This window comes from Enterobacter cloacae complex sp. P12RS (assembly GCF_014895875.1).
GTDB lineage: Bacteria > Pseudomonadota > Gammaproteobacteria > Enterobacterales > Enterobacteriaceae > Enterobacter > Enterobacter bugandensis.
In genome coordinates this window covers 1-55,683 of record NZ_JADBQO010000017.1, presented here as the reverse complement: position 1 = coordinate 55,683, position 55,683 = coordinate 1, and the positions used below count along the sequence as shown (strand labels likewise).

At 57.1% G+C, this 55,683-nt stretch carries 58 protein-coding genes (1 of these 58 only partly in view); 19 read left to right on the top strand and 39 right to left on the bottom strand.

Annotated features, from left to right (window positions below):
- Nucleotides 1-12 carry the 5' end (the start) of a LysR family transcriptional regulator gene (locus tag IM284_RS12135; protein WP_047367227.1) on the bottom strand. 888 nt of this gene lie to the left of the window's left edge, so the window shows 12 of its 900 coding nt (coding positions 1-12); its start codon is at nt 10-12; the stop codon falls past the left edge of the window.
- Nucleotides 13-131: 119 nt separating this feature from the next.
- Between IM284_RS12135 and IM284_RS12130 the strand changes: the two genes are divergently transcribed.
- Entirely contained in the window at nt 132-890 is a 759-nt protein-coding gene (locus tag IM284_RS12130; RefSeq protein ID WP_047367226.1) for an SDR family NAD(P)-dependent oxidoreductase, read from the top strand.
- A gap of 173 nt (nt 891-1,063) precedes the next feature.
- A complete protein-coding gene (locus IM284_RS12125; RefSeq protein WP_047367225.1) occupies nt 1,064-1,666 on the top strand; it encodes a response regulator transcription factor in 603 nt (200 codons plus the stop codon).
- On the opposite strand, the gene IM284_RS12120 is transcribed toward IM284_RS12125, so the two are convergent.
- On the bottom strand, nt 1,645-1,983 hold the full coding sequence (locus IM284_RS12120; protein WP_028014744.1) for a lysozyme: 339 nt from the start codon (nt 1,981-1,983) through the stop codon (nt 1,645-1,647). The genes IM284_RS12125 and IM284_RS12120 overlap by 22 nt on opposite strands.
- 71 nt (nt 1,984-2,054) lie before the next feature.
- Entirely contained in the window at nt 2,055-2,594 is a 540-nt protein-coding gene (locus IM284_RS12115) for a GNAT family N-acetyltransferase (RefSeq protein ID WP_028014743.1), read from the bottom strand.
- A 147-nt stretch (nt 2,595-2,741) separates the two neighbouring features.
- Between IM284_RS12115 and IM284_RS12110 the strand changes: the two genes are divergently transcribed.
- Nucleotides 2,742-4,334, top strand: a complete 1,593-nt coding sequence (locus IM284_RS12110; protein ID WP_047367224.1) for an STY4199 family HEPN domain-containing protein — start codon at nt 2,742-2,744, stop codon at nt 4,332-4,334.
- A 48-nt stretch (nt 4,335-4,382) separates the two neighbouring features.
- Here IM284_RS12110 and IM284_RS12105 read toward each other — a convergent pair whose 3' ends face one another.
- The 3 genes from IM284_RS12105 to IM284_RS12095 form a co-directional block, all read right to left on the bottom strand.
- Complete coding sequence (locus tag IM284_RS12105; protein ID WP_028014741.1) at nt 4,383-6,032, bottom strand: alpha,alpha-trehalase; 1,650 nt, start codon at nt 6,030-6,032, stop codon at nt 4,383-4,385.
- 183 nt (nt 6,033-6,215) lie between these two features.
- Nucleotides 6,216-7,568 carry a glutathione-disulfide reductase gene (gene gorA, locus IM284_RS12100; protein WP_041911861.1) on the bottom strand — a complete coding sequence of 451 codons (1,353 nt, stop codon included), beginning with the start codon at nt 7,566-7,568 and terminating at the stop codon, nt 6,216-6,218.
- 71 nt (nt 7,569-7,639) lie between these two features.
- Nucleotides 7,640-8,482, bottom strand: coding sequence for a 23S rRNA (adenine(2030)-N(6))-methyltransferase RlmJ (locus tag IM284_RS12095; protein WP_028014739.1), 843 nt, complete (start codon nt 8,480-8,482; stop codon nt 7,640-7,642).
- A gap of 179 nt (nt 8,483-8,661) precedes the next feature.
- On the opposite strand from IM284_RS12095, the gene prlC reads away from it, so the two are divergent.
- Nucleotides 8,662-10,704 (top strand): oligopeptidase A, encoded by a 2,043-nt coding sequence (gene prlC / locus IM284_RS12090; RefSeq protein ID WP_047367223.1) that lies wholly within the window; start codon nt 8,662-8,664, stop codon nt 10,702-10,704.
- Between the two features lie 7 nt (nt 10,705-10,711).
- On the top strand, nt 10,712-11,464 hold the full coding sequence (gene rsmJ / locus IM284_RS12085; protein ID WP_047367222.1) for a 16S rRNA (guanine(1516)-N(2))-methyltransferase RsmJ: 753 nt from the start codon (nt 10,712-10,714) through the stop codon (nt 11,462-11,464).
- Between the two features lie 60 nt (nt 11,465-11,524).
- On the opposite strand, the gene uspA is transcribed toward rsmJ, so the two are convergent.
- A complete protein-coding gene (gene uspA / locus IM284_RS12080; RefSeq protein WP_003861223.1) occupies nt 11,525-11,962 on the bottom strand; it encodes a universal stress protein UspA in 438 nt (145 codons plus the stop codon).
- A 283-nt stretch (nt 11,963-12,245) separates the two neighbouring features.
- Between uspA and uspB the strand changes: the two genes are divergently transcribed.
- Complete coding sequence (gene uspB, locus IM284_RS12075; RefSeq protein WP_003861224.1) at nt 12,246-12,581, top strand: universal stress protein UspB; 336 nt, start codon at nt 12,246-12,248, stop codon at nt 12,579-12,581.
- A gap of 53 nt (nt 12,582-12,634) precedes the next feature.
- Here uspB and pitA read toward each other — a convergent pair whose 3' ends face one another.
- On the bottom strand, nt 12,635-14,134 hold the full coding sequence (gene pitA / locus IM284_RS12070; RefSeq protein ID WP_028014734.1) for an inorganic phosphate transporter PitA: 1,500 nt from the start codon (nt 14,132-14,134) through the stop codon (nt 12,635-12,637).
- 228 nt (nt 14,135-14,362) lie between these two features.
- Here pitA and IM284_RS12065 point away from each other — a divergent pair, with 228 nt between their 5' ends.
- Nucleotides 14,363-15,559 carry an NAD(P)/FAD-dependent oxidoreductase gene (locus tag IM284_RS12065; RefSeq protein WP_193055818.1) on the top strand — a complete coding sequence of 399 codons (1,197 nt, stop codon included), beginning with the start codon at nt 14,363-14,365 and terminating at the stop codon, nt 15,557-15,559.
- Nucleotides 15,560-15,612: 53 nt separating this feature from the next.
- Here IM284_RS12065 and IM284_RS12060 read toward each other — a convergent pair whose 3' ends face one another.
- From IM284_RS12060 to IM284_RS12035, 6 genes are all read right to left on the bottom strand, one after another.
- Entirely contained in the window at nt 15,613-17,436 is a 1,824-nt protein-coding gene (locus IM284_RS12060) for an integrin alpha (protein ID WP_047367221.1), read from the bottom strand.
- 107 nt (nt 17,437-17,543) lie between these two features.
- Complete coding sequence (locus IM284_RS12055; RefSeq protein ID WP_047367220.1) at nt 17,544-18,587, bottom strand: fimbrial protein; 1,044 nt, start codon at nt 18,585-18,587, stop codon at nt 17,544-17,546.
- Between the two features lie 11 nt (nt 18,588-18,598).
- On the bottom strand, nt 18,599-21,106 hold the full coding sequence (locus tag IM284_RS12050; protein ID WP_193055817.1) for a fimbria/pilus outer membrane usher protein: 2,508 nt from the start codon (nt 21,104-21,106) through the stop codon (nt 18,599-18,601).
- A gap of 37 nt (nt 21,107-21,143) precedes the next feature.
- On the bottom strand, nt 21,144-21,827 hold the full coding sequence (locus tag IM284_RS12045) for a molecular chaperone (RefSeq protein WP_041911869.1): 684 nt from the start codon (nt 21,825-21,827) through the stop codon (nt 21,144-21,146).
- 55 nt (nt 21,828-21,882) lie between these two features.
- A complete protein-coding gene (locus IM284_RS12040; RefSeq protein ID WP_028014728.1) occupies nt 21,883-22,437 on the bottom strand; it encodes a fimbrial protein in 555 nt (184 codons plus the stop codon).
- Nucleotides 22,438-22,801: 364 nt separating this feature from the next.
- On the bottom strand, nt 22,802-23,014 hold the full coding sequence (locus IM284_RS12035; RefSeq protein ID WP_126345955.1) for a hypothetical protein: 213 nt from the start codon (nt 23,012-23,014) through the stop codon (nt 22,802-22,804).
- Between IM284_RS12035 and IM284_RS12030 the strand changes: the two genes are divergently transcribed.
- On the top strand, nt 23,013-24,038 hold the full coding sequence (locus IM284_RS12030) for a TerC/Alx family metal homeostasis membrane protein (RefSeq protein WP_045259396.1): 1,026 nt from the start codon (nt 23,013-23,015) through the stop codon (nt 24,036-24,038). The two genes, IM284_RS12035 and IM284_RS12030, sit on opposite strands and share 2 nt — an antisense overlap.
- 60 nt (nt 24,039-24,098) lie before the next feature.
- Here IM284_RS12030 and IM284_RS12025 read toward each other — a convergent pair whose 3' ends face one another.
- The gene (locus IM284_RS12025) at nt 24,099-24,761 is read right to left on the bottom strand and encodes an HAD family hydrolase (RefSeq protein WP_028014726.1); all 663 of its coding nucleotides are present in this window, start codon (nt 24,759-24,761) and stop codon (nt 24,099-24,101) included.
- 240 nt (nt 24,762-25,001) lie between these two features.
- Between IM284_RS12025 and IM284_RS12020 the strand changes: the two genes are divergently transcribed.
- A complete protein-coding gene (locus tag IM284_RS12020) occupies nt 25,002-25,529 on the top strand; it encodes an NlpC/P60 family protein (protein WP_047367219.1) in 528 nt (175 codons plus the stop codon).
- Between the two features lie 5 nt (nt 25,530-25,534).
- Here the strand turns inward: IM284_RS12020 and IM284_RS12015 are convergent, their stop codons facing one another.
- Together IM284_RS12015 and IM284_RS12010 are read right to left on the bottom strand one after the other, a co-directional pair.
- Nucleotides 25,535-26,329, bottom strand: a complete 795-nt coding sequence (locus IM284_RS12015) for an SDR family NAD(P)-dependent oxidoreductase (RefSeq protein WP_028014724.1) — start codon at nt 26,327-26,329, stop codon at nt 25,535-25,537.
- 32 nt (nt 26,330-26,361) lie between these two features.
- Entirely contained in the window at nt 26,362-27,243 is an 882-nt protein-coding gene (locus IM284_RS12010) for a LysR family transcriptional regulator (RefSeq protein WP_041911874.1), read from the bottom strand.
- 99 nt (nt 27,244-27,342) lie between these two features.
- Here IM284_RS12010 and IM284_RS12005 point away from each other — a divergent pair, with 99 nt between their 5' ends.
- From IM284_RS12005 to arnF, 8 genes are all read left to right on the top strand, one after another.
- Nucleotides 27,343-27,849, top strand: coding sequence for a phenolic acid decarboxylase (locus IM284_RS12005; RefSeq protein WP_028014722.1), 507 nt, complete (start codon nt 27,343-27,345; stop codon nt 27,847-27,849).
- A gap of 323 nt (nt 27,850-28,172) precedes the next feature.
- Nucleotides 28,173-29,312 (top strand): UDP-4-amino-4-deoxy-L-arabinose aminotransferase, encoded by a 1,140-nt coding sequence (gene arnB / locus IM284_RS12000; protein WP_045259393.1) that lies wholly within the window; start codon nt 28,173-28,175, stop codon nt 29,310-29,312.
- A 1-nt stretch (nt 29,313) separates the two neighbouring features.
- Nucleotides 29,314-30,297: an undecaprenyl-phosphate 4-deoxy-4-formamido-L-arabinose transferase gene (arnC, locus tag IM284_RS11995; RefSeq protein ID WP_041911876.1), complete on the top strand. Its 984-nt coding sequence runs from the start codon at nt 29,314-29,316 to the stop codon at nt 30,295-30,297.
- Entirely contained in the window at nt 30,294-32,276 is a 1,983-nt protein-coding gene (gene arnA, locus IM284_RS11990; RefSeq protein ID WP_047367218.1) for a bifunctional UDP-4-amino-4-deoxy-L-arabinose formyltransferase/UDP-glucuronic acid oxidase ArnA, read from the top strand. The genes arnC and arnA overlap by 4 nt, the downstream gene beginning before the upstream one ends.
- A complete protein-coding gene (gene arnD / locus IM284_RS11985) occupies nt 32,273-33,175 on the top strand; it encodes a 4-deoxy-4-formamido-L-arabinose-phosphoundecaprenol deformylase (protein ID WP_047367217.1) in 903 nt (300 codons plus the stop codon). Before arnA ends, arnD begins: the two co-directional genes overlap by 4 nt.
- Nucleotides 33,172-34,827, top strand: coding sequence for a lipid IV(A) 4-amino-4-deoxy-L-arabinosyltransferase (gene arnT, locus IM284_RS11980; RefSeq protein ID WP_045631454.1), 1,656 nt, complete (start codon nt 33,172-33,174; stop codon nt 34,825-34,827). Before arnD ends, arnT begins: the two co-directional genes overlap by 4 nt.
- On the top strand, nt 34,827-35,162 hold the full coding sequence (arnE, locus tag IM284_RS11975; RefSeq protein WP_041911880.1) for a 4-amino-4-deoxy-L-arabinose-phosphoundecaprenol flippase subunit ArnE: 336 nt from the start codon (nt 34,827-34,829) through the stop codon (nt 35,160-35,162). Before arnT ends, arnE begins: the two co-directional genes overlap by 1 nt.
- A complete protein-coding gene (gene arnF, locus IM284_RS11970) occupies nt 35,159-35,539 on the top strand; it encodes a 4-amino-4-deoxy-L-arabinose-phosphoundecaprenol flippase subunit ArnF (RefSeq protein WP_028014715.1) in 381 nt (126 codons plus the stop codon). The genes arnE and arnF overlap by 4 nt, the downstream gene beginning before the upstream one ends.
- On the opposite strand, the gene acpT is transcribed toward arnF, so the two are convergent.
- The 20 genes from acpT to IM284_RS11870 form a co-directional block, all read right to left on the bottom strand.
- A complete protein-coding gene (gene acpT, locus IM284_RS11965) occupies nt 35,496-36,104 on the bottom strand; it encodes a 4'-phosphopantetheinyl transferase AcpT (RefSeq protein ID WP_028014714.1) in 609 nt (202 codons plus the stop codon). The two genes, arnF and acpT, sit on opposite strands and share 44 nt — an antisense overlap.
- Nucleotides 36,105-36,106: 2 nt before the next feature.
- Nucleotides 36,107-37,336 (bottom strand): beta-ketoacyl-ACP synthase, encoded by a 1,230-nt coding sequence (locus tag IM284_RS11960; protein ID WP_028014713.1) that lies wholly within the window; start codon nt 37,334-37,336, stop codon nt 36,107-36,109.
- A complete protein-coding gene (locus tag IM284_RS11955; RefSeq protein ID WP_028014712.1) occupies nt 37,333-38,064 on the bottom strand; it encodes a 3-ketoacyl-ACP reductase FabG2 in 732 nt (243 codons plus the stop codon). The genes IM284_RS11960 and IM284_RS11955 overlap by 4 nt, the downstream gene beginning before the upstream one ends.
- Complete coding sequence (locus IM284_RS11950) at nt 38,061-38,534, bottom strand: 3-hydroxy-fatty acyl-ACP dehydratase (protein WP_047362581.1); 474 nt, start codon at nt 38,532-38,534, stop codon at nt 38,061-38,063. Before IM284_RS11950 ends, IM284_RS11955 begins: the two co-directional genes overlap by 4 nt.
- On the bottom strand, nt 38,531-39,700 hold the full coding sequence (locus IM284_RS11945) for a beta-ketoacyl-[acyl-carrier-protein] synthase family protein (RefSeq protein ID WP_047367216.1): 1,170 nt from the start codon (nt 39,698-39,700) through the stop codon (nt 38,531-38,533). Before IM284_RS11945 ends, IM284_RS11950 begins: the two co-directional genes overlap by 4 nt.
- A 1-nt stretch (nt 39,701) precedes the next feature.
- Nucleotides 39,702-40,280, bottom strand: coding sequence for a DUF3261 domain-containing protein (locus tag IM284_RS11940; RefSeq protein WP_028014709.1), 579 nt, complete (start codon nt 40,278-40,280; stop codon nt 39,702-39,704).
- Nucleotides 40,277-42,601, bottom strand: a complete 2,325-nt coding sequence (locus IM284_RS11935; RefSeq protein WP_047367215.1) for an MMPL family transporter — start codon at nt 42,599-42,601, stop codon at nt 40,277-40,279. Before IM284_RS11935 ends, IM284_RS11940 begins: the two co-directional genes overlap by 4 nt.
- Nucleotides 42,570-43,175, bottom strand: coding sequence for an outer membrane lipoprotein carrier protein LolA (locus IM284_RS11930; protein ID WP_047367214.1), 606 nt, complete (start codon nt 43,173-43,175; stop codon nt 42,570-42,572). Before IM284_RS11930 ends, IM284_RS11935 begins: the two co-directional genes overlap by 32 nt.
- Entirely contained in the window at nt 43,172-43,594 is a 423-nt protein-coding gene (locus IM284_RS11925; protein ID WP_047367213.1) for a thioesterase family protein, read from the bottom strand. Before IM284_RS11925 ends, IM284_RS11930 begins: the two co-directional genes overlap by 4 nt.
- Before the next feature lie 3 nt (nt 43,595-43,597).
- On the bottom strand, nt 43,598-45,289 hold the full coding sequence (locus IM284_RS11920; RefSeq protein WP_047367212.1) for a glycosyltransferase: 1,692 nt from the start codon (nt 45,287-45,289) through the stop codon (nt 43,598-43,600).
- Complete coding sequence (locus IM284_RS11915) at nt 45,280-45,633, bottom strand: hydroxymyristoyl-ACP dehydratase (RefSeq protein WP_028014704.1); 354 nt, start codon at nt 45,631-45,633, stop codon at nt 45,280-45,282. Before IM284_RS11915 ends, IM284_RS11920 begins: the two co-directional genes overlap by 10 nt.
- On the bottom strand, nt 45,620-46,981 hold the full coding sequence (locus tag IM284_RS11910) for an acyl-CoA synthetase (RefSeq protein WP_047367211.1): 1,362 nt from the start codon (nt 46,979-46,981) through the stop codon (nt 45,620-45,622). The genes IM284_RS11915 and IM284_RS11910 overlap by 14 nt, the downstream gene beginning before the upstream one ends.
- Nucleotides 46,974-47,561: a hypothetical protein gene (locus tag IM284_RS11905; RefSeq protein WP_047367210.1), complete on the bottom strand. Its 588-nt coding sequence runs from the start codon at nt 47,559-47,561 to the stop codon at nt 46,974-46,976. The genes IM284_RS11910 and IM284_RS11905 overlap by 8 nt, the downstream gene beginning before the upstream one ends.
- Before the next feature lie 6 nt (nt 47,562-47,567).
- On the bottom strand, nt 47,568-47,819 hold the full coding sequence (locus IM284_RS11900) for an acyl carrier protein (RefSeq protein WP_024908875.1): 252 nt from the start codon (nt 47,817-47,819) through the stop codon (nt 47,568-47,570).
- A 10-nt stretch (nt 47,820-47,829) separates the two neighbouring features.
- Nucleotides 47,830-48,087, bottom strand: a complete 258-nt coding sequence (locus IM284_RS11895; RefSeq protein ID WP_028014701.1) for a phosphopantetheine-binding protein — start codon at nt 48,085-48,087, stop codon at nt 47,830-47,832.
- Nucleotides 48,068-48,883 carry a 1-acyl-sn-glycerol-3-phosphate acyltransferase gene (locus IM284_RS11890; protein ID WP_047367235.1) on the bottom strand — a complete coding sequence of 272 codons (816 nt, stop codon included), beginning with the start codon at nt 48,881-48,883 and terminating at the stop codon, nt 48,068-48,070. Before IM284_RS11890 ends, IM284_RS11895 begins: the two co-directional genes overlap by 20 nt.
- Nucleotides 48,880-49,602 carry a beta-ketoacyl synthase chain length factor gene (locus IM284_RS11885; RefSeq protein WP_047367209.1) on the bottom strand — a complete coding sequence of 241 codons (723 nt, stop codon included), beginning with the start codon at nt 49,600-49,602 and terminating at the stop codon, nt 48,880-48,882. The genes IM284_RS11890 and IM284_RS11885 overlap by 4 nt, the downstream gene beginning before the upstream one ends.
- A gap of 47 nt (nt 49,603-49,649) precedes the next feature.
- Nucleotides 49,650-50,714 carry a class I SAM-dependent methyltransferase gene (locus tag IM284_RS11880; RefSeq protein ID WP_047367208.1) on the bottom strand — a complete coding sequence of 355 codons (1,065 nt, stop codon included), beginning with the start codon at nt 50,712-50,714 and terminating at the stop codon, nt 49,650-49,652.
- Between the two features lie 68 nt (nt 50,715-50,782).
- Entirely contained in the window at nt 50,783-51,172 is a 390-nt protein-coding gene (locus IM284_RS11875) for a hypothetical protein (RefSeq protein ID WP_047367207.1), read from the bottom strand.
- Nucleotides 51,173-51,494: 322 nt separating this feature from the next.
- Nucleotides 51,495-52,544 (bottom strand): AI-2E family transporter, encoded by a 1,050-nt coding sequence (locus tag IM284_RS11870; RefSeq protein WP_041911893.1) that lies wholly within the window; start codon nt 52,542-52,544, stop codon nt 51,495-51,497.
- A 144-nt stretch (nt 52,545-52,688) separates the two neighbouring features.
- Between IM284_RS11870 and IM284_RS11865 the strand changes: the two genes are divergently transcribed.
- Complete coding sequence (locus IM284_RS11865) at nt 52,689-53,906, top strand: MFS transporter (RefSeq protein WP_047367206.1); 1,218 nt, start codon at nt 52,689-52,691, stop codon at nt 53,904-53,906.
- A gap of 4 nt (nt 53,907-53,910) precedes the next feature.
- Here IM284_RS11865 and IM284_RS11860 read toward each other — a convergent pair whose 3' ends face one another.
- Nucleotides 53,911-54,468, bottom strand: coding sequence for a DcrB family lipoprotein (locus tag IM284_RS11860; RefSeq protein ID WP_028014694.1), 558 nt, complete (start codon nt 54,466-54,468; stop codon nt 53,911-53,913).
- 72 nt (nt 54,469-54,540) lie between these two features.
- Entirely contained in the window at nt 54,541-55,206 is a 666-nt protein-coding gene (locus IM284_RS11855) for a 7-cyano-7-deazaguanine/7-aminomethyl-7-deazaguanine transporter (protein ID WP_028014693.1), read from the bottom strand.
- A gap of 167 nt (nt 55,207-55,373) precedes the next feature.
- Here IM284_RS11855 and tusA point away from each other — a divergent pair, with 167 nt between their 5' ends.
- Entirely contained in the window at nt 55,374-55,616 is a 243-nt protein-coding gene (gene tusA / locus IM284_RS11850) for a sulfurtransferase TusA (RefSeq protein WP_032653764.1), read from the top strand.
- The last annotated feature ends 67 nt before the right edge of the window (nt 55,617-55,683 follow it).

Below are 55,683 nucleotides of genomic sequence, written 5' to 3'. Positions count from 1 at the left end.
AATTTTATCCATAGATGAAGCTCATTGTTGTTTGCACTGAAACAGTGAAGCGTTATTACCCATCTTTATTGATCTTCTATCACCTAATAAGCTCTTTCTCAATCTCCATAACAGCCAAAACGAGGTTTATGATGACTGAACGTATCGCATTAGTGACGGGTGGTAGCCGCGGCTTAGGTAAAAACGCTGCATTAAAGCTGGCTGCAGACGGCACGGGAATTATCCTGACCTACAATCGTAGCCAGCAGGAAGCGCTGGAAGTTGTGCGCGAAATTCAGGAAAAAGGCGTCAAGGCGGCAGCATTAAAGCTCAATGTCGGGGATATCGCCAGTTTCGAAAATTTTGCTCAACAGCTTCAGGAGATTCTGAAGAGCGTCTGGCAGCGCAAAACATTTGATTATTTATTGAACAATGCCGGAACGGGTTTATACGCACCCTATACCGAAACGACGGAAGCCCAGTTTGATGAGGCGCTGAACATTCACTTCAAAGGGCCTTTCTTCCTGACGCAGCGCCTGCTGCCTCTGCTTAACGACGGGGGGCGGATCCTCAATGTCTCCAGTGGACTGGCCCGCTTCACCCAGCCAGGCTCAGGCACCTACGCGGCCATGAAAGGGGCGATGGAAGTGCTCACCCGCTATCAGGCGAAGGAGCTTGGAGCGCGCGGTATCTCCGTCAATATTATCGCACCAGGCGCGATCGAAACCGACTTTGGCGGTGGGCGCGTGCGCGACAACGCGCAGCTTAACCAGATGCTGGCGTCGCAGACGGCGCTGGGGCGGGTAGGTTTGCCGGACGATATCGGGGATGCCATTGCGGCGCTGCTTAGCGATAAGCTTGCCTGGATGAACGCGCAACGTATTGAAGTGTCAGGCGGTATGTTCCTGTGATGTCTGATGTTAAGGGGAGGGAACCCCTTAAGGAAATCCTTAATATGGATGTGTCAAAATGCGGGTAAATATAAAAACCACTCGCGGATTTGTAACCTCTCCATTCATTGAGTTTTTTCTTAAATAGCGCCTATGTAGAATCCCCCTTCGCTATTCTCAGAGGGAGAAATACGATGCGAGTAATCATGTTTGACAGGCAGTCGATATTTATTCATGGAGCGATACACGGTTTGCAGAAATTAATTCCTGAAATAAATATAACGGGGGCTTGTCAGGCAGACGATTTATGGACGCAAATATCCGCGTCACCGTCTGCTATCGTCATGATTGACGGCAATTTAATTCAGGATGAGGGGAGTTCTTTCCTGGATGAAATCATGCATCGCTTCCCGTTGGTACGGGTGATGATGGTTCTGGCAAAAAAAGAGACCCGATGGGTTGAACAACTCATGCAGCGAAACGTGATGGCTATTATCCCCCGTAACGCCAACCCTGAGCGGTTTGCCGCCGTGCTGGATTCCGTGTCCAGAGGGATGGTCTGCTTTCCCGCTGAGTGGGTCAGCCAGCAATCATCAGCGCAGTCGTTACTTTCCTTAAGCGAGCGTCAGCGTGAGGTGCTGAAGCTGCTGGCGGCGGGCGAATCAAACAAAGAAATTGGTCGCAATCTCAACATCAGTGCGGCCACGGTAAAAGCGCATCTGGAAGCGCTTTTTCGCCGGCTGGAGGTAAAAAACCGAACCCAGGCAGCCATGTACTACACCCGGGCGACGGCCTGAAGCAGCGCTTTCGGGAGTGAAGACGTCACGCCGAAACTCAGTATCATCAGTACCAGCGCGTCATGCTGCTGCTGGGTTAATGGATGTATACACTTTTCCCGCAGCAGCGTTTCACACAGCTGAATATCTTCATGGAGTAAATATTCCGCCTGAAGAGGCGTGATAAGGCCGTGAAAATTTTCCCGTTCGCGGATCACATGCCCATAGCCGATAACCCATACACCCTTTTCATCACGATATTTCTCCAGTGAAAGCCCTTGATGTTTCTTTATTAATTCTATGGCGGCAGAAGATATATTTAGCGCATGACCGTTCATATTCGTTTCCTCTTAATGGCGATACTGTAGAGGAATCGCGGTACGAGCAATATCCGCCAAATGGCTGTTGATCAGGAATTATTGTTCAGGTATTCCTGCCGTAATAACCCAAATAACCAGTCATTTTGCCAGCGACCGGAAAGGTAATAGCTTTCACGTAGCTCGCCTTCCAGCTGGAAGCGAGCTTTTTCCAGCAGGCGCCTGGAGGCGACGTTTCCCGCGGTGACGGTGGCGGTGAGCCGACGAATACCGCCCTGATGAAAGGCGTAATCGCAAAGCGCCTGCAGGGATTCGAAGCCGTAACCTTTGCCCTGCGCCTCGGGGGCAAAAAGAAAGCCCACTTCGGCGCAATCTTCTTCCCGATGAATATACCCGGTAACGCCCAGCGGGGCCTGTGAGAGGGCATCACGTACGACGAGGCACAGCCAGTGCGCGCTGCCTGGCGTCCAGGGCGTCAGGCGCGAATCAAACGCCTCCCGGATCGCTGCGACGGGGCGGTTCTCCGCCACAAAGCGCATGACTTCGGGGTGTTGCTGCAACGCCAGAAAAAAGGGCCAGTCTTGCTCCTGCAGGGGCGAGCAGTTCAGGCGTGAGGTCATTAAAACTGGCATTAAGATTCTCCTGAAGCATTTTAAATGATTTTAGGGTTGTCACTTTATTTCAACAGAAAGTCAGGTATGGTTAAGCGCGTATAAATAAAAAGAAAAACGGCCGTTAGTGCCCATTCCGGATGTCTTCGCTGTCGCTTAAGGAAAACAATGACTCTCAGCACATCACATCATATCCGCGAACAGTTTGAACACTGTCTGGCGGTCATTCGCCAGGCGTCGGTGGAAATCTTGCTTCTTCTGAATGTACATGTTTCTGAGGGGAAAGATCCACGCTGGTTTCTGGAACAGCTGGACAGCGCGCGTTTAGGCCTCGGGGGATGGGCTACGGTTGCGAAGAAGCTTAACCTGAATGATGCCGAGATGTCGGAATTTACGCTGCAGCTGCGCCTGCTGCAGCAGCGCGTCCCGCAGTACGAAAGCGGGCAGGATGTCAGTGAAAACCAGCTTATTGCGGCGATGCGGTTTGTGACTACGCTGGAACATCTTCGTCTGCAGCAGCCGCTTCTGACCTACAGCACCGAGCTGGCCCCGGGAAGCGAACTCCAGCAACAGCAGGCGCACAAGCAGGTACGCGCAATTGAATTAATGATTAAAGGCCTCATTCAGCAGGCCTGGCCCGATCAGGTGCGGCTCAATAATCATCTTAAAACCTTATTTAACGCTGACCGCGTACGGCGCTGGCTGAAGTATGGCGAAATCAACGATGTCCTGAGCGGCATGATGTTCAGTGAACTGGCGCAAATGCTGGTGGATAAAAAAGAGTTCAGCCGCTATTACGCCTCGCTGTTTAACGACCCGTCCATGCTGACGCTCCTGGTGGAGCCGCGCAAAACGCTGCAAACCTTCCTCGACGACATCCGGCAAATCCGCAACAGCATTACGGTGCAGAAAACGTTAAGTTCGGCGCAAATTCAGCTGCTGGATAACTACTACATGCAGATCTCCCGTCCGGTTCAACGCGCGTTTGAAGAGGGGAGAACGCGCGTCAACCCGGCCGGATTCATGGCGGTGGATGCCAGCGAGCTGCACGCGTTCTGGGAAAAGGCGCAAAAAATGGATCGGGTTACCGGTGGGGATCTATTTGAAGTACGCGACACGATTGAAAAGCCGACCCAGCGCGCCCCGCGCACGCCTGAACAGCGTGAGCAGCTTATCTCCGGTGCGCTATGGGGAGCGGTCGGTGTGATGGTGATTGCCATCGTGGTAGGCGGCTTCTGGCTGGTGACCAGCAGCAAACCGCAGCCTGCGGCCGAAAATACGGCGCAAGCGGCGGCTCCGCCGCAGGAGATGCGCGAAACCCCTTCTTCGCGCGAGACGCTGACGCGCATGGGAGTGACCTGGGACGAGAGTAATTTCCGTTCGGCGATTAACCGCAACGATACCCGCGTGGCGCTGCTCTTTTTGCAGGGTGGGATGGACTGGAAGCTGTCATGGACCGAAGAGGCGATGTCGGCAGGCTATGACGACGTTCTGGAGCTTATGCTGCGCTATCGGCAGAACATGGCAGAAGAGAAGCCGTGTCGTCGTTTCATCAATACGCTCAGCCACGCTATGTCAAACGGCGAGTCCCTGACGTCAATACGTAAAGAGTATCTGAAAGCGTTCTGCACCGTGCCGGCCGTGGTGAAGCGCCAGAAGCACGATCTTGAGATGGCAACGCGACGCGCGCAGTCACAGCCGGATGCCACCACGAAAAAATGGCAGTCCATTCAGACCGCCATTTATGAGGTGATTCGCTAAAGGTTCCCCCCTCTCCTCGGAGGGGAGAGGGGCCAGATCGCACCCCTCTCAAGGCTCCCCATACAAGCCAATCAACCGTCGCACCACGCCGTTCGTCCAGCCGAAGCCATCCTGTAGCGGATACTCCCCGCCGCCCCCTTCGCGCGGCGTACTGCTGGCGATATGGTACTTCTCAATCAGCTTGTGGTGCGTCTTGTAGAAGTGGTTCACCGTATGCAGCCAGCTCCAGGCGATTTCATCCCCCAGCGAGTCGTTGCCGTACTGCTTGAACCCCTGAATCGCCATCCACTGCAGCGGCGCCCAGCCGTTGGGTTTATCCCACTGCTCGCCGGTTTCGTACTCGGTTGCCAGAATCCCACCCGGCGTCAGCAGACGCGCTTTTACCGCGTCAGATAAACGTTCTGCCTGCTCGTGCGTCGCCATTCCAACATACAGCGGCACAATGCTGGCGGCAGAAAACAGCGCCATCTGCTCGCGTCGCCAGTCGTAATCGCGGTAACAGCCACTCTCTTCGTCCCACAGATAGCGGTTCACCGCCGCGCGGCGATCGGTGGCCTTCTGGCGGAACAGCTCGGCCGTCTCTTTATCCCCTTTTGACGCCGAGATATTGGCAATCGCGCTCTCCAGCTTAAACAGGAAGGCGTTCAAATCGATGGGGATAAACTGCGTCGTGCGAATGCTGGCGAGCCGCGCCGGATCGCGCAGCCAGCGGGAGGAGTAATCCCAGCCAGACGCTGCACCCGCACGCAGATCGCGATAGACCTCATTCGGCGGACGGCCCGAGTGGCGGGCGGTTTCCACGTCCTCAATCCACGATTCGTCGCGCGGGGTGTCACGGTCGTCCCAGTATCGGTTCAGCAGCGAGCCGTCCGGCATGCGCACCGCGCTGCGGTAGGCCTGATTAAGCAGTAGCGACTCCGCGCCGTCCATCCAGAAGGCATGCTCCATTTTGAGATGGTCGAGGTAACGCTTCGCGCCGCGCACGCCGTCCTCTTCAAACAGCTCCACCATCAGGGCAAAGACCGGCGGCTGCGAGCGGCTGAGATAATAGGTGCGGTTGCCGTTAGGGATATGGCCGTAGCGTTCGATCAGCCACGCGAAGTTATCCGCCATGCACTTCAGCAGATCGTTACGACCACTTTCCGCCAGCCCCAGCATGGAGAAGTACGAATCCCAGTAGTAGGTCTCGCTGAATCGCCCGCCGGGCACGATATAGGCCTGCGGCAGCGCCAGCAGGGACGACCAGGGAATATGGTCCTGCGGTTCGCGCGTCAGGACGGGCCACAGGCTATCAATGTGCTCTTTCAGCGACAGTCCGGGGTCGGAGACATATTCCGTGCTGTAGGTTTCAGGCAGCCAAAAGTGGTTCTCAACGAACTGGCGCAGGTCGAAATCCCGGTGCCGTCTGACCTTACGGTAGCGGATCAGAATATCCAGCGGATCCATCTTCGGCGCGCAGTCGGGGAAGGTTTTGCTGTCCGCAAACAGCCGCGTCGACTGTACGTGCTCGAACAGTTCAAGGTAGCGATCGGCGGGCGTCAGGGCATCGGAGGCGGGTAGCCCCTCGATCATTTCGGGTTCCGGCTCCGCCTCAATCATCTCATCCAGTTTTAACTCGCAGGGATCGGTCTCGTAGCGCAGCTCTTCTGCAATCTCGAATTCGATGTTCTCGGTAGCCTGTAGTTTCTGGTTGAACATGGTGATAGGGACCTCCGGTTGTGTGTTCTGAAGACAGGTTTCTCCGGGCGTCCTATAAGCGTAGACATTCGCTTCGGTAGATGTGGAGGGATATGTGCGGTAGATCACTCTTTTCGGAGCATTCGTTTTGCAACGATTTATGTATGTGAATAAAAAAAGCCCCTCCGGAGAGGGGCTTCTGCATTATCGCATGGTGACAAACTCTTCCGCCGCCGTTGGGTGGATAGCCACGGTGTTGTCGAAGTCTTTCTTGGTCGCACCCATCTTCAGCGCCACCGCAAAGCCCTGCAGGATCTCATCCATGCCGAAGCCGATGCCGTGGATACCGACAATCTTCTCTTCCGGGCCCACGCAGACCAGCTTCATGCGGCACGGCTGACGGTGAGAGGTGACGGCGGTATACATCGCGGTGAACGCGGATTTATACACTTTCACCTGATCGTCGCCGTACTGCTCACGGGCCTGCGGCTCGGTTAAGCCGACGGTGCCGATTGGCGGGTGGCTAAAGACCACGGTCGGGATGTTGCTGTAGTCCAGATGCTCGTCCGGCTTGTTGTTGAACAGACGCTCGGAGAGACGACGGCCCGCCGCAACGGCCACCGGCGTCAGTTCAACCGCACCGGTGTTATCACCGACGGCGTAAATGCCCGGTACGCTGGTGTTCTGGAACTTATCGACGACGATGTAGCCTTTTTCGTCGGTTTTCACACCGGTCACCGCCAGGTTAAAGCTGTCGTTCGCCGGTTCACGGCCAATCGCCCAGATCAGGCAATCAACGGTCTGGCTGCGGCCATCTTCCAGCTCAAGGGTCAGGCTGCCGTCCGCGTTTTTAACGACCGCTTTAGGCACGGCGTTGGTGTGCAGGGTTGGGCCTTCGGTGTTCATCACCTCAACCAGCGTATCAACGATCAGCGGATCGAAGCTGCGCAGCGGTGCGTGTTTACGCACGAACAGGTGCGCTTCTGCACCCAGGCCGTTAATCACGCCAGCCAGCTCAACCGCGATGTAGCCCGCGCCCACCACGGCAACGCGCTCAGGCAAGGCAGGCAGCTCGAAGAAGCCGTCGGAGTCGATACCGTATTCCGCGCCCGGAATATTCGGGTGGCTCGGGCGGCCGCCGGTGGCGATCAGGATATGATCGGCGGTGATCGTCTCGCCGTTCACTTCGATCGTTTTCGCGTCCACAAAGCGGGCGAAGCCGTGAATCACGTCGACGTTATTTTTGCCCAGCACGTTGTCGTACGAGGTGTGAATGCGGTCGATGTAGGCGGTACGGCTGGCGATCAGCTTGTCCCAGTCGAAATTGTTGATGGTGGTGTCAAAGCCGTAGTCCGGACCGTACATATGGATCGCTTCACGAATTTGCGCCGCGTGCCACATCACTTTCTTCGGTACACAACCCACGTTCACGCAGGTGCCGCCCAGCGCTTTGGCTTCGATCAGCGCACATTTCTGGCCGTACATGGCCGCGCGGTTGATGGAGGCGATGCCGCCGCTGCCGCCGCCGATGGCGATGTAGTCATAATGCTTAGTCATAGCTTTTGTCCTTAATCGTGAATTGCCGCGATTGTATACCTGAAATCAATAGTTTCCACCGATGACTGCAATTACTCCGGCACGATCCAGCTGACGGTGGCGTGGCCCGTACCGGCTGGCACCAGCGTTTTGTGCAGCCACGGCAGCACGTTGTTCATCTGCGCTTCGAGCTTCCACGGCGGGTTAATGACGATCATGCCCGAAGCGGTCATGCCGCGCTGGTCGCTGTCCGGACGTACCGCCAGCTCGATCTGCAGAATTTTGCGGATGCCGGTGGCTTCCAGGTCTTTGATCATGCGCTTGATTTGCGCGCGCAGCACCACCGGGTACCACAGGGCGTATGTCCCGGTGGCGAAGCGTTTGTAGCCTTCGTGGATACCGGTCACCACCGCCTGATAGTCGGTTTTGATTTCGTACGGTGGGTCGATCAGCACCAGGCCGCGACGGGAAACCGGCGGCAGCTTGGCTTTCAGTTGCTGGTAGCCGTCGGCTTTGTCGACGCGGGCGCGGCTGTCTTTCTGAAATTCCGAACGCAGCAGCGGGAAGTCGCTCGGGTGCAGTTCGGTCAGTTGGAGGCTGTCCTGCTCGCGCAGCAGCTGGCGGGCAATCAGCGGTGAGCCAGGGTAGTAGCGCAGCTGGCCGTTGCGGTTGAAGTGATTCACCACGCCAATGTAAGGCTCCAGCTCGGCGGGCAGGTCGTCCTGCTGCCAGATGCGGGCGATGCCCTCAAGATATTCGCCGGTACGCTCGGCATGCTCGCCGCTCAGCTGATAACGGCCCGCGCCCGCATGGGTGTCCAGATAGAGAAACGGCTTCTCTTTCTCTTTAAGCGATTCAATGATCAGGCTCTGAACGGTGTGTTTGAGGACGTCGGCATGGTTGCCAGCGTGGAAGCTGTGGCGATAACTGAGCATGGGTAATGGTATTCCGCTGAATTGACGATTTGCCACAGTTTACAGCAGAACGGCACAGATTACCCGCAGGCCCGGTAAGCGCAGCTATTGAAATCCTCTACACTTAACCCCATTACTGAAAACAATATGCACAGCGCCGGATGCGCGCTTCATTCACCTATTTCAACAGGACAGCGTTTATGACCAATCCATTACTGACGCCTTTTTCGTTGCCACCGTTTTCTAAAATCCTCCCTGAGCATGTGGTTCCAGCCGTTACCCAGTCGCTGGACAACTGCCGCGCGGCGGTAGAAAGCGTGGTTGCGCAGGGCGCGCCGTACACCTGGGAGAATCTGTGTCAGCCGCTGGCCGAAGTGGACGACGTGCTGGGGCGTATCTTCTCTCCGGTGAGCCACCTGAACTCGGTGAAAAACAGCCCGGAACTGCGTGAAGCCTACGAACAAACCCTGCCGCTGCTCTCTGAGTACAGCACCTGGGTCGGCCAGCACGAAGGGCTGTACAAAGCCTACCGCGACCTGCGCGACGGCGACCATTATGCCGAACTGAACACGGCGCAGAAAAAATCGGTTGATAACGCCCTGCGTGATTTCGAACTGTCCGGTATCGGTCTGCCAAAAGAGAAGCAGGTTCGCTACGGTGAAATCGCTGCGCGCCTGTCCGAACTGGGTAACCAGTACAGCAACAACGTCCTTGACGCCACCATGGGCTGGACGAAGCTGATTACCGACGAAGCAGAGCTGGCGGGTATGCCGGAAAGCGCACTGGCGGCGGCGAAAGCCCAGGCCGAAGCGAAAGAGCAGGAAGGCTTCCTGTTAACGCTGGATATCCCGAGCTATCTGCCGGTGATGACCTACTGCGACAACCAGGCCCTGCGTGAAGAGATGTACCGCGCCTACAGCACCCGCGCCTCCGATCAGGGGCCGAATGCCGGTAAGTGGGACAACAGCCCGGTCATGGCGGAAATCCTCGCCCTCCGTCACGAGCTGGCTCAGCTGCTGGGCTTCGACAGCTACGCGGATAAATCCCTCGCCACCAAAATGGCCGAGAACCCGCAGCAGGTGCTCGATTTCCTGACCGATCTGGCCAAACGTGCTCGTCCTCAGGGTGAGAAAGAGCTGGCCCAGCTGCGCGCCTTCGCGAAAGCGGAGTTTGGCGTGGACGAGCTTCAGCCGTGGGATATCGCGTACTACAGCGAAAAACAGAAGCAGCACCTCTACAGCATCAGCGACGAGCAGCTGCGCCCGTACTTCCCGGAAAACAAAGCCGTCAACGGCCTGTTTGAAGTGGTTAAACGCATTTACGGCATTACCGCTAAAGAGCGTACTGATATTGACGTCTGGCATCCGGACGTGCGCTTCTTCGAACTGTATGACGAGAAAAACGAACTGCGCGGCAGTTTCTACCTCGATCTCTACGCGCGTGAGAACAAGCGCGGCGGGGCGTGGATGGACGACTGCGTGGGCCAGATGCGTAAAGCAGACGGTTCCCTGCAAAAACCGGTCGCCTATCTAACCTGTAACTTCAACCGTCCGGTAAGCGGCAAGCCTGCGCTGTTCACCCACGACGAAGTGATCACCCTGTTCCACGAGTTCGGTCACGGCCTGCACCACATGCTGACCCGCATCGAAACCGCCGGCGTCGCCGGTATCAGCGGGGTGCCATGGGATGCGGTCGAGCTGCCAAGCCAGTTTATGGAAAACTGGTGCTGGGAGCCGGACGCGCTGGCGTTTATCTCCGGCCACTATGAGACCGGCGAACCGCTGCCTAAAGAGTTGCTGGATAAAATGCTGGCGGCGAAGAACTACCAGGCGGCGATGTTCATTCTGCGCCAGCTGGAGTTCGGCCTGTTCGACTTCCGTCTGCATGCGGAGTTCAGCCCGGAGCAGGGTGCGAAAATCCTTGAAACCCTGGCCGAGATTAAAAAGCAGGTTGCCGTTATTCCTGGACCAACCTGGGGCCGCTTCCCGCATGCTTTCAGCCACATTTTCGCGGGCGGCTACGCGGCGGGCTATTACAGCTACCTGTGGGCCGACGTGCTGGCGGCGGATGCTTTCTCTCGCTTCGAGGAAGAGGGGATCTTCAACCGCGAAACCGGCCAGTCGTTCCTTGACAACATCCTGACCCGCGGCGGTTCTGAAGAGCCAATGGTGCTGTTCAAACGCTTCCGTGGCCGCGAGCCGCAGCTGGATGCGATGCTTGAGCATTACGGGATCAAAGGCTGATTGTTACGTGAAGATCTGCTTAGTGGATGAAACGGGCGCCGGAGACGGCGCCTTATCTGTTCTGGCGGCCCGCTGGGGGCTGGAGCACGATGAAGAGAACCTGATGGCGCTGGTAATGACGACAGCACATCTCGAATTACGCAAGCGCGATGAACCGAAGCTCGGCGGGATTTTTGTCGACTTCGTTGGCGGCGCGATGGCGCACCGGCGTAAGTTCGGCGGCGGTCGCGGCGAAGCGGTGGCCAAAGCGGTCGGCATTAAGGGGAGCTATCTCCCGGACGTGGTCGATGCCACGGCGGGGCTGGGGCGCGATGCGTTTGTGCTGGCGTCGGTGGGCTGTCATGTGCGGATGCTGGAGCGTAATCCGGTTGTCGCCGCGCTGCTCGACGACGGGCTGACGCGAGGCTATGCGGACCCGGAAATCGGCCCGTGGCTGCAGGAGCGTTTGCAGCTTATCCACGCGTCAAGCCTGACGGCGCTGACGGACATCACCCCGCGTCCGCAGGTGGTCTACCTCGACCCGATGTTCCCGCATAAGCAGAAAAGCGCGCTGGTGAAGAAAGAGATGCGGGTGTTTCAGTCGCTGGTGGGGCCGGATTTGGATGCGGATGGCCTGCTGGAGCCGGCTCGTCAGCTGGCGACGAAGCGGGTGGTGGTGAAGCGTCCGGACTACGCGCCGCCGCTGGCGGACGTTGCTACGACCAACGCGGTGACCACGAAAGGGCATCGGTTTGATATTTATTCGGGGACGCCGGAATAAAAAAAGCCGGGTGGCGGCTTCGCCTTACCCGGCTTACATTCAGTGCCGCTTTTTTTGCACTTACTCGTCTTCTTCGTCGCGCAGCGGAACAATCAGCATGTCCACGTGAACGGTGTTAATCAGCTGGCGCGCTGAAGACATCAGCTTGCTCCAGAAGTCCTGATGGTGACCGCATACCACCAGATCCATATCGTATTTCTTAATCGCATCAACCAGCACCTGGCCCAGGTCGCCGCTGCCGCTCAGGGTTTCGGTGATCGGATAGCCCGCGTTGGTGGAGAGCTCGCTCAGCGCGTGATGCGTTTCTTCAGAGATGCGTTTCTGCATATCGCCCAGATTGACGTCGATCAGACCGGTGTAGAGGTCGGAGTAATTCACATCAACGTGAATCAGGGAGACTTTCGCGTTGTAGGGACGTGCCATAGATACCGCTTTATCAACCAGCACTTTGCTCTCCGGGGAGAGATCTACCGCGATAAGAATGTGTTTGTAAGCCATAGTGTTACTCCTTCCTTAAGTTATCGATGACTAAATGGGAAAGCCGTCGTCTGATGCTTTCATTACGGCCCAGTTAAACATATTTTTCAAGCTTTGGTGTTGATAACGATTAACCTTGTGGCAAAAAAATTAACGGATCTCCTACACTATTTAATGAGCCGTTCGGATATTAAAACGCGAACCGGATCGACTTTTAGTCATTCTTTCACTGAACTGTCTGTCAGGGCATTGGGGTGCGGTAGCTCAGGAGCCTTGCTTCGTGGGCGGACGCCGGGGAGGATGTATGATTAGCACCGTCGCATTGTTTTGGGCGTTATGCGTAGTTTGCATAGTGAATATGGCGCGCTACTTCTCATCGTTACGTGCGCTGTTGGTGGTACTTCGTGGTTGCGATCCGTTGCTGTATCAGTATGTGGACGGTGGAGGGTTCTTCACCTCGCATGGACAGCCCAGCAAGCAGATGCGTCTGGTGGGATATATCTACTACCAGCGCTACCGCGATCATCACGATGAAGAGTTTATCCGTCGCTGCGAGCGCCTGCGTCGTCAGTTCATTTTGACCAGCGCCCTGTGCGGGCTGGTTGTGGTCAGCATGATTGCGTTGATGATTTGGCACTGAGCATAAAAAAAGCGGGTCAGTTTCCTGACCCGCTTTTTGTCGCCTTCAACCGATTAAATCAGCTTCAGCGAAATCCAGTACAACCCGCCAGACAGCAGGATGGACGCCGGAAGGGTGAACACCCAGGCCATCAGAATGTTGGTCACGGTTTTGCGCTGCAGGCCGCCACCGTCAACAATCATAGTACCTGCCACGGACGAGGAGAGTACGTGGGTGGTGGATACCGGCATACCGGTGTAGCTCGCCAGACCGATAGATACTGCCGCCGTCATCTGCGCGGACATACCCTGCGCATAGGTCATGCCTTTCTTACCGATCTTCTCGCCGATGGTGGTCGCCACGCGGCGCCAGCCAATCATCGTACCGATACCCAGCGCCAGCGCGACCGCCATGATGATCCAGATTGGCGCGTACTCAATGGTATTGAGCATATCGCTTTTCAGTTTCTTCAGCAGACGCTTGTCGTCACCATTCACCTCTGGCAGCTTCGCGACTTTATCGGTCACGTCGGAGATACAGAGCATGATACGACGCAGCTGACCACGCTGTTCAACGGCCAGTTTATCGTAGCTTTCGATGTTGCCCAGCATACCTTTGGCACGTTCCAGCGCGTTAATCGCGTTAGCCGGATGGCAGTGGAATTCACCAGGCGCGGTGGTGGCACCGGCTTCCGGAGAAGGGATCAGCTGGTCAACGCCGGTCGCTTTTTTCAGCAGCTCTGGGTGCTGCTGGAAATAGGTTTCAACGTTGTTGACCGCATCACGGGTACGGGTGATTTCGTAACCCGAGGCGTTCATATTCACCACGAAGCCCGCCGGTGCGACACCGATCAGAACCAGCATCACCAGACCAATGCCTTTCTGCCCGTCGTTCGCGCCGTGAGAGAAGGCCACGCCGATAGCAGAAATGATCAGGGCGATACGCGTCCAGAATGGCGGCTTTTTCTTGCCGTCTTTCTTCTCACGCTCTGCTGGCGTCAGGTGGATACGCGCACGTTTCTTCGTGTTGCTCCAGTAGCGACGCAGGATGAAAATCAATCCACCCGCAACCACCAGACCCACGATAGGAGAGACGATGAGAGAAGCGAAAATGCCAAGTACTTTAGGCAGATTCAGCGCATCAACAACCGATGTCCCGGTCATCAGGGCGTTGGTTAACCCGATACCGATAATCGCGCCGATGAGGGTGTGAGAGCTGGATGCAGGCAGGCCAAAATACCAGGTACCGAGGTTCCAGATAATTGCAGCAAGCAGCATTGAGAACACCATGGCGAGGCCATGACCGGAACTCACGTTAAGCAGCAGATCCGTTGGCAGCATATGCACGATCGCATACGCAACGCTCAGTCCGCCCAGGAGGACACCAAAAAAGTTAAATACCGCCGCCATAACAACCGCAAGCTGCGATCGCATTGCGCGAGTGTAGATAACCGTTGCTACTGCGTTTGCAGTGTCGTGGAAGCCGTTGATCGCTTCGTAAAACAGTACAAAAACCAGAGCAAGCAATAGTAAAAGCCCGGTATGTAAATCCAGGCCGGCAAACAAATGTAGCATAGGACGTTACGCCATTTTGAGGACATGAACGCGGCGCATTATCCAGGACAAATGCGCAACGGGCAAAGTGAAATATAGACTTTTTTTGACATACCACCTGATTTGGGAAAAGTGCCTGAAAGGATAATCGTTAAATTTCAATGGAATGGCTTTGTAATATCTTTTTACGCTGGTGTGACCACAGAGGAAACTTTACAATCCGCGGCAGTTAACGAAGAGGGTTTTGACGTGGAAAGGTTTGATGCCGTGGTTATTGGCGCCGGTGCGGCGGGTATGTTTTGTGCGGCGATGGCCGGACAGGCGGGTCGTCGCGTGCTGTTGCTGGACAACGGAAAAAAGCCAGGCCGCAAGATCCTGATGTCAGGCGGCGGGCGCTGCAACTTCACCAATCTTTATGTCGAACCCGCGGCCTATTTGAGCCAGAACCGCCATTTTTGTAAATCTGCGCTGGCGCGTTACACCCAGTGGGACTTTATCGACCTGGTGGGTAAGCATGGCATCGCGTGGCATGAAAAAACCCTGGGACAGCTGTTCTGCGACGACTCCGCGCAGCAGATTGTCGATATGCTGGTGGCCGAGTGCGAAAAGGGCGGGGTAGTGATGCGCCTGCGCACTGAAGTGCTGGAGGTGGCCCGCGACGAGCAGGGGTACACGCTGCAGCTGAACGGTGACACCGTCAGCGCCGATAATCTGGTGATCGCCAGCGGCGGTCTGTCGATGCCGGGGCTGGGCGCGTCACCGTTCGGCTACAAGATTGCCGAGCAGTTTGGCCTGAAGGTGCTGCCCACCCGCGCCGGGCTGGTGCCGTTCACGCTGCATAAGCCGCTGCTGGAGCAGCTACAGACGCTGTCCGGCGTCTCTGTTCCCTCCGTTATTACTGCCGAAGACGGGACGGTGTTCCGCGAAAACCTGCTCTTTACCCACCGTGGTCTCTCCGGCCCGGCGGTCCTGCAAATCTCCAGCTACTGGCAGCCGGGGGAATTTGTCTCGGTGAATCTGCTGCCGGACAGCGATCTGGACGCGTTCCTCAACGAACAGCGCGCCGCGCACCCGAATCAGAGCCTGAAAAATACCCTGGCGATGCAGCTGCCGAAGCGTCTGGTGGAGTGTTTGCAGGGGCTGGGGCAAATCCCGGATGTGTCGCTCAAGCAGCTTAACAGCCGCGAGCAGGAGACGTTGGTGGATACGCTAACGAACTGGCGCGTTCAGCCAAACGGTACCGAGGGGTATCGCACGGCGGAAGTGACGCTGGGCGGTGTCGACACGAATGAGCTTTCCTCTCGCACGATGGAAGCGCGTAACGTACCGGGGCTCTACTTTATTGGCGAAGTAATGGACGTAACCGGCTGGCTCGGCGGATATAATTTCCAGTGGGCGTGGTCGAGCGCCTGGGCGTGCGCGCAGGCGCTGCAAAATGCGCAATAAATTGCCGGGGAGTCTCTTCCCCGGCGGTGTTGCCCATTCAGATGATGTAAGCATTAATCCGGTATAGCGTAATCCGCAATGCGGAAGGTGACCTTACCCGTCCAGGTGTTATCACGGTAAGAACCAATGGCGAGACTGTCCTGAGTGAAGCCATTGAAGCTCCCGGCCGCAATGGACGCGCCGAATTTTTCATACTGATTTTTACCCCAGTAGACTTTCGCAACGCCTTCTCTCACCAGCGTATTAATATTGATCATGCCTTCTTCATCGTCAGCGTAGTCATCCAGGCTTTTACCGCCGTTGATGACGTACACGGCGCCCACCTGCGTGCCGCTGCCGTTTACCGCATTCGGATCGCCAATCACCAGATCCTTTTTACCGTCGCCGTTCAAGTCCACATTACCGAGAATGCTGTTCCCGAACCCTGCCAGCTTGCTGCCAGGCCTGTCGGCGTAAATAGCATAGCCATCGTGTACGCTAAATGTTTTGTTGTAGTTCAGCCGGGTGTGCGCCGCATCGAGGAACAGAGACGATGGCAGCTTACTGCCGTCGGCCTTACCTTTAATAATCCAGACCAGCCCGGAACGTTTTTTATCAATACCCATGTCGGCAGGGGCGCTAATCGCAAAAGCGTTAGCGTGAGCATTCAGGAAATTACCTAATGGCGTAATGGTGCCGTTATTGGGCTTATCCTGCGTATACGCGCTATGATCGTTACTTCCTTCACCTCCGCCGGACTGACCACCCAGGAAAGCCGCCCCCATACCGTGAATGCGGGTTGCCTGCGTCGCGTTTAGCGAGGCGATGTCGAGATTCCCCTGGTTGAAGCTGCTGCCGTAGACGAGATAGGCCGTGCCGCGGCCATCAGTGCCGCTGTTCTCTGATTTACGGCCTTCATTGACCGATTCCGGGTCGACGATCAGGTAATCACTGAAGCCGTCGCCGTTAATATCCCCGACATCGCTGATCTGCTGCCCAAGGTTGTAGTTAAGGGGTTTATCCGGACCGTTGGTGGCGGTCATCTGCGGACGAATATAGGCGCCGGTCGCGGCAGGGATCTCCCAGTCGCCCAGGTTGTTGCGCTTAATATCAATGTTCTGCCACTGATCGCCTGGCTTTTGAGCGCCGTAGATAATGATTGCGCCGCCGCGTCCGCCCGTGCCTTCGATATCGCCGATAGCAAGATCGACCATCTTGTTAGCCACTGCAGAATTTTTATATTTAATTGGGCCTACCGCGGCGCCAAACCAGCCGCCGGTATTCGCATTGCCTGAAGAATTCACCGTACGGATGCGAATACCCAGGCGAGCGTCGCCGTTGTCGATATCATTGAGGTCAATCTGATTAGAAAGACGCGCGCCGGTACGGTGATGCGGTCCGCCCCAGATAATATAGACCTGATCATGCCAGTGGGAGGCGATGACTAAATCATCATATCCATCGCCGTTAATATCACCTATTTTACGTACCGCAACGCCCATCCATTTTGTCGTCACTGAGCCAGGCTTATTCGCTTTATTGCTGTGGATAATTTTAAGCGCGTTTTGCGGATCGAATTCACCTACGTTATTGACTTGCTGCATGGGTTTCCCACCGGAAGTCCCGAAAATGACGTACGCGATCCCTTTTGCGCCATCCCCCCAGGGGGCCGTAATAACAATATCTTCACCCGCGATATGCGAACCATTGTCCTTATCGGAAAACTTACCGATCGTGGTCATCGTCATACCGAAATAGTCTTTTTCTTTTTCACCCTTAATAGATACAGGGACAGAATAAGGCTCGATATCGCTGGCGATAACCTGTGATGCCGTGATGCCAGTACCTGATAAAGCTGCAACGCAAAGCGCTACACGCGTTTTCGTTTTGAGTTTCATAGTATATATCCTTATACAAATCCATTTTTCATACCCGGCAACTCATTTGTATAGCGCTATGTGTTGCCGGGAAATAAGAGGTTTCTACGCTGTATTAAGTTTTTTCTTTATTTAAACTCGAAATCCAGCGTGGATGTGGCTTCAAATTTTCCCGGTTGTGGAGACTTTTCTCCTTGTTGGACAGGTGTTGCTATAATAGTGACATTCCCCTCCTGCGTTGGTACGGCCGAACTGCTGCCATCAATTTTATTCCCGTTGTGTTCAAGTTTTATCCCTAAATCATTGCGCTCACCTTCATCATTATGGGTCTTGATAAAACCAGAGCCATTAAAATCGGACGCGCGGAACTTAATACTCACCTTGCTTTCATCTTCAGGATTTTTGCAAGTCACACGAATATCCACGCTTTTTTGCTTACCGGTGGCCTCGGGCTTAAATTCATTCGCGGTAATACTGCCAAACGGGACCTTGATGGTTTGCCCGTCATTAATCATGCATTGTGGTGGAATATCAATTGATAGTTGGAAATTAAGTGTGACAAAAGGTCTGGAGGTGTCATAACTCCCCGTCTGTTTTTTGGCAAAAATGGTCACTAATTCCTGCATAGGAATATCAATGCGGCCTGAAGGAAGCGGTTTAGTTAATTCCAGAGAGACAGTCCCGCTGGAGCCGGTTGCGAACAGAGTATGGTCGTTTTTATCATCACAGTTATTTGTCGCAGGACGTCCATTATCAACACCGGCGGTATTACTCAAATCAACCGGGATATACCGCAATTCATCCTCGCCACCAAGAACGACATTTATACCGATATTAATACCCTTTTCCGCATCCAGAGGATAATAGATAAAGTCTGCGTTACGTTTGCCGCCTCCTGTGCCCAGTTTCGTACTGGTAAATCGAAATAAGATACTTTCTGGCACGCTGGAGTCCTGACAGAGGCAGATACCATTAAAATTACCTTTATTATTCCATGTGGATTGGGTTGTGCCGGGTACGTCGTCAGCAGTAAGGTTTTCGATAATATCAAACTTGTGCGCCTGGCCAGATACGGTTGATGTCGGCCAGCAGCTTCCTACAACATCAGCATAAGCTGGCGCGCCCATCAATCCCCCTGCTGCCAGGCACGCGAGTAACGTTAATTTTTTCATTTTTAATTCCTTTATTTATTAACGGATGATTTGCAGGTCTGCGTTAACTGCACAATTCCGCTAATCGTGGGTTCCTGGCCAGAAAGCTGATAGTGAACCTGGCAACGCTGATCGGGTTTCTTACCCCAGCTCACGTCTAACGTCCCTTTTTCTGCCATCCCGGTGAGGAATACGCTGCCTTCATCACCCACAATGCTGCTGGTGGTATTCTGAGAAACAATGGCACCGAACGGAACGGGTTTGCCCTGCGCATCTTTCAGCGTCATCATCAGGCGTTTACCCACCGCCGTGGTGAAACGTGCCCGAACGATAGCCCCCCGGGTGGGAACGACTTTATGGCTGTTACTTTCCAGCTCGACATCGTCAGGTAATGTATCGGGACGAAGCTGGATATTGCTCTCCTGATAAGGTGTCAGATAAGGCACCACCGCATAGCCCCAGGGGTCGGTGCGCACGCCAGTGTGGTTACGGACGCTGACATCTGCGGCATCCGGCGCTTCAACCAGAGCGACCGTTTCACCCAGCGACTGCGCCAGCGTGACGCCATGAGGATGAACCAGCACGCCCCCGCGCAGGCTGTAATTCAGCCGCTGCGCGTCCCGGCTATAGCCATACCCGGCGCCAACCTGCGCATAGCGTCCGTTATAGCTAAGCGAGGCATCGCTGCTGTTTGCCTGGCTCCCTGGGTTGATATTCTGCTGTACGCTCCAGTTCAGGTTATTGTCCTCAAGGGCGCTGCCGCTCAGGGAAACACTGTGGCCTGGCGAGCGTTTTTCCGCCGCAGAGAAGGTGTAACCGGCACGTGTGGAGCGGAGCCATTTGTCCAGAGGGACGCTCACGCTCAGGCTGAACAGATTGTCCTGGTTATAGAGACGCTGGTTATCCTCTTTTGTCACGTTCAGATAGTGGTTGTAATTCAGGCTATAGCTGATCCCGTTCCAGCTGTTGCCATAGCCCAGCGTGGCGGAGGTCGTGCGTTTTTGGCTCGTGTGGTAGTCCTCGCTGACCAGCATGGCGGAGAGATAGCCGAGGCTTTCTCCCAGGTTTTGGTTTAGCGTCAGTTCTGTACGGCTACGGCGTCGATCCAGGCGCGAGGGTTGCGAGTGATAGCTGCTCAGGGTTTCACCGAGCGTGTAGAAATCGGACGTCGAGTAGCGATAGCCCGCAATCGCAACGTTAGTGCCGGTAGACAGCAAATTTTTGTTATAGCGCAGGCGTAGCGACTGTCCCCGGTTTTTTTCTGCCTGTTTAGTGGTGGCCCAGGCCTGGGTAATATCAAATGACAGTGCACCAAAATCGCCCATGTTTTTACCCATGCCAAAAAGCAGGGACTGATATTGGCTGGCAGCCTGCATGCCTCCGTATATCGAGGTTTCCCACGGCAGACCGTAAATCAGGCTCCCTTGTGAAAACAGGGCATTCTCAGCATCGCTGCTGCTGGAACGATAGCTGCCGCTAATGACTTCATATTTGTATTGCCCTTCCCGCTGCATAACCGCTAACGACGCGTAAGGCACTAAAGAGACTTGTTCGCTGCCATCCGCCTCTTTCACCACAACTTTCAGCTCGCCGCTGCTGCCGAGGTAAAGATCGTTGATGACAAATTCACCGGGCGGGACATAGCTTTGATAAATGCTGTAGCCGTTCTGAAAAATAGTGATCTGGGCATTAGTACGAGCAATACCGCGGATCACCGGCGCATAGCCTCGCAGGCTGCCCGGAAGCATCTGTTCATCCGAGTAAAGCTGAACGCCGCGAAACGGGGTGCTATCAAAGACTTCTGCGGTAGAACTGTTATCCCCGACAATCAGCTGGCTATTCAGGGCGCTGATATCACGCTGCAGATAGGTATAAACCGATTCCCAGCGCCCAGCTTGCCCCTGGCTGTTACTCCAGGTCGAGAAATTGCGTAAACGCCAGGGGCCAACGTTCAGTCCCGGACGCAGGCTGAGGTACTGGCTATCGGTTCCCGTCCCGTTGTGCGAGGTCCACGTGGCACCGCTGTAGTTGTAGCTGAGCATCAGGCCCGGAATACCCTGTTCCCGACGCGCAGGATCGATGTAGCCGTGAGCGTGGCTGTCCAGGGCCGCCTGGGGAATGCTTAGCCTTAACGCCTGCTCGCTGAAGTCAAATTCGCTGCTTGCGAGAGGGATCGCCGACAGATTTGCGCAGCCCTGGGTATCGTCCCGGAGCAACGGGAATGCCGCCGTTTTAACACCAAACGACTGGAGCGTCTCCTCGCTGAGGCACGGTGCGAGGATATTTTTATGCTGCGCGTTCTCTTCGAGTCGAAACGTGATATCGCGCGTGTCGAACATTTTATTGTTAAGAAACAGGTCAACGCGATAAACGCCGGGTGTCTGGCTCTCTTTGTTCTCAAAGAGAGAAAGATCGACGGCGGTACGCGGCGCGCCACCCGTTTCCAGAAAGGCCGGGTCGAAGTAATCACTGGCGTATAATGCGCTGGGTAAAATCCAGGCAAAGCAAAGCGCTGGATGAATGCCCCAAAATATAGTCATGAAAAAATACCCCTGTGAGGTTATTGTTTTAAAATCGTTATTCTATTTTTTGTGTGATTAACTGGCTGTTGCCGCCATAATCATTGATATATTTCCATTGCACGGTGGCATTGTTTTTCAAAAGCGTGTTCCTGAGCGTGAATGTTGTGCTGCTTTTAGGCGCGAGCATGTCAATCTCTGACCATGCTTTGTTATTGATCTTCACCTCCGCAAAGGAAATGTAATAAGACGAGTTGTTGCGTACAATGAGTTCGTTATTTTTAACAGACCATTGCACATTCTTACTAATATCCGTGGGTTCATCCATTAAATTTGACGGACGATAAAATAATTTGATTCGGGTATTTACCGCTATCTGCAGTTTATTAATGTCCTCTCTGGAAGAGGAGGGGATCGATTTTACGTTGATCCAGAAAAGCGACTCGCGATCCTGCGGTAAAGGCGCGCCGTTATAGATAATACGTAGCGCGTTGGACTTACCTGCATCCATGCGAAAAAGCGGTGGCGTCACAATAAACGGGGCTTTGGTGCCCTGTGAATCTTTGCCCTGTACCCAGCTCTGTACCAGGAACGGGCTGGCAGTATTATTTCTGACTGTAATATTGCTCTCTTTCTTGTCCGCATGATATACCACTCGCGTATTGGATAAGGTCACACTGGCGTGTGACATACAAGAGCCAAAGAGCAGAGCCAGCAGCGTCAGATAGCGTTTCCTTAACATAAAACGTCCTTGCGTTCCGGGCTGTTATTCATTGCCCGGAACTGAGTTGAATGATTTATTTATAGATAATGGTGTAATCCGCAACCGCATCTGCCTTACCGGCGGTCACAGCATCCAGGGATGATTTATAACGGGCTGAATACAGCAGGGTGGCTGCCCCCGTGGTGCCATCACCGGTAATAGGAACAAATTTATTCGGGTTGTCGCCCAGTTTTAACGATGTCCCATCTTCATTCAGGAATTCAATACCCAAACCCGTTGCGGCGTCGCCACCGGTTTTAAGCGCGAGCAGATTATTATCATTAGCATCATAGGCACCGCCAAATCGTGCTCCAGCTGATTTAAGGACGGCGGTATCGCAGTTAGACAGTTCTATCTGGATACGGTGAATACCCGCAACGTCACCTTTTTCTTTAAATGCTGAAGACGAGATGGTACCCATATCGATCGTTGGGTTCCCGCCCTGACCGTTAATATCGACATCACAGGTGCTCGCGGTAATCATACCCGTGAATTCAATGGTCCCTGCGCCTTTACCTGGCGCTGCATGGCTGGAAGGACTGGCAATTGCAGCCAATAAAAATCCCATGGTAATAACGGATTTATTCATTTTTTAAAATATTCCTCAGTGTGTAAAAGGTAGAACAGTATTATTTCGGGTTAGTCACTCGAAAGCGTTGTTGTGGTCACGGGATGTGGATATTCCGTTAATATGAAACATTAAGGTGGATATTCATCATCGCTTACCAGTCCATGTGAAAAACTTCCATCACAAGAAGTCTGAATATTTTTCTGGGTCAGGTTAACAAGCGTTTAAAAAAAATAAAGTGAGAACGTCATGATTTGTCTTTGGTTGTTTTAAAATCAATGAGTTAGGTTGTTTTTATCAGGGTTTTATCAGCAATTCAGTGTGAGAATTTTACGGCTTATTTACTACTTGCCGTATGTCAGGTTCAGCTCAGATAATAAAACTTTCATAATAATGAAAGAATAATCTCCGGAAGAACACGTTGCCTTCCCGGAAGACGTAAGAGAAATCCTGGCACTTTTAACATCACATTTACATTGCCGGGCTGGCGCGAAGAAGTGTTATTATTATTCTCTTGCCCGGTGATACGGGCGTTTTCTTTTTTTGTTGCAAACGTTGCCTCTGCCAGCGCGCAGATGAAGGTTAAGGATAGATTCATGGCTTCTGCTCATCTCGGTTTCCCGACTGAAACCGTTGTTGTCTTTGTGGTGATGGCCGTTGGGGCGATGTTTATCGACCTCTTCATGCACCGTCACGATAAACCTGTTTCGCTGAAAAGTGCGGCCATGTGGTCCGTTTTCTGGTTCTCGATGGCGATGGCCTTCGCCGGTTTTCTGTACATCCACCACGGCGCCGAGATGGCGAGCCTGTTCCTCACCGGTTACGCGCTGGAAGAGGTGCTCTCCATCGATAACCTGTTCGTGATGATGGCGATCTTTGCCTGGTTCGGCGTGCCGGATAAGTACCGTCACCGTGTGCTCTACTGGGGCGTGCTTGGGGCGATTGTCTTCCGCGGTATTTTCGTGGCGATCGGCACCAGCCTGCTGAGCCTGGGGCCGTACGTGGAGGTTATTTTTGCGCTGGTCGTCGGCTGGACGGCGGTGATGATGCTCAAGCGCAATGAAGAGAGTGACGAAGTGGAAGATTACTCGGGTCACCTTGCCTATCGCCTGGTGAAACGCTTCTATCCCGTCTGGCCCAAAATCAGCAGCAACGCGTTTATCCTGACGCAGAAAGAGGTCGATGCGGAGCTTGAAAAGCCGGAAAACCAGGACGTAACGGTTGGCCGCGTGAAGAAGGCGAAGCGCTACGCAACGCCGCTGCTGCTCTGCGTGGCGGTGGTGGAACTCTCTGATGTGATGTTCGCGTTTGACTCCGTACCGGCGATTATTGCGGTAAGCCGCGAGCCGCTGATTATCTACAGCGCCATGATGTTCGCCATTCTCGGCCTGCGTACCCTCTACTTTGTGCTGGAAGCACTCAAGCAGTATCTGGTGCACCTGGAGAAAGCGGTGGTGCTGCTGCTGTTCTTCGTGGCGTTCAAGCTGGGTCTGAATGCGACCGATCACTTCTGGCACCACGGTTACAGCATTGGCGCGACGGCCAGCCTGTTTGTGGTGTTAGGTGTGCTGGCGCTGGGGATTATTGCGAGCGTGTTGTTCCCGGGGAAACGTGAGGCCTGATGCACCGCTTTTCTCCCTCTCCCTGTGGGAGAGGGCTGGGGTGAGGGCAACAGACCGCACCTAACCCTTAATCGGTGAATTCCGGCGCTTGCGTGGGTGATGGAAGTGCCGCCAGTGAGGATCCTGCGCCGCGGCCAGCAGTTCGTGGTCGCCGCGGGTGTCGCCCCAGGCTCGCAGATGATAGTCGTTCAGATCGCCATACACCTTCTCCAGCCTCGCCACTTTCTGGGCGCAGCGGCAGTTATTGCCCGTAATGCGTCCCGTCAGCTTGCCGTCCTTCACTTCCAGCTGCGTGCCAATCAGCTTAATGCCGAGCCTGTCCGCCCACGGCTGGAGCACCAGCGCCGGCGACGCAGAGCAGATCGTCACTTCCGCGCCGGAATTTACCTCAGCCGCCACCGCCAGAACCCCTTCGGGGCGCATCAGCTTGTTCCAGTATTTTTCGCAAAAGGCTTCCGCCTGCTGGCGTAGCCAGTGTTCGTCCACGCCCGTCAGGAACGTTTTAATCAGCACTTCCTTCAGCTCATCACGCGTCAGCTTGCGGCGCACGCAGTGGAGCGTGGGCAGCGCCATGCGCACCAGACGACCCGCAAAGTAGCGTTTCCCAAAGGCAAAACGCAGGAAAGGGATAAAGCTGTCGTGGTGCGTGAGCGTCCCGTCAAAGTCAAAGACAGAGAGCACGCTGGATTTCGCCACCGTCTCGTCGGCAATCATATTGGTCATAAATACGTCTTAGCTGAATTACACATTCTGTCGATCAGTTTACCTGCTTTATCTGAACAGTCCTTACATCACCACCCTTTTTTTTCTCAATCTTGCGATCTGAAAGTGAGTCCAATTTTGGCCTCAATAATGATTGGTGAAAAAGTGAGCAGTCTATATTATCGCCACATCGAAAGATATTTCGGGGGAACGTTGGCCTCCACAGGTAAGGAAAAATTCACTCTTAGCTCCTGTTTAGATATGACATTCAGATCGCTTATTTCAATCCTCACGTTAAGTTTTGCTTCGTTTTCCGCACTGAGTTTTCAGTTGCCCGCATCGATGATCTCCGCCGATAGCACATTTGCGGAATCGTCGGTGAAATCGGCCCTGCTTCACCAGGAGACAGGCCCACTCCGCTCCCGGATACTGGATCAATACCAGAAATGGAAAGGGACTCACTATCAGTGGGGCGGCACCACGCACCGCGGAGTGGATTGCTCCGCGCTTATGCAGCATCTGTTCAGCGATGCGGCGCATCTTTATCTACCGCGCACGACGAGCGAGCAGATCCATCGTGGTGTACAGGTAGCGCAATACCGTCTGAAGGCGGGAGATTTGGTCTTCTTCCAGACGGGCCCGAACCGCAGACACGTTGGCGTGTATATCGGTAACAGCCAGTTTATTCATGCCTCCAGCAGCCAGGGCGTAACGGTCTCAACCCTGACTGATGACTACTGGCAGGATCGTTACATTACCGCCCGTCGTGTCGCGGGCAGCGCCGCCTGACGACATTAAATAATGTCATCCACCACGCCACCATCGACGCGCAATGCCGCGCCTGAGGTGGCGGAGGCCTGCGTCGAACAGACATAAATCACCATATTAGCCACCTCTTCAACGGTGGCGGCGCGCTGGATAACCGAGCTGGGGCGGTTGGTCATGACAAATTCTTTCGCCAGCTGCTCCAGCGATTTACCGGTTTTCTCGATCTCATCTTTCATCATTTCAGCGAAACCGTCGGACATCGTCGGGCCCGGCAGCACGCTGTTCACCGTCACGCCGCTTCCCGCCACGAACTTCGCCAGCCCGCGCGCCAGCGAAAGCTGTGCCGTTTTGGTCACCCCGTAGTGGATCATGTCTGCCGGGATATTGCAGGCTGACTCGGAGGAGATAAACACCACGCGGCCCCAGCCTTTTTTCACCATGCCCGGCAGCAGGGCGCGGGAGAGGCGCACGCCGGACATCACGTTGGTCTGCCAGTAGCGCTCCCAGGTTTCATCGTCGGTGCCATAGAAATCCTGCGGGCCGTAAATCCCGGCGTTGTTCACCAGAATATCGACGTCGCTCGCGACCTTCAGCAGCGACTCAACCCCTTCCGCGGTGCTGAGATCGGCAATGGCTGCACGCACCTGCACGCCAGGCACAACCTGCTGCAGCTGCTGAATACCTTTGTTCACCGAGTCGGTGCTGCGGCCATTAACGATCACTTCCGCGCCGCTTTCTGCCAGGCCTCTGGCAATGGCAAACCCGATCCCGCCGGTTGAGGCGGTGACCAGGGCCACTTTCCCCGCAAAGTCGATTTTCATCATCAACTCCTTATCGTTTTAACGTTCGGACCTTAAAGCGTAGCAGGTGATGATGACGGCTCCTGGCTAAAAAGGCGCAGCAGGGTTTCAACCTGCTCATCCAGCGGGGCGAGGGTGCGCTTCACGATCAGATGCAGCGGCGTGGCCCGACGAACGCCGTGGCTCAGCGGGAGGAGTTTCAGTACGCCTTGCTCCAGCTGGGGCTGAATGCGTTCCTCTGGCAGCCAGCCGTAGCCGACCTGCGAGACGACCGCCTCTATGGCAGCGTCGATGGTCGAGAACGTCCACGACTCGCCTGCAGCCCGCGCGGCGTTCTGGCTGTCCGCAATCTGGATTAGCGGCCACGGGCGCAGCATCTCATCATTCAGCGGCGCGTCGAGGCTAAAGAGGGGATGCTGATGATGCGCCACGGCGACAAAGTCAATATTCATCAGCCATTCGCCGAGCCCGGTAATGTCCTGGCGGCGGGTTAAAACCATCACATCGGCCTCGTTGTTCATGGCATCGGCGCGGGTATTTTCCAGCACCTCCGTGAGGCGGACCTGAGTTTGCGGATACTGCTGCTGGAACTGACGCAGAATGGCGAACAGGCGGCGGCGTGGGAAAATCGAGTCCACCACCAGGTCCAGCCGCGTGCGCATCCCGTTACGAAGTGTCGCCGCGCGCGTCTCGACATACGAAAACGCTTTCAGCAGCGGTTTCACCTGGCCGAGAAGCAGTTCTCCGGCCGGGGTCAATACCGCCCTGCGCCCCTCCGGCGCCAGCAGCGCCACGCCCAGCCGCTCCTGCAGCAGCGACAGGTTATAGCTCACCGAGGACTGACTGCGGTGGGTTTCTTCCGCAGCTTTGGCAAAGCTGCCCGCATCCACCACTTTTTCCAGTAAGGCCCACTGTTCCAGCGTCGTCTTGTGCATAATTTATCTAAAAATTGGATGAATTTGATTAAAACATAGCGTTATTCATTCATTTTTTGAAGGCTTAAGATCGTCTCATCAAAACGAAGGAGACATCTTATGAACACATTCGACAAACACGACTTAAGCGGCTTCGTTGGCAAACATCTGGTTTATACCTATGACAACGGCTGGAATTACGAAATTTACGTCAAAAACGAGACTACTCTCGACTACCGTATTCACAGCGGCCTGGTGGCAAACCGTTGGGTTAAAGATCAGCAGGCTTACATCGTGCGGGTAGGGGAGAGCATCTATAAAATCTCCTGGACCGAGCCAACCGGTACGGACGTTAGCCTGATTGTGAACCTGGGCGACAAACTGTTCCACGGCACCATCTTCTTCCCGCGTTGGGTCATGAACAACCCGGAAAAAACCGTCTGCTTCCAGAACGACCATATTCCGCTGATGAACAGCTATCGCGATGCGGGGCCGGCATATCCAACAGAAGTGATTGACGAATTTGCCACCATCACCTTTGTACGCGACTGCGGTGCGAACAACGAAAGCGTGATTGCCTGCGCGGCCAGCGAGTTACCGAAAAACTTTCCCGATAACTTAAAATAAGCGCGACAGTTAACTAAAAAGAAAAGTTCCCGGTTATTTCTTCTTTCTCTGAAATAACCGGGATTTTTTTTGTTTGTTGATGTTTGGTTTAAAATAACATTTTGTAAAAATTGAGTTTGATCACGAAATAAATAATTCATAATCACATAAGCTATTGTTTATAAATGAATTAATATTGATTTAGTTACATCTTAATTACGCATCTTAATTTTTCCCTAAGAAATGAACGATACCTTGATATGAGTTTATGGTTCGTTGAAATAAACGAAAAAGTAATTGGTTAATATCAAGCGCGTGCCATTCTTATTGCAAGGAAATTAATGATGAGTGATTTTTTGCCTTTTTCCCGCCCGTCGATGGGTAGTGAGGAATTAGCGGCGTTGCAGGAGGTTTTAACCTCCGGCTGGATCACCACAGGGCCTAAAAATCAGGAACTTGAAGCGGCATTTTGTCAACTGACGGGGAACCAGCACGCGATTGCCGTCTGCTCGGCGACGGCGGGCATGCACGTCACGCTGATGGCGCTGGATATTGGTCCGGGCGATGAGGTCATTACCCCCTCCCAAACCTGGGTCTCCACGCTGAATATGATCGTGCTGCTGGGCGCCACGCCGGTCATGATCGATGTGGACAACGAGACATTGATGGTGACGCCGGAAGCGGTTGAAGCCGCCATTACCCCGCGTACCAAAGCGATTATTCCCGTGCATTACGCCGGCGCGCCGTGTGATATCGACGCCATTCATGCCGTCGGTGAGCGTCACGGTATTACGGTGATTGAAGACGCGGCCCATGCCGCCGGAACGTACTACAAGAACCGTCACGTGGGCTGGAAAGGCACGGCGATTTTTTCCTTCCACGCCATCAAAAACATGACCTGCGCGGAAGGTGGTTTAGTCGTCACGGATAACGCCCGGCTTGCCGCGCGGATCCGCAGCCTGAAATTCCACGGCCTGGGCGTGGATGCCTATGACCGCCAGACGCACGGCCGCGCGCCGCAGGCCGAAGTGATCTCCCCGGGCTTTAAGTACAACCTCGCAGATATCAACGCCGCGCTGGCGCTGGTACAGCTGGGTAAGCTGAAAGAGGCCAACCTACGCCGCGAGGCAATCGCGCAACGCTACCTGCGCGAGCTTGCCGATACGCCGTTCCAGCCGCTGAGCATTCCGTCATGGCCACACGTTCACGCCTGGCACCTGTTTATTATTCGCGTTGATGAAGCGCGCTGCGGGATCTCACGCGACAACCTGATGGCGGCGCTGAAGGAGCAAGGCATCGGCACCGGCCTTCATTTCCGCGCGGCGCACACCCAAAAATACTACCGCGAGCGTTTTCCTGATGTATCGCTTCCGAATTCGGAATGGAACAGCGCGCGTATTTGTTCTCTCCCTCTTTTCCCGGACATGACTCATGACGACACAACCCGCGTCATTACCGCGCTCCATCAGCTTGCAGGACATTGATATGTTCAGCGCACCGCCTGTACAAAAAGTTTCTGTGGTCATCCCTGTTTATAACGAGCAGGAGAGCCTGCCCGAGCTGATCCGCCGCACCACGGCCGCCTGCGATACGCTGGGCAAAGCCTATGAAATTCTGCTGGTGGACGACGGCAGCAGTGATGATTCTGCGCTGATGCTGACCGAAGCCGCCCAGGCCGAAGGCAGCCATATTGTCGCCGTGCTGCTCAACCGTAACTATGGCCAGCACTCCGCCATTATGGCCGGGTTCAGCCACGTTACGGGCGATCTGATTATCACCCTGGACGCGGATCTGCAAAACCCGCCGGAGGAGATCCCGCGCCTGGTGGCGAAAGCCGATGAAGGCTATGACGTGGTCGGCACGGTGCGTCAGAACCGTCAGGACAGCCTGTTCCGCAAGCTGGCCTCGCGCACCATCAACCGTCTTATTCAGCGCACCACCGGTAAAGCAATGGGCGATTACGGCTGCATGCTGCGCGCCTACCGCCGCCATATAGTCGACGCCATGCTGCACTGCCATGAGCGCAGCACCTTTATTCCGATCCTCGCCAACACCTTTGCCCGCAAGGCAACGGAAATTCCGGTCCTGCACGCCGAGCGCGAGCACGGGGAATCGAAGTACAGCTTTATGCGTCTCATCAACCTGATGTACGACCTCGTCACCTGCCTGACCACCACGCCGCTGCGCCTGCTGAGCGTGTTCGGCAGCATCATCGCCCTGGCCGGCTTTACGCTGTCCGTCCTGCTGGTGGTGCTGAGGCTGGTCTTTGGCCCGCAGTGGGCGGCGGAAGGGGTCTTCATGCTTTTTGCCGTGCTGTTTATGTTCATCGGCGCCCAGTTCGTCGGAATGGGCCTGCTCGGTGAATACATAGGCCGTATCTATAACGATGTTCGCGCACGTCCGCGCTACTTTATTCAACGTGTTGTCCGTCAGGAACACAAAGCATCTCAAGAGGAAAACCACCCATGAAAGCCGTTGTATTTGCCTATCACGATATGGGGTGCGCGGGCACGCTGGCCCTGCTGGAAGCGGGCTATGACATTGCTGCAATCTTTACCCATCCGGACGCGGCGGGAGAGAATCACTTCTTCGGCTCCGTGGCGCGTATCGCCGCCGAGCGCGGTATTCCGGTGTATGCTCCGGACGACGTCAACCACCCGCTGTGGGTGGATCGCATCCGCGCGCTCGCACCTGATGTCATCTTCTCGTTCTACTATCGCAACCTGATCTGCGACGAGATCTTAGGCCTGGCCGCAAAAGGGGCGTTTAACCTTCACGGCTCTCTGCTGCCCGCCTACCGTGGACGCGCGCCGCTGAACTGGGTGCTGGTCAACGGCGAAACGGAAACGGGCGTGACGCTGCACCGCATGGTGCGCCGCGCAGATGCCGGGGCCATCGTCGCCCAGCAGCGCGTGGCAATCGACGCGGATGAAACCGCGCTTGAGCTGCATCATAAACTCTGCATCGCGGCGCAAAGCCTGCTGCGTGACGCGCTGCCAGCCATCCTCAACGGCACCTTCAGCGAGACCGAGCAGGACGAAAGCAAGGCCAGCTGCTTTGGCCGCCGCGCGCCGGAAGATGGTCGCCTGGACTGGAATAAACCCGCCCGCCAGCTGCACAACCTGGTGCGCGCCGTGACCGACCCGTGGCCGGGCGCGTACAGCTTTGCGGGCGTAAGCAAATTTATCGTCTGGAAATCCCGCGTGCGTGACGATATCCCTGCCGCTAAGCCGGGCACCGTCGTCTCCGTCTCCCCGCTGATTGTGAGCTGCGGCGAGCAGGCGCTGGAGATCGTCACCGGGCAGACCGACAACGGCCTGTACGTTCAGGGCACGCAGCTGGCGCAGTCTCTGGGTCTGGTAGCCGGGGCGCTGATCACCAGCGCGCCGGTGGTTGCCATCAAGCGCCGCACGCGCGTGCTGATCCTCGGCGTGAACGGCTTTATCGGGAACCACCTGACCGAACGTCTGCTCAAAGACGATAACTACGAGATTTACGGTCTGGATATCGGCTCTGACGCCATCAGCCGTTTCCTCAATAACCCGCGCTTCCACTTTGTGGAAGGGGATATCAGCATTCACTCCGAGTGGATCGAATATCACATTAAAAAATGCGACGTGGTGCTGCCGCTGGTCGCCATCGCCACGCCAATCGAGTACACCCGTAACCCGCTGCGCGTGTTCGAGCTGGACTTTGAAGAGAACCTGAAGATCATCCGCGACTGCGTGAAATACGACAAGCGCATCATCTTCCCGTCCACCTCTGAAGTGTACGGCATGTGTACCGACAAAAACTTCGATGAGGATGCCTCCAGCCTGGTGGTCGGGCCGATCAACAAGCAGCGCTGGATCTACTCTGTCTCCAAGCAGCTGCTGGACCGCGTAATTTGGGCCTACGGCGAGAAAGAGGGTCTGCGCTTTACCCTGTTCCGTCCGTTTAACTGGATGGGCCCGCGTCTGGATAACCTGAACGCGGCTCGAATCGGCAGCTCCCGCGCGATCACTCAACTGATCCTGAACCTGGTCGAAGGCTCGCCTATCAAGCTGATTGAAGGCGGGAGCCAGAAACGCTGCTTTACGGACATCAGCGACGGTATCGAAGCCCTGTTCCGCATCATTGAGAACAAAGATAACCGCTGCAACGGTGAGATCATTAACATCGGTAACCCGGAAAACGAGGCGAGCATTCGCGAGCTGGCAGAGATGCTACTGGCCAGCTTTGAGCGCCACCCGCTGCGCGATCGCTTCCCGCCGTTTGCCGGTTTCCGCGAAGTGGAAAGCAGCAGCTACTACGGAAAGGGCTACCAGGACGTCGAGCACCGTAAGCCAAGCATCCGCAACGCGAAGCGCTGCCTGAACTGGACGCCGACGGTGAAGATGGAGCAGACCATTGATGAAACGCTCGACTTCTTCCTGCGCACCGTGGAGCTATCGGAACAGGCCTCATGAAAAAAGTCGGTTTACGCATTGATGTCGACACCTTCAGGGGAACGCGTGACGGCGTGCCCAGATTGCTGGAACTGCTGAACAGGCACGGCGTGCGTGCCAGCATTTTCTTCAGCGTAGGGCCTGACAACATGGGACGCCATTTATGGCGTCTGGTTAAACCGGCATTTCTGTTCAAAATGCTGCGCTCGCGCGCGGCATCCCTCTACGGCTGGGATATTTTGCTGGCCGGCACCGCCTGGCCCGGCAGACGCATCGGCGCGGGTAATGAAGCGGTTATCCGCGCGGCGGCGCAGCAACACGAGGTCGGCCTGCATGCCTGGGATCATCACGCCTGGCAGGCGTGGGCGGGCGTCTGGGATATCCCACGCCTGTCCCGTGAGGTCGAGCGTGGAATGCTGGAGCTTGAGGCCATCATCGGTCAGCCCGTGCGCTGCTCCGCCGTGGCGGGATGGCGTGCCGACCAGCGGGTGGTCAAAGCCAAAGAGCATTTCGCGTTTCGCTACAATAGCGACTGTCGTGGAACCGGGCCGTTTTTGCCGCTGTTGGGCGAAAATCGCTACGGTACGGTGCAAATTCCGGTCACGCTTCCCACGTGGGATGAGGTGGTGGGGCGCGAGGTGAAGGCGGAAGCATTTAATCGCTACATTCTGGACCGCATCCATCGTGACGCCGGAACGCCGGTCTATACCATCCATGCAGAAGTGGAAGGGATTGCGTATCAGCGTGATTTCGACGAACTGCTGGCCATGGCCGCTCGGGAGGGCATCGAATTCTGCCCGTTGAGCGAGCTGCTGCCGGACGACCTCAGCACCCTGCCCGTGGGTAAAGTCGTCCGTAATGAACTGGCTGGCCGGGAAGGCTGGCTTGGCTATCAACAAACCGTGAGTCCGGTCCCATGAAAACAGCCCGTTATGGCGTAGCGCTTTTCGCACTGTTTATCGTTTATTACTTCATTCCGGTCGATATTCGCCTGCTTTGGCAGCCTGATGAAACGCGCTATGCGGAAATCAGCCGCGAAATGCTGGCATCGGGTGACTGGGTTGTCCCGCATTTCCTCGGGCTGCGCTACTTTGAAAAGCCGATTGCCGGCTACTGGATCAACACTATCGGACAATGGCTGTTCGGGCACACGAACTTTGCCGTACGCGCCGGGTCGATCTTCTCCACCGGGCTCGCGGCGCTGCTGGTGATCTGGATGGCCTGGCGACTCTGGCGGGATAAGCGTACGGCCATTTTCTCCGGCCTGATCTTCCTGACCCTGTTCCTGGTGTATGGCATCGGCACCTATGCGGTGCTGGATCCCATCGTCACCCTGTGGCTGGTGGCGGCGATGTGCAGCTTCTGGCTCGCCTCACAGGCGCGCACCGTGGCCGGAAAAGCGGGCGGCTATGTGCTGCTTGGGCTGGCCTGCGGCATGGGGGTGATGACCAAAGGCTTCCTGGCGCTGGCGGTACCGGTGATCGGCGTGCTGCCGTGGGTGATTGCCCAAAAGCGCTGGAAAGAGGTGCTGATTTTTGGCTGGCTCGCGGTCCTGAGCTGCGTGCTGATTGTTCTGCCGTGGGGGCTGGCCATTGCGCACCGCGAGCCTGATTTCTGGCGCTACTTCTTCTGGGTGGAGCATATTCAGCGTTTTGCCCAGAGCGACGCGCAGCATAAAGCTCCGTTCTGGTATTACCTGCCGTTCCTGCTCGCGGGCAGCCTGCCGTGGCTGGCGCTGCTGCCAGGCGCGCTGCGTCTTGGCTGGAATGACAGACAAAACGCGGGCGGCGGGTTCTACCTGCTGGGGTGGGTGGTGATGCCGCTGCTGTTTTTCAGCATCGCTAAAGGCAAGCTGCCGACCTATATCCTGCCCTGTTTTGCCCCGCTGGCTATCCTGATGGCGCGCTATGCCTGCCTCGCGGCGGAAAAAGGGGCCAGAGCGTTGCGCATTAACGGCGGCATTAACCTGGCGTTTGGCGCTATCGGCGTGGTGGCGGCGCTGGCGGTCTCGCCGTGGGGGCTGGCTAAGCATCCGGTCTGGACGTCGGTCGAACTGTATAAAGTCTTCTGCGCGGTGGTGGCGTTCCTCATCTGGGGCGCGGTAGGCTGGTTTACGCTGCGGCAGAGCCAGCGGCGCTGGTGGCTGGCGGCGCTGTGTCCTGCGGGTCTGGCGTTGTTGATTGGTTTTGCCATTCCGAACCTGGTGGTGGATTCCAAACAGCCGCAGTCGCTGGTGGATACCGTGCGCGAGCCGCTTCAGGGCAGCCGCTTTGTGCTGACCAATAACGTTGGCGTGGCCGCGGGTCTGGCGTGGGAGCTGAAGCGCAGTGACATCACGCTGTTTGCTCAGAGCGGCGAGCTGCGCTACGGGCTGGATTATCCCGATGCGAAAGATCGCTTTGTCAGTGAAGACGACTTCGCGCAGTGGCTGGCAACGCATCGTAAGCAGGGAAGCGTGTCGCTGGTGATGCTGCTGTCTAAACGTGACGATATTGCAGAGGCGAATTTACCGCAGCCGGACAATCTCTATATCCAGGGGCGTCTGGCCCTGCTGGAGTATCTGCCGAAGTGATGACCTGGACCTGGCTCATACTGGCAAGCCTGCTGAGCTGCGCGGGACAGCTGTGCCAGAAACAGGCTACCCGTCCGGCGAAAGGCGGACGGCGTGGCGCGCACATCATGCGGTGGCTTGGCCTGGCGATGCTGGCGCTGGGCTGCGGAATGCTGGTCTGGCTGGTGGTGCTGCAGCGCCTGCCCGTCGGCGTAGCTTACCCTATGCTGAGCCTCAATTTTGTCTGGGTGACGCTGGCGGCGAAGGTCTTCTGGCGCGAGCACGTTGCTGTGCACCACTGGCTGGGGGTCGGGTTCATTATCATGGGGATTATCGTGCTGGGAGGAAGCCTGTGAAAGGCGCGTTCTGGGCGTTATGCAGCGTGCTGTTAGTCAGCGCCGCACAGCTGTTGCTGCGCGATGCCATGCAGGCTCTGCCGCCGGTCAGCGATTTTCTGACGTTTATCTCTGCGCTGTGGCACGTTTCGTCCGGCACGGGCGCGCTGCTGCTGGGGTTAACGGGATACGTTGCCTCCATGGGCTGCTGGTATCTGGCGCTGCATCGCATGGCGCTCAGCAAAGCGTATGCCTTGCTGAGCCTCAGCTATATCCTGGTGTGGGGCGCGGCAATCCTGCTGCCCGGCTGGGGGGAGCACTTCTCCTGGCATGGGCTGCTGGGCGTCGCGTTGATTATGCTGGGTGTACTGGTGATTTTCCTGCCCCGACGTGAATAATCGACTCGGTGGTCAGGGTGTAAGGGGTCGAGGTACAGACGGCAAGGCTCAGAGAACCGAGCTGCAGCTGGCTGACCGAGTGCGACTGCGCCGTGCTGTCGATGCTGACAATCTGCCAGGCGCTGCCGCCGCGCTGTTTCACAATCGCTTCTTTGCGCGTCCAGATACGCCAGAAGGCAGAAAGCTGTTCCTCGGGCGCTTCACGCTCCAGCTCGTCATGCTCTGTCAGGCTGAAAACGGCGTTGGCCAGCGCCTGCCAGTTCTTGCGGGGGCGAATCACTTCGATATCGCAGCCCACTTCGCCTTCATCGCTCATCAGCAGGGCGATATCATCACCGCTATGGCTCAGGTTGAACCACAGCGGATCCCCCTTCGCAAATGCCGGCTTCCCCTGCTCGCCGTAAATGATGTCGGGGAGCGGGTGAGGGGATAATGTTCTGGCGAGCAGCGTCCGGCCTGCCAGCCAGGAGGCCTGTCGTGCACCCTGAGGTGCCTTATCTGCAAGCGTTGACGCCAGCGGGTCCGCGCAAAGGGTGGAAATTTTTCCCAGTACAAACCGGTACATAGTTACGCCCAGCGTTTAATGATAATCGAGGTATTGATGCCGCCAAACGCGAAGTTATTGCTCTGCAGATACTCGCAGTCAATCTGACGGGCTTCTCCCATAATATAATCTAAAGCCCCGCATTGCTCATCCGGCTGCGTTAAATTGAGCGTCGGGGCAAACCAGCCTTCGCGCATCATCTGCAGGCTCATCCACGCTTCCAGCGCGCCGCAGGCCCCCAGAGTGTGGCCAAAATAGCTCTTCAACGAAGAAACCGGCACGCTGTCACCGTAGATGGCGGCCGTGGCCTGGCTTTCGGCGATATCGCCGCGGTCGGTGGCGGTACCGTGCGCGGAGATATACCCCATATCCCGGGCGCTTAACCCCGCCATCGCCAGCGACTGCTCCATGCAAATCTGCATGGTGTCACGCTGCGGCTGGGTGATATGGGCCGCGTCACAGTTGGTGGCAAAGCCCACGATCTCACCGTAGATGGTGGCCCCGCGCGCTCTGGCGTGCTCCAGCTCCTCCAGAATCAGGGTGCCTGCGCCTTCCCCAATCACCAGACCATCGCGCTGCGTATCGAACGGCGAGGGGGTGGTTTTGGGTTCGTCGTTGCGCTGGCTGGTGGCAAACAGCGTGTCAAACACCGCCGCTTCAGACGGACAAAGCTCTTCCGCGCCCCCCGCGACCATCACGGTCTGATAGCCGTGGCGAATTGCCTCCCAGGCGTAGCCAATCGCCTGGCTGCCGGAGGTACAGGCGCTCGACGTTGGGATCACGCGGCCACGTAGTCCAAAGAACAGGCCGGTATTCACCGCGGTGGTGTGCGGCATCATCTGGACGTAGGTTGTCCCGGTGATGTTATTGGTGTGCTTTTCGGTAAGCATGGTCGCGAATTCGCTGACCGGGCCGGTGCTGCCTGTCGAAGAACCGTAGGCGATGCCGGTTTGCCCGTTGGTGAGCACCGCTTCGCCAATCAGCCCCGCCTGCTCCAGCGCCAGCTCTGTCGCGCGGGTCGACATCAGCGACACGCGGCCCATGGCGCGAATACGCTTGCGGGTATAGTGTTCCGGCAGCGCGAAATCGTCGATCGGCGCGCCCAGCAGGGTGTGCAGGCCATCATAAACCTGCCATTCCGGCATTTTACGGACGGCGTTTTCATACGCCAGCAGCCGGCTGGAAACGGACTGCCAGTTCTCGCCAAAGGCGGTGACGCCGCCCATGCCCGTAATCACCACGCGACGCGTCATAGCATTCCTCCGTTAATCGAAATGACCTGGCGGGTGACGTAGCCCGCGATATCCGACATCAGATAGCTTGCCAGCCCGGCGACCTCCTCAGCCTGGCCCATACGTTTCATTGGGATGATGGACATCGCTTCCTTCAGCGCGGCCTCCTCCATCTCAATCATGCCGGTATCAATCAGCCCTGGCGCAATGCAGTTCACGGTGATTTTGCGTTTTGCCAGCTCGATCGCCAGCGCTTTGGTGGCGCCGATAATGCCCGCTTTGGCCGCGCTGTAGTTCACCTGGCCGCGGTTGCCCATCACGCCGGAGACGGAGGATAAGGTAATAATGCGCCCGCCCTGACGGGTGCCGATCATGGGCATAATGCAGGGGTGTATGACGTTATAAAAGCTGTCGAGATTGGTGTGGATCACGCTGTCCCAGTCGTCTTCACTCAGTGCCGGAAAAGCGCCATCGCGGGTAATTCCGGCGTTGCTGACCACGCCATACCATGCGCCATGGGCATCAATTTCCTGTTCAAGCACTTCACGGCACTGCTCGCGGTTGCCTACGTCAAACGAGAGTAAACGGCCGCTGCCGCCCGCCTGCGTGATGGCGTCCAGCGTCTCCTGCGCGCCTGCGGCATCGCGATGGTAATGCACGCCGACGGTAAACCCGTCAGCGGCAAGCTGGCGGGCGATGGCGCGACCAATGCCTTTGCTGGCCCCTGTGACCAGTACGGAACGACTCATGCGTGGGATCCCTGATTAAAAAGCGATGTTAATTCTTCTGCACTCGGCTGGAAGGTATTGACCCGGCCCGTGGCCAGCGTCTCTTCACCTGCGCAAATCGTGCATTCAAAACTGCCGAAGCGTTCGTCCTGCATCAGCAGCTTAACGGTAATGTCCAGCGTTAAGCCTTTGGCGAAACGCCCGCTGGCGCAGACCAGCTCGCGCGCGCCGAGCACCATGCCCAGCGCGATATGTTCCTGCCCCTGCTGCTGACGATGCCAGCCTGACCAGACGCCAACGGTCTGCGCCATTAGCTCGAGCGCGTACCAGCCCGGCAGGTCGCCATCGGCATTGAGAAACGGCGCCAGCACGCTTTGCCTGTCAACTGCCACGCGGCAGACCGCCATGTCATCCGTCACATTTTCAACGGACCCCAGCAGCATCATGGGCGCATCGTGCGGCAAATAGGCTTCGGGTGATAGATAGCTCATGACGTTCTCCCCAGCAGAATGCTGGCGTTATTGCCGCCAAACGCGAACGAGTTAGACAAAATCACCGGCTTTTTCAGGGCGGTGCTCTGGTGCAGCAGGCCGCACGGCGCCAGCGTCTCGTCCGGAGCGTAGCGGGAAAAATCCTGCGGCGGCAAGGGCAGATCGCGCGTCAGGATAAGCCAGCTCAAAGCCGCTTCGGTAATGCCGGCAGCGCCCAGCGTGTGGCCGGTAAGGTGTTTGGTTGAACTGCACGGCACGCTTTCTCCGAAGAGATCGTGAACCACCTGTGATTCAATCTGATCGTTGAGCGGCGTGGCCGTGCCGTGCAGGTTGATGTAGCCGATGTCGTCCGGCTGCATGCCCGCTTCGCTGAGCGCCTGAGTGATAGCCCTTATCGCCCCGTCGCCCTGCGGATGCGGGGCGGAAATATGGTACGCATCGCTGGATTCGCCCGTGCCGAGCAGCGCCACGTCCGCGGGTTCCCGGCTTAATACCATCAGCGCCGCCGCTTCACCGATGGTGATCCCCCGGCGGTCCCGGCCAAACGGCTCGCAGAGCGTGGGGGAGAAGGATTCAAGACTGTTAAAGCCGTTCACGGGCATCCGGCTCAGGGTGTCTGCTCCGCCGACAATGGCGATATCCACCAGCCCGGCTTCGATCAGGCGTTTGCCGCCGATCATCGCCCGCGCGCTGGAGGAGCAGGCGGTGGAGATCGTATAAGCCGGGCCTTCAAGCTGCAGCCAGTTGGCGAGAAAGCGGGACGGATCGCCCAGCTCCTGCTGCGGATACTGCCAGCGCGTGCTGATCTCGCCGTCGGTCATGAGACGCACGTGCTCATCGCCTTCATCCAGCCCGGAGGTGCTGGTTCCCAGCACCACGGCCACGCGGTCGCGACCAACGCGGGCGATGGCCTCGTCAACGGCGGGCTGAATCTGCGCCAGCGCGGCCAGCAGCAGCTGGTTGTTGCGGGTGCGGTGTGCAGAGAAGGTGTCCGGGATGAGCGGCAGTTCGCCTTCCACCCCGCCCAGTACCGCTTCGGGCATTCCCTGCAGCCAGCCGGTCCGGGCGTGCATGCCCGGCGCCACGCCCGCAGCCAGGTTGGCGGCAATTTCATCAGGCGAGTTGCCCAGCGCGTTGACCATGCCAACAGCGGATATATAAATCATCTCAGTCACCCAGATATTGAATGGTGATGTGGTATTTGAATACGTGTTGCTCGATGCTGATCGGCTCGCGCTTGCCTTTGCGCTGGAGATAGACAATCTCCGTCACCAGCTTGCCGCTGGCGTTGCGCAGCTCGCGCCGATCGCCATTGTCCGTTAACGTCCAGCCCTTCGGCAACTGCGGCTGCCAGGCGCTAATCGGCCAGTGGCTGAGCATCACGTCGGCCAGCACCTGGCTGGCGGGCGGCAGCTGCGGCACGACGATCGACTGCTCGGTATGAATACCGCTCTCGTCGTACGTTGCCAGGAACAGGCGAATGCCCACGGAAGAGAGGCCGGCCAGCGTGACCTTATGCGCATCCGCGTTGAGCATCACCAGCAGGGACTGCGTTTGCCCGTTAAAGCTGCCGGTCAGCAGCTGCTGGGAGCTTACCGCCGGGCTGATGCCGGGCGGCGGCAGAGTGACTTTGGTGCCAGGCTGAAGCCAGGCCTGAGGCCGCGTCTCTTTGGTATCGGTCGAATGGCTGCAGCCTGCCAGCAGCAGCGCCGCGGCCAGCGCGACGGCGCGATAAACAGCGTTCATTTACGTTTTCTCTCTTTCTTATCTGGCATCGCCAGCGGTGCCAGCAGGAAGGCGGTGAAAATACCGCTCACCAGCACAATACCAAAGCTGCTGATGGCCTGGGTGGCGCTGAAGACGAGCATGCCCAGCGTCAGCAGGGTGGTCATCATGGCCAGGGTAATCGCCAGCATCGAAGTCAGCGGCGTACCGCGCGGGTTGCTGAAGAACAGCGTGTAGTTAATGCCAATGCCGAGCACCAGTACCAGCGCCAGCAGTGAAAACAGATTTACCGGGTGGCCCGTTGCGACCAGCGCGGCCAGCCCGCAGCTCAGCGACAGTGCGGACGGCACCAGGCTTATCAGCCCTTTGCGCCAGCCGAGGCGCAGTATCGCCCCGCAGGCAATCACCGCCAGCGCCGCAAACAGTAGCCCCGTCAGCAGCGTGCGGTAGAGGGCAAACAGGCTGTCAAAGCTGGCCTTGCGGTCCACCCAGACGACGCCGTCATGGCGCGCGGCCAGCTCACCGAGCGCCGCGCTGTTTTTTGCGCCGTCCACCGGCACGAGCACGCCGCTTTCCCCGCCCGGCAGGGTCAGCCAGAGCAGACGCCAGCCCTCGCTGGCCGGACTTTCAAGCCACGCGTCCACGCTGACCGGCATGGCGTCCAGATTGGGGGAAACGGCGTTAAGCCCTGCGCTTTTCAGCACGTTCGTCACCGCAGGCGCGGCGTTCCGCAGCAGCGCAAGGTCGCTTTTCTGGCGGGCCAGCGAGTTCAGCGGCAGGGTGCGCCAGCGGGTGAGATCCCCCGCTTTTTGCGCCTCGGCCAGCGCGGGAGTAAAGGCTTCCAGCCGCTCCAGCGTTTGCTGGGGCGAAGCGCCGTGCACCACAAACCATTTCTGATCGACGCTTTGGCCGGTCAGGGCGGTAATGGTTTTCTCCTGCGCCAGAATATCTTTCGGCAGCGCCTGCAGCTGGGCGATGTCGTCGTCCACCTTCAGGGTGCTCATTCCCACGGCGGAGAGCAGCGCCAGCGCGACGGGCAGACCAACGGACAGTTTTTTACTGCGTCGCCAGGCGGCCAGCCAGCGCAACATCAGGACCATAAAGGGAACCGGGCGCACCGGCAAACCCCGGCACAGCCACGGATGCCAGAAAATCACCGTCAGGCAGGAGGCGCTCAGCCCCGTCGCGGCAAATACCGCCATCTGGCGGATCCCGGGGAAGGGGGCCAGCATCATAATCAGGTAGGCGGCGACGGTCGTCAGCAGCGCCAGCAGCAGCGCATTGCGCACTTTGGCCAGGCTTTGCCAGGGAGAGAGCTCCGCGCCGTGCACCATCCGTTCGGTCAGGTAGTAAAGCGTATAGTCGGCTGAAATACCGATGATGCTCATGCTCATCACCAGCGTCATCAGGTGCAGTTCGCCAAAGAGCAGCAGCGTCACCACCGTGCCCGCCAGCGCGCCGATGGCAATGGAGAGCACGCTCAGCAGCAGCGGGCGCAGAGAGCGGAACACCGCCACGATCAGCAGGAACACCCCAAGCAGGGTGGCGATGCCCAGCGTTGAGACGTCGCGTTTAGCCTGCTGGCTGGCATAATCGCTGTAGAACACCGTCCCGCGCGAAAGCAGCTGCGCCTGCGGGTAACGCGCTTTCAGCGTCTGTTGCAGCGCATTAAGCGTCGTCACGAGCCGGTGGGTCTGCTGCATATCAAATGACGAGCCCGCCAGTTCGCCGTGCAGCAGATACCAGTAGTTTCCCGCTTCATCTTGCGTGACCAGCCAGCCGTCCATCAGCCGCAGCTTCTGGCCGTTTTGCGCCAGGGCGAGCTGCGAGCCGCGCATCAGCATTAGCGGATCGTTTTGCAGCTCTTTACCGCTGACGCCGGAGAAGGCGGAGTAGAGCTGGGATAAAATCCACTGCGCCTGCGCTTCTCCGCCGTTTTGCAGGCGGGCACGGGTGGCCGGATCAATCAGCCCGTTGCGGTGCTGCCAGAAGAATTCTCCCCAGGCCTTTTGCCCGGCGGCGTCCATCGGGCCTTTGACCTCGCGGAGCGCGTCGCTGCTGTGCAGCAGTTCAAGCCACTGCTGCGCCACGCGCGGATCGGGTTCTTTGCCGGGGCTGACCAGCCAGACCAGCTGGCGGTCAAGACGCTGCATAAACCCGTCGTTGAGCGCCGGAGGGATCGCCCCCAGCGTCTGCTTCGGCAGCATGGCCAGCACGCTGCTGTTCAGCCGCGCGCCGGGCAGCAGCGACAGCAGCACGCCCAGCATAACCAGACATACCGTGGCCCACAGCAGCGCCGGGCGCAGGGATTTACGGTGCGGCAAAGCGTTGGCGTTCGTCATCGGTCAGGCTGGCGGGCGTCAATTGGTGGTTTGAAAGGGCTATATCGGTACGGTCGCCCTGCCTGTCGTTCAGGCGGATCGTCTCAAGATAGGTCGCGCCGCCCAGATCGAGGGTGGCGAAAATCTTGTCCAGCGGCGTCGTTTTTGGGGTAAGCACCAGCGACCAGCGGCCCGCGCCCAGGTCTTTAAAATCGATGCGGAAGTTCTCTTCCAGCACCTTGCGGTCGGCCTGGAACAGGGCCCGCAGCAGGTGGTTGAACTGGAACATCTGCGGATTATTGTCGGCGGTGATGGTCTGCGGCGGCTGGCCGTTGATTGCCTGAACCATCCGCTTGTCGTCCAGCAGCAGCGTCATCGGAAACGGCGCTTTTTGATCCCACAGCAGGCCGCTGTCGCGGGCGATCAGCATCTCGCCCTGCGAGCGCAGCGGCTGCGGCATATCTTTTATCGTGCGGACCTGTTCGAAGTGCGCGCGCACCACGGGCTGCTCGGTGAAACGCTGCTGCAGTTCATCCAGCGTCACGGCGCTGACCAGCGGGCTGACGAGCAGCGCCAGCAAAGGCAACCATTTCATGGCGTGACTCCCATACGTTCAAACAGTACTGTCGGACTGACAAAGCACATTTCGCGGGTGGCTTCTTCCACCGCCACCTGGATGGTGTAGCCGGTGGTGGTGCGTTTGCCGCTCTGCGCATCGAAAATTTGATAGGCAATGCGCAGGCGGTTTTCATACTCTTCAATCTGCGCGCGAACGCGAATGCGCTGCTCAAAGGTCACTGCATCGCGGTATTTCACCCGCGTGTCGACAACGGGCCAGACGTAGCCGGAGGCTTTCATCTGGCGATAGCCATAGTCAAACTGATTGAGCAGCGCCTCGCGGGCGATCTCAAAGTAGCGGAAATAGTTGCCGTGCCAGACCACGCCCATCATATCGACGTCGTGGAACGGAACGGTGATCTCAACTTCAGTCGTAAAGCGGGGATCGGTCAGCACCCTTTACTCCTTCTCTCTGGACTCTGGCAGATGCCAGAAATCGAAAAAATTAAACCAGTCGAGCGGCGACATCAGGGCGTAATGCTCCAGCCGCTGCGCGTAGCGATCGACGGTAGCCTGCAGCGCCTGCTGGCGTTCCCCGCGCGGCAGGATCAGCGGGTCGGCAAACGGCTCGCTGTGCAGGACGAGCTTACCCTGCTGGCGCAGGGCGAAAATCAACACCACCGGACAGCGCAGGATGGAGGCCAGGATAAACGGCCCCTGAGGGAACGGTGCGGGCTGGCCCATAAACTGGCTCCAGATCACCCGCCACTCGCCGCCACGCTGCGGGTTGACGGCGATGCGGTCGCCCACGATCGCGACCCATTCTCCGCGCTCAAGCTTCTCTTTGATGGCAATGGCGGTGTCCGGGCCGATGTCGGTGACCGACATCAAATTCACGCCGGCCTGGGGCGCCATTTCGCTCATAATTTGCTTAAAACGCCGGGCGTTCTCGCTGAAGACCAGGGCGTTGATGGTTTTGCTGCCGTCCAGCTGGGCCAGCGCCCGGCAGGCTTCTACGTCGCCAAGATGCGAGGCCAGCAGCAGCTTGCCCTGCGGCGCCGCGATATTAAGCGTTTCGCTCGCGCCGGGAGCAAAGACCACGTCGCGCTTAAACTTCAGCTCGCCGCGCCAGCTGGCGACTTTGTCCAGCATCGCGTTGCCGAAGCGCATGAAATGGAAAAAGCTGTTGAGCCGTTCTGGAACAGGCATGTTCCGCTGCATCAGCACCTGCTTCACGCGTGCAATCCACTGCCGCGAAGCCTGCCGCGCCGGACGCGCGATCAGCCAGTAGACGCCGATCACCGGCCACAGCAGCACGGTAAACGCCCGCCGCCCCAGCAGCTGCCAGACGCGCAGCATCAGGCGCATGCCCCACAGGCCTTTAACCTCGTCCTGCTGCGCCCAGTGCTGGCCGCGTCGACGGAAGAGAAGGCCGGGAATGCGCGGAAGCATGCCGAAGAACAGCCGGGTATGCATCAGGGAGATCCGCACGTTATCTTTCAACGCGTCGAAGTGGGACAACCCGTCCTGCGGATAGGTCACGCGGGTGGGCAGAAAGACGCTGGTGTTGCCCTGCCAGTAGAGACGGACCATTACTTCGGTGTCAAAATCCATCCGTTTACCGAGCGTTTCACGCGCGGCGAGCCGCAGCGTGGGCGAGACCGGGTAGACCCGAAAGCCGCACATACTGTCTTTAAGCTGCAGGGATAAGGTCTCAATCCATACCCAGACGTGGGTGACCCAGCGCCCGTAGAGCCGCGAGCGCGGGATGGAATCATCGTAAACAGGCTGGCCGGAAATCAGCGCGTCCGGGTGGCGCTCCGCCAGCGCCAGCATTTTGGGAATATCTTCGATGGCATGCTGGCCGTCCGCGTCCACCTGCAGGGCGTGGGTATAGCCCGCACGCGCGCACTCCTCCAGCCCCCTGATGACCGCGGCACCTTTGCCGGCGTTTTGCGCCAGACGGACCAGCGTCATCTGCGGCAGCTCCGCCGCCAGCCGCTCAAGCTCCTGGCGGGTGGCGGCGGAGCTGCCGTCATCCACCACCAGGCACGGCAGGCCAAACGGCGAGAGGCGCGACAGCACGCTGGCCATCGTGGCGCCGTGGTTGTAGCACGGGATCAGCACGCAGGGGCGGAAGGTTACTGACATAGACGAATTTTCCCGCTGCTGGCGGTATGGCGTTCAGCCCCGTCATGACGCAGGTAGCTGAAGGTCAGCAGTTTGCGCCCGGCATGCCACTCAAGCACCAGCGTCACCGTGGTTTCCGGCAGCAGAGGCGCCTGGAACTTCACGTTTTGAATGCTGTGAAAGCGGTAGCCCGGTGCCAGTAAAGTCGTTGCGTAGTGCATCACCCAGTCAAGCTGCGCAACGCCGGGCAGCAGCGGCTGTACGGCAAAATGGCCCTGAAACCAGAACAGAGAGGCGTCGAGATGCAACACGATCTCCAGCTTCTCCGGCTGTGCCTGATGGCGCTCGATTTCATGAATTTTCATGAAATAACTCCTCTAACTGCGCATAGACACGCTTGTTCATACTGTTTACCGGCATCTCATCGACAATGCGCCAGTAGCGTGGAACGGCGACCGGCTCAAGCCACGGCAGCAGGGCGCGTCGCCAGGCGAACTCCTGCGCTTTTTTATCCTGCAGATGCCAGCGCTGACGAACCGCCTCATCCAGCACCAGCAGGACGCCAATCCCCTGACGGCCCCCGCGCGTAACCGGCAGCGCAGCCGCCTCGCAAACGCCGTCGAGCTCCAGCAGGCGACGCTCGATCTCGTTAAGCGAGATGCGCTTTTCTTCAATTTTGACCACCCGCCCGCGACGACCGGCGATGCTAAACAGCCCCTCACTGTCGAAGTGGAGGATATCGTCCAGCTGGAGTCCTTCAGCCTCATGGATAAGCGGCGAAGTGACGCGGCAGGCGTCATCTTCCTGATGGAAGTTTACGCCGGGGAAGGGTAGCCACGGCAGGTTATCTTCCACGCGATGGCGCCAGGCGAGGATCCCGGTTTCGGTGCTGCCATAAATTTCGTCCGGCCAGATGTTAAGCCAGCCAACCGTGGTGGAGACGTCACGCCAGGGCAGCATTCCGCCCGCGGAAATCAGCATCCTGACGGGCGGCGCGGCCAGTTCGGTATCCAGGCGCTTCAGGAACGCCGGGCTGCTGATGAACAGGTAATGCCGGTCATGAGGAAGGGCGGCCAGCTGCTCAGCGTAGTAGAGCATCGCGGCATGCAGCGGCAGGCCCATCGCCATCGGCAGTACGATGCGAAATGTCAGGCCATAGAGATGTTGCGGGACGACGGAGGCCACAACGCTACAGCCAGCCAGGCGTTCGCCGAAGCGGTCAGCCAGCAGGCGGGCTTCGCGATCCAGGCTGACGATGTGCTTAACCACCCGGCGCGGCGTTCCCGTGGAGCCGGAGGTGAACAGCTCGACGAAGCGGTTTTCGTTAATCTCCGGCAGGGGTACCCAGCGGGCGATCGTCTGGTGGCGGGAGGCTACCACAATCAGCTGCCCGTCAATATCGAGGGACCGATCGCTCAGGACGCCACTAAACAGCGGCTGCTGCTCCTCAAGCAGCGAAACGCGGCTATGGCCGGGAATGACCGGCGTTTTACCGGCATGCAGCGAGGCCAGCAGCGCAACGATAAACAGGTAGCTGTTTTCAAAGCACAGCGCCCAGCGCTCGCCTTCCTGCTGACGCAGGGTGTCGACCAGTAACGTCACGTCGTGGCGCAGCTGGCCCAGCGTCCAGGTACGATCGTCGAGCCAGGCGACGGGCGTGTCGTCAGGGCGGGGCGCGTTTAACCACTGGCCCAGCGGAAGGGGGTTAGTCATTCTGCATCTCTTTTTTTATCACCCGCTGGCGCACCAGCCACTCTGCCGCCATCAGTGTCCCCATCAGGATGTAAGCCACCATACCGTTCCACAGCGTCCACAGGTGCATGTCGCCGTGCAGGACGGTATACAGCGCCATCGCCCCGTTGCCGATGAAAAATCCGCACCAGACGAGGGTCACCCTGCGGGTATAGCGCACGCCCTCCGGCGGCAAATTGGGCTCACGTAAGCGCGCCAGGCGTTCGACCAGCGGCATCGCTGTCCAGAGCGAACCGCCGAAGACGGCCAGCATTACAAGATTAACGACCACAGGGTAAAACAGCAGCCACTGGTGGGTTTTCAGCAGATAGCTTGCCGCGCAGAGCGCGATCCCCGCCAGCGCCACGCACTGCACCACATACCGCATCGGGCCGGTGTTATGCCGCGCCTGGCGCAGCCGCAGCAGCAACAGCAGCGCCATCACCGGCAGCAGCCACGGCAGGCTGTTATGCGTCAGCCCAAATCCAATCAGGAAAGGCCACGACAGCAGCATCAGCCCCGTCAGGAGTGGGATGACCGGGAACGTCCGTCCACCACGCACGGTGTCTTACTCTTCGCGCAGCAGCTGTTCGACGGCGTCTACCACATCCTGAACGGTACGAACCGATTTGAAGGTTTCCGGCTTGATTTTCTTACCGGTTTTCTTCTGCAGATGGACAATCATGTCCACCGCGTCAATGCTGTCCAGCTCCAGGTCTTCGTAAAGACGGGCTTCGGGCGTAATGTCCTGCGGGTCGATTTCAAAGAGTTTGGTCAGAAGGCCGCAGACTTCCTGATAAATGGTTTCTTGTTCGGTCATAGTTCACATCTCAGGCGCGTTGGGCGTGGATAAAGGACGCCAGGGTGGCGACGGAAAAGAAGTGCTGGCGCATCTCTTCGCTTTCGGCAGAAAGCACCACGCCATACTGGTTTTTCACCGCCAGACCCAGCTCCAGCGCGTCGATAGAGTCGAGACCCAGCCCGTCGCCAAACAGCGCGGCATCGGTATCAATATCCTCTGCGGTAAGCTCGTCCAGATTCAGCGTGGTGATAATGAGATTCTTAATTTCAAGATAAAGCGCTTGCATCATTAATTCCTGACAAAGATTGAAGGCCTGATGTTAATCGATGCTGCAGGTGCCGGTTTAACTGCCTTGCCGCCAGTGCCGGTTCTTGTTGCCTTGCATCGTAAAATTCGTCGATGTTCACGCGATCGCGCACATCGACGGTAAAGACAGGTTTTGCGGGCGGTACATCATACCAGCGGCTTTTTTTATCCAGCAGGTGCTCGCTGCAGTGGATGAGTACGATCCGCAGATCGCTGCGGCAGCGCACGGCGATATTTGCCGCGCCGCGCTGGAGGGACATCGCCTCACCTGGGCGGGTACGCGTCCCTTCCGGGAAGATTAACAGCGTGTCGCCCTGGGCCAGACGCTGCTGGCTGGCGGCGAGCAAGGGCTCGGCCTCGCTGTTAATCAGATAATCCGCCGCGCGGATAACGCCGCTGACAAACGGATTGCGCAGTAACGCGCTTTTCACCAGACAGTCGGTTTCGGGCATTACCGACGCCAGAATCACGTAGTCAATTAACGTAGGGTGGTTAGCCACCACCAGGCAGCCCCGATCGCCGCGCAGAGCATCAAGATTGTGGATGCGATAGTCCAGCACCCCGGTGCCGCGGGCAACGGTTAAGAAGAAGCGGAAGCTGGCCGCGATGCTGCGGCGCGCCAGGCGACGGCGTTTGGCGCGATCGCGCTGGGCAATCAGCAGCAGGTTGAACCAGACCAGCGACAACAGCAGCCCGCCCGCGCCAAACAGCACGAAGCAGAATCCGGTCATGACCAGACGCCATAGCCAGTTGATCCGGGCGGTCAGGCGGTTCATTGGCGCGCCCACTGCCACAGCAAACGTTCGCCGGGCACCACAAACTGTTGTTCCTCACGGAGATAGCGTTGCAGGAACATCAGGCTTTGCGGCAGGGCGGCTTCCTCGCCCGTGCTGCCGCTGCGGGTTTCGCACTGCCATTCGCTGCCGGCTTCAATCACCAGCGCCACCGCGTACGGCCAGGTAGGCATCTGCGGCGGTAACGCCGGATGGTAAAATCCCGGCAGCGCGCCGTCAAAATCCACCAGCAGGACGCGGGAGTAGCCCGCATGCAGCAGGCTCAGCACTTCACACAGGGCCTGCTGGAAGGTGTCCAGCCCGGCGGAAATGGATGATGAGACAACAGGCTGGCGAGCGGCGATCGTGAGATTGCCCACCGCGGAATTGTGCACGGACATGGCGAAGTCGGTAGGCGAGACGGCCTGCCCGGTCGCCAGCGTATGCAGAATACGGTAATTGCGCTCCAGCTCGCCGTGGCGGCTGGAATAGACGACGGCGTCTATGGCGTGGCTTTGCAGCATGGCAAGACCAATATCCACCGCCAGCTTACTGCCTGAGTTAAGGCGGCGCGCGGTCATCATGGGTAACGCGGTCAGGCGGGGTAGAGGAGCCGTCGGGTCGATGGTCGACTGCAGGCGCGACCACGCCTGCCACTCTGCGGCATCGCTTAGTCCTGGCGCTCTTGCCTGCCAGTCAATAATGTTCAGTGAAAATTTCATCTACGCGCGTCCGCGGAATACCGTATTCAAAGGGCAGCCAGGCTGCGCTATTGTTCACGTTTGGTGCAAATTAACAGGGTATGACCTACCCCAAGGTTATCCAGCCGCTGTGCTATGCTGAAGCCCGCCCTTTCCAGGTAGTGATAAAACTTCTCTACGCTGTAAAACCGGCTATTGCCATTCGCCATACAGGTGAAATAGAGCGAGGTGGCATTCAGGCTGAAAGCCGCCGCTTCATATTTCTGGGCATCCCAGAAAAGCTCCATGATGCACAACCGTGCGCCAGGCTTCATGACCTCTGCGACGCGCGTCAGCATGGCGACAATCTGATCCGGAGAGAAACAGTCGAGGAACTGGCTCATCCACCAGACGTCGGCATCTCCCGGCAATGCCGACGGACTAAGCATATCGACAGCATGGAATCCAATACGATGAGAAAAACCTGCTTTTTCGATGTTTTCCTGCGCCAGCGCTATCTGCTGCGGGAGATCGAGGATCGTCACGGCAACATTGTCGTCATAGCGGCAGCAGCGTAACGACCATTTACCTGTATTTCCGCCCACATCGTACAATTTTGTCGGCGAGCTTGCGAATATATATGGCAACGCAGCGTCAAAAGCGGCGTCGGAATAGTAATGATCGAAGGCAAACCAGCTCTCTTTTGCCGGGGCAGGAAGCTGGGATAAAGCCGGATAGATGGTTGGCCAGTCGCCAAACACGGATAATCCAGCCGGTTTTTCTTTCTGCAGGGCATCGGCCAGATAAAATAACCCCTGGTAACAGACGTCCTGCGTGAAATCCATATTAACGCGGGTCATGGGATCGTGGAGTAAGAAATGGCCCACTTTCGCCAGGAAATAACGACCTTCTTTATAAGTAATTATCCGCCCGCTTAATCCCATGTCTAACAATACGCTGACGGCATAACTGCTCAGGGTACTGTTTTCGGTTATTTCGTCGAGGCTCGCCCCCTTATTACCCTGTTTATCGAGCCAGGCGAGAACGCCCGAGTTACGCAGACAAAGCGCGGTCTGAAATAACATCGGCGCAAAAGCGATGCGTTGCGCTTCGGTAATGGCATCCAGCGCGCTGAGCGTGTCCTTTTCGTACATTGTTGCGTAACCTTTCAGGGTAAGAAATGAGGTTATCGGGCCATGTCCGGCCCGACTTTAGAAAAATATTACAGCGCGGCACCCGCAGAAAGGTTCAGCTGAATATCGTGGTCGAGGTTGTTCACCCAGCGGTTATAATTTTTGTGAATTTTACCGTCTGCCGCTTTCAGGTTCAGGCTGCTTTCGTAATTAATTGAATAACTTGTCGCAGAGTAGGGAATACGCACCTGGACCGAGTGATCGCGTGCCTGTAGACGGCCCTCAATCACGCCCGGGCCCGCTTCCGTCATGATCCAGTCACGCTTCTGGCCTGCTTTCAAAATGGCTGTTTTCACCTGATCGGCAGTATGACCAGCGCTCACGACAGAGTGAACCTGAGCAATAGGGGCGGTACGCGCACAGCCAGCCAGTGCGCCAACGAATACGGCGGCAGTGCACCATTTAACGAGCTTTTTCATCAACAACTCCATATCAATAATAACAATTAAAGGTAGTGTTTTTTACAAATAAGCATCACCAGGCTTAGGGATTAAGTCAGGTGTGTTTTTAATCAATATTAATGTTTACATTACGTCGTCGCTAAGGCGGGGTATAATATCACGCAAAATAATTAATCATTCCGTTTTTTTTAATTTGCTTTAAGGGGGGTGTTGCATTTAAGCGAAATCTGGGTGAGTTGATAAAAAAACGTAAGGAATAAGCCTTAACGCAAATAAAAATACCGCGACGGTGAGCGTCGCGGTATTTGACGGTATAAACCCGTTTACACAGACAGATACATTACCCCGGCAACCGGCTTTTCGGCCGCCCCGGCCCAAGCAGGATCGCCAGCTTGCTGCCCCCTTTGGTGGTTTCCATCCAGATTTTACATACGCTGGTCAGCGGGACCGACAGCAGCATGCCGACAGGGCCCAGCAGCCATCCCCAAATCAGCAAGGATAAAAACACCACCAGCGTCGACATGCCCAGCCGGTGCCCCATCATGCGCGGTTCAAGAATGTTGCCCAGCACCATATGCACGACGAGGAACAGCGCCCCGACCAGCATACATTCGTAGAAACCGTTAAACAGAAACGCCTGAATCATCGGCGGCACGGCGGAAAGCACCGCGCCAATATTCGGCACGTAGTTCAGCAGAAACGCCAGCACCCCCCACATCAGCGCGAACTGAACATCCATCAGCATCAGCCCCAGCCAGACAATAATCCCGGTCCAGACGCTCAGCAGCGTTTTCAGCGCCAGATATTTGGAGACGCCCTTTAAGGCGCGGTGTAGGCCGGCAATGTGTATTTGCGGGTTATTTAAAGCAAAGCGCAGCTTATACGGAACATGGCGCACTTCGAACAGCATAAACACCACCGTCATGACCAGCAGCAAAATGCTGGCCATCGCGCCGGAAAGACCGGTCATCAGCGTGGTGGCGTAGGTCATGACCTTCTCGGAATCCATCCTGCGCAGCATCCGTTCTGGCGAAATATGCAGGTTAAGAAAGGGCATCATCTCCTGCAGCGCGACGATTTTACGCGTCAGCTCTTTATTGTACTGCGGCAACATGGTGGAGAATTCGCTCAGCGATGCCGCCAGTACGCCGAAGAGCGCCGTCAGGCCAATCAGCATCACGATAACCACGATGGTGATGGCCACCGGGCGGCTCACGCCCCGGCGTAAAAACCAGGTCACCAGCGGATTGAGGACAATGGCAAAAAAGAGCGCCAGCAGGAGCTGGACGATAATGTCAGCGGCAGCATGTATACCCGCAAGGATAACCACCAGACAGGCGAGTTTTAATAAGATGTGGAGTCCTGCTTTATCGGGCTGGGGAGCTAACATGCGCGTTCCTTAATAAGATGACCCGATAAGTGTAGTGCCTTAGGGCCGCTTCGTCTGGCACCGATAATCTGAAAGTCGGGGCTGATTTTCTTATTGCTCCGTGGTAATAGTGAAACACTGTTGCAAAAATTCAGGTAGAACCCCATGCCAGAACCTGCCGCCGAACCGGCGCTGAGCGGATTGCGCCTCAATCTGCGCATTGTTTCCGTCGTTATCTTCAACTTTGCCAGCTATTTAACGATCGGCCTGCCGCTGGCGGTTCTGCCGGGCTACGTCCATGACGTGATGGGTTTTAGCGCGTTCTGGGCGGGGCTGGTCATCAGCCTGCAGTATTTCGCCACGCTCCTTAGCCGCCCGCACGCCGGGCGCTACGCCGACCTGTTCGGTCCCAAAAGCATTGTGGTAGTGGGATTGTGCGGCTGTTTCCTCAGTGGTCTGAGCTACCTGCTGGCTGCCGCTACCAGCCACTGGCCGCTGGTCAGCCTGGCGCTGCTTTGCCTGGGCCGCGTCATTCTCGGGATTGGGCAAAGCCTGGCAGGAACCGGCTCGACGCTATGGGGTGTGGGGGTTGTCGGTGCACCACACATTGGCCGGGTTATCTCGTGGAACGGGATCATCACCTACGGGGCGATGGCGCTCGGCGCGCCGCTTGGCGTGGCCTGTTACGCCTTTGGCGGTCTGTATGGACTGTCGCTGACCATTATAGCGGTCGCGCTTGTGGCGATACTGTTTGCGCTGCCGCGCCCGAAGGTGAAGGCCAGCAAGGGCAAGCCGCTGCCGTTTCGGGCCGTGCTGGGGCGCGTCTGGCCGTACGGCATGGCGCTGGCCCTGGCGACCACCGGCTTCGGCGTCATTGCGACCTTCATTACCCTGTTTTATGACGCCAAAGGCTGGGAGGGCGCGGCCTTTGCGTTAACCCTCTTCAGCGGTGCGTTTGTTGGCGCACGCCTGCTTTTCCCGAACGGTATCAACCGTCTGGGCGGGCTGAACGTGGCGATGATCTGCTTTACGGTAGAGATTGTCGGGCTGCTGTTAACCGGCATCGCCAGCGCGCCCTGGATGGCGAAAATTGGCGTCTTCCTGGCGGGAGCCGGTTTCTCGCTGGTCTTCCCGGCACTGGGCGTGGTGGCGGTTAAAGCGGTGCCGCAGCAGAACCAGGGGGCGGCGCTGGCGACCTATACGGTATTTATGGATATGTCTTTAGGCATAACCGGGCCGCTGGCGGGGCTGGTGATGGCCTGGGCGGGGGTACCGGTGATCTATCTTGCCGCGGCGGGTCTGGTGATAATTGCCCTGCTGCTGACGTGGCGGCTAAAAAAATGGCCCCCGGTTCAGGCACCGGAGGCCACGTCATCGTCGTGAAGGGTTACTGGATCACGATGGTGTTAATGATGTTTTCAGCAGCCGTCTGCGCTTTCTGCTGATCTTCCGCTGGCAGGGTGATCTGCAGGGTCAGCAGTTTGTTATCAACCTTGCCCAGCACCACAGAAGACCAGGCGGTCTGGCCTTTCGCGGAGATGATGCTGTCCAGCTGCTGCAGCTTATGGCCTTTCAGCTCGATGGATTTATTGGTCACGACCTGCAGCTGCGGGTCGCGGCCGCGCTGCTGGTCTTCCAGACGTTTGGACAGGACGGCCAGGTCTTCGCTGGTGTCGTCGCCCACAATCACAATGACCGCTTTCTGGCCGGTTGCGTCGGAGTAAACGTGCATGTTATTCGCCTGGGTGCCCAGCTTGCCGCTCTGGTCAGTCATATCGGCTGGCAGAGAGAAACTGAGTTTGCCATCCATCAGATTCACCGGCTGACCGGTCGCGTTGCTTTCTGCGGATGCGCCCTGAGCAGGCGTTTTCGTGTCGCTGTTATCACAGGCTGCAAGACCCACAACCAGCAGGCCAATCCCGACATATTTAACCAGATTGCGCATTGACTTCTTCCTTTCGATAAACGGCCATAGCGGCTCATTCACCCATCTTATCACAACTGATAAAGCGAACCCTTAACCAGCCTGCAATGCCGTGATTTCAGATTTATCTGCCAGCCTTTTCAGCAGCATATTCAGCAGCACGCCGTACATCGGCAGGAAGAAAACAATGCTGATGAGCACCTTGAAGCAGTAGTCCACCAGCGCGATCTCCATCCAGTGCTCGGCCATAAAGGCATCCGGGCTGCGCCAGAAGGCGATGAAGAAGAAGGCCAGCGTATCGCTCACGTTGCCGAACAGCGTGGACGCGGTCGGCGCCATCCACCAGCGGTGATTCTGACGCAGACGGTTAAACACGTGCACGTCGAGGATCTGCCCCAGCGCGTAGGCCATAAAGCTTGCCGCGGCGATACGGGCGACAAACAGGTTGAAGTGTGTCAGCGCCTCAAAGCCCTGCCAGCTTCCCATGTAAAACAGGGAGGAGATCACGTACGAGATGAACAGCGCCGGAAGCATGACCGCAAAGATAATGCGGCGTGCCAGCGGTGCGCCGAAGATACGCACGGTCAGATCGGTGGCGAGGAAAATAAACGGAAAGCTGAACGCGCCCCAGGTGGTATGAAAACCAAAAATGGAGATCGGGAGCTGCACCAGGTAGTTGCTGGAGGTGATCACCAGCAAATGGAAAAGCGAAAGCCAGAACAACGCTTTTACGCGCTGTGATTCAGAGAACTGCGTCATATTGTGACCTTTTTATACGTTGGGGTGAGGGAACCCAATAAAAACCGCAGCATGATACTGCTTTGGCTGGACATTGCAATGGTTAGTTTTTGCGCAATCGTTAACCTGGTTTGCATTGCTCGCGCCGGGGCGTAAACTACTGCCGTTTTTATCTGACCGAGAAGATCATGACCGACCTGTTTTCCAGCCCAGACCACACCCTTGATGCCCAGGGCCTTCGCTGCCCGGAGCCGGTAATGATGGTACGTAAGACCGTGCGTAACATGCAGACCGGTGAAACGCTGCTAATTATTGCCGACGATCCGGCCACCACGCGCGATATTCCCGGTTTTTGTACCTTTATGGAGCATGAACTGGTGGCACAGCAGACGGAAACGCTGCCGTACCGGTATTTGATTCGTAAGGGGTAGGTGGGCTGTCCTCTGCGGCCTGAAGCCCTCACCCCGGCCCTCTCCCATGTACAGTCCGGGGACATGG

Coding starts and splice junctions, on each gene's coding strand:
- IM284_RS12025 (WP_028014726.1), bottom strand. CDS start 24,761: ATGACCAATATGATTGCCGACGAGACGGTGGCGAAATCCAGCGTGCTC.
- pitA (WP_028014734.1), bottom strand. CDS start 14,134: ATGCTACATTTGTTTGCCGGCCTGGATTTACATACCGGGCTTTTACTA.
- IM284_RS11960 (WP_028014713.1), bottom strand. CDS start 37,336: ATGACGCGTCGCGTGGTGATTACGGGCATGGGCGGCGTCACCGCCTTT.
- IM284_RS12050 (WP_193055817.1), bottom strand. CDS start 21,106: ATGACTATATTTTGGGGCATTCATCCAGCGCTTTGCTTTGCCTGGATT.
- arnD (WP_047367217.1), top strand. CDS start 32,273: ATGAAAAAAGTCGGTTTACGCATTGATGTCGACACCTTCAGGGGAACG.
- IM284_RS12105 (WP_028014741.1), bottom strand. CDS start 6,032: ATGTTCAACCAGAAACTACAGGCTACCGAGAACATCGAATTCGAGATT.
- IM284_RS12035 (WP_126345955.1), bottom strand. CDS start 23,014: ATGAATCTATCCTTAACCTTCATCTGCGCGCTGGCAGAGGCAACGTTT.
- IM284_RS12110 (WP_047367224.1), top strand. CDS start 2,742: ATGACTCTCAGCACATCACATCATATCCGCGAACAGTTTGAACACTGT.
- IM284_RS12115 (WP_028014743.1), bottom strand. CDS start 2,594: ATGCCAGTTTTAATGACCTCACGCCTGAACTGCTCGCCCCTGCAGGAG.
- IM284_RS11860 (WP_028014694.1), bottom strand. CDS start 54,468: ATGCGCAATCTGGTTAAATATGTCGGGATTGGCCTGCTGGTTGTGGGT.
- IM284_RS11885 (WP_047367209.1), bottom strand. CDS start 49,602: ATGAAATTTTCACTGAACATTATTGACTGGCAGGCAAGAGCGCCAGGA.
- acpT (WP_028014714.1), bottom strand. CDS start 36,104: ATGTACCGGTTTGTACTGGGAAAAATTTCCACCCTTTGCGCGGACCCG.
- arnC (WP_041911876.1), top strand. CDS start 29,314: ATGTTCAGCGCACCGCCTGTACAAAAAGTTTCTGTGGTCATCCCTGTT.
- IM284_RS12060 (WP_047367221.1), bottom strand. CDS start 17,436: ATGAAACTCAAAACGAAAACGCGTGTAGCGCTTTGCGTTGCAGCTTTA.
- uspA (WP_003861223.1), bottom strand. CDS start 11,962: ATGGCTTACAAACACATTCTTATCGCGGTAGATCTCTCCCCGGAGAGC.
- gorA (WP_041911861.1), bottom strand. CDS start 7,568: ATGACTAAGCATTATGACTACATCGCCATCGGCGGCGGCAGCGGCGGC.
- IM284_RS11900 (WP_024908875.1), bottom strand. CDS start 47,819: ATGACCGAACAAGAAACCATTTATCAGGAAGTCTGCGGCCTTCTGACC.
- arnT (WP_045631454.1), top strand. CDS start 33,172: ATGAAAACAGCCCGTTATGGCGTAGCGCTTTTCGCACTGTTTATCGTT.
- IM284_RS11955 (WP_028014712.1), bottom strand. CDS start 38,064: ATGAGTCGTTCCGTACTGGTCACAGGGGCCAGCAAAGGCATTGGTCGC.
- IM284_RS12095 (WP_028014739.1), bottom strand. CDS start 8,482: ATGCTCAGTTATCGCCACAGCTTCCACGCTGGCAACCATGCCGACGTC.
- IM284_RS12005 (WP_028014722.1), top strand. CDS start 27,343: ATGAACACATTCGACAAACACGACTTAAGCGGCTTCGTTGGCAAACAT.
- IM284_RS12055 (WP_047367220.1), bottom strand. CDS start 18,587: ATGAAAAAATTAACGTTACTCGCGTGCCTGGCAGCAGGGGGATTGATG.
- IM284_RS11895 (WP_028014701.1), bottom strand. CDS start 48,087: ATGCAAGCGCTTTATCTTGAAATTAAGAATCTCATTATCACCACGCTG.
- IM284_RS11910 (WP_047367211.1), bottom strand. CDS start 46,981: ATGACTAACCCCCTTCCGCTGGGCCAGTGGTTAAACGCGCCCCGCCCT.
- IM284_RS12020 (WP_047367219.1), top strand. CDS start 25,002: ATGACATTCAGATCGCTTATTTCAATCCTCACGTTAAGTTTTGCTTCG.
- uspB (WP_003861224.1), top strand. CDS start 12,246: ATGATTAGCACCGTCGCATTGTTTTGGGCGTTATGCGTAGTTTGCATA.
- IM284_RS11880 (WP_047367208.1), bottom strand. CDS start 50,714: ATGTACGAAAAGGACACGCTCAGCGCGCTGGATGCCATTACCGAAGCG.
- IM284_RS11945 (WP_047367216.1), bottom strand. CDS start 39,700: ATGATTTATATATCCGCTGTTGGCATGGTCAACGCGCTGGGCAACTCG.
- IM284_RS11855 (WP_028014693.1), bottom strand. CDS start 55,206: ATGACGCAGTTCTCTGAATCACAGCGCGTAAAAGCGTTGTTCTGGCTT.
- IM284_RS12045 (WP_041911869.1), bottom strand. CDS start 21,827: ATGTTAAGGAAACGCTATCTGACGCTGCTGGCTCTGCTCTTTGGCTCT.
- IM284_RS11865 (WP_047367206.1), top strand. CDS start 52,689: ATGCCAGAACCTGCCGCCGAACCGGCGCTGAGCGGATTGCGCCTCAAT.
- IM284_RS12120 (WP_028014744.1), bottom strand. CDS start 1,983: ATGAACGGTCATGCGCTAAATATATCTTCTGCCGCCATAGAATTAATA.
- IM284_RS12030 (WP_045259396.1), top strand. CDS start 23,013: ATGGCTTCTGCTCATCTCGGTTTCCCGACTGAAACCGTTGTTGTCTTT.
- IM284_RS11915 (WP_028014704.1), bottom strand. CDS start 45,633: ATGAAAATTCATGAAATCGAGCGCCATCAGGCACAGCCGGAGAAGCTG.
- IM284_RS11930 (WP_047367214.1), bottom strand. CDS start 43,175: ATGAAATGGTTGCCTTTGCTGGCGCTGCTCGTCAGCCCGCTGGTCAGC.
- IM284_RS11920 (WP_047367212.1), bottom strand. CDS start 45,289: ATGTCAGTAACCTTCCGCCCCTGCGTGCTGATCCCGTGCTACAACCAC.
- IM284_RS11940 (WP_028014709.1), bottom strand. CDS start 40,280: ATGAACGCTGTTTATCGCGCCGTCGCGCTGGCCGCGGCGCTGCTGCTG.
- IM284_RS11875 (WP_047367207.1), bottom strand. CDS start 51,172: ATGAAAAAGCTCGTTAAATGGTGCACTGCCGCCGTATTCGTTGGCGCA.
- IM284_RS11950 (WP_047362581.1), bottom strand. CDS start 38,534: ATGAGCTATCTATCACCCGAAGCCTATTTGCCGCACGATGCGCCCATG.
- prlC (WP_047367223.1), top strand. CDS start 8,662: ATGACCAATCCATTACTGACGCCTTTTTCGTTGCCACCGTTTTCTAAA.
- arnB (WP_045259393.1), top strand. CDS start 28,173: ATGAGTGATTTTTTGCCTTTTTCCCGCCCGTCGATGGGTAGTGAGGAA.
- arnE (WP_041911880.1), top strand. CDS start 34,827: ATGACCTGGACCTGGCTCATACTGGCAAGCCTGCTGAGCTGCGCGGGA.
- IM284_RS12130 (WP_047367226.1), top strand. CDS start 132: ATGACTGAACGTATCGCATTAGTGACGGGTGGTAGCCGCGGCTTAGGT.
- IM284_RS12040 (WP_028014728.1), bottom strand. CDS start 22,437: ATGAATAAATCCGTTATTACCATGGGATTTTTATTGGCTGCAATTGCC.
- IM284_RS11870 (WP_041911893.1), bottom strand. CDS start 52,544: ATGTTAGCTCCCCAGCCCGATAAAGCAGGACTCCACATCTTATTAAAA.
- arnA (WP_047367218.1), top strand. CDS start 30,294: ATGAAAGCCGTTGTATTTGCCTATCACGATATGGGGTGCGCGGGCACG.
- IM284_RS12015 (WP_028014724.1), bottom strand. CDS start 26,329: ATGAAAATCGACTTTGCGGGGAAAGTGGCCCTGGTCACCGCCTCAACC.
- IM284_RS11890 (WP_047367235.1), bottom strand. CDS start 48,883: ATGAACCGCCTGACCGCCCGGATCAACTGGCTATGGCGTCTGGTCATG.
- IM284_RS11935 (WP_047367215.1), bottom strand. CDS start 42,601: ATGACGAACGCCAACGCTTTGCCGCACCGTAAATCCCTGCGCCCGGCG.
- tusA (WP_032653764.1), top strand. CDS start 55,374: ATGACCGACCTGTTTTCCAGCCCAGACCACACCCTTGATGCCCAGGGC.
- IM284_RS12125 (WP_047367225.1), top strand. CDS start 1,064: ATGCGAGTAATCATGTTTGACAGGCAGTCGATATTTATTCATGGAGCG.
- IM284_RS12010 (WP_041911874.1), bottom strand. CDS start 27,243: ATGCACAAGACGACGCTGGAACAGTGGGCCTTACTGGAAAAAGTGGTG.